The organism is Fervidibacillus halotolerans (genome assembly GCF_026547205.1).
GTDB lineage: Bacteria > Bacillota > Bacilli > Bacillales > Caldibacillaceae > Fervidibacillus > Fervidibacillus halotolerans.
In genome coordinates, this window is sequence record NZ_CP106877.1 from 1,372,742 (window position 1) to 1,430,412 (window position 57,671).

Annotated in this window: 63 protein-coding genes and 1 riboswitch (2 of these 64 running past the window's edge); of the genes, 3 read left to right on the forward strand and 60 right to left on the reverse strand. The window is 38.4% G+C overall.

From position 1 onward, the window contains the following. Window positions 1-138, reverse strand: the 5' portion of a protein-coding gene (dapB, locus tag OE105_RS06490; protein WP_275421938.1) for a 4-hydroxy-tetrahydrodipicolinate reductase. The gene continues 672 nt to the left of window position 1, outside the view; 138 of the gene's 810 nt are visible here — the first part of the coding sequence; it begins with the start codon at window positions 136-138; the stop codon falls past the left edge of the window. Then, window positions 131-475, reverse strand: a complete 345-nt coding sequence (locus OE105_RS06495) for a nucleotide pyrophosphohydrolase (protein WP_275421939.1) — start codon at window positions 473-475, stop codon at window positions 131-133. Before OE105_RS06495 ends, dapB begins: the two co-directional genes overlap by 8 nt. 227 nt (window positions 476-702) lie before the next feature. Between OE105_RS06495 and OE105_RS06500 the strand changes: the two genes are divergently transcribed. Beyond that, the gene (locus OE105_RS06500) at window positions 703-1,575 is read left to right on the forward strand and encodes a YitT family protein (protein ID WP_275421940.1); all 873 of its coding nucleotides are present in this window, start codon (window positions 703-705) and stop codon (window positions 1,573-1,575) included. A gap of 272 nt (window positions 1,576-1,847) precedes the next feature. Here the strand turns inward: OE105_RS06500 and OE105_RS06505 are convergent, their stop codons facing one another. The 41 genes from OE105_RS06505 to OE105_RS06705 all read right to left on the reverse strand — a co-directional run bounded on the left by OE105_RS06505 (window position 1,848) and on the right by OE105_RS06705 (window position 38,601). Next, entirely contained in the window at window positions 1,848-2,528 is a 681-nt protein-coding gene (locus OE105_RS06505) for a zinc metallopeptidase (RefSeq protein ID WP_275421941.1), read from the reverse strand. A gap of 42 nt (window positions 2,529-2,570) precedes the next feature. After that, complete coding sequence (locus OE105_RS06510) at window positions 2,571-3,386, reverse strand: sporulation protein YpjB (protein ID WP_275421942.1); 816 nt, start codon at window positions 3,384-3,386, stop codon at window positions 2,571-2,573. A 71-nt stretch (window positions 3,387-3,457) separates the two neighbouring features. Next, window positions 3,458-4,051, reverse strand: a complete 594-nt coding sequence (lhaT, locus tag OE105_RS06515; protein ID WP_275421943.1) for a lipoprotein heptaprenylglyceryl N-acetyltransferase LhaT — start codon at window positions 4,049-4,051, stop codon at window positions 3,458-3,460. 92 nt (window positions 4,052-4,143) lie between these two features. Further along, entirely contained in the window at window positions 4,144-4,917 is a 774-nt protein-coding gene (locus tag OE105_RS06520) for a menaquinol-cytochrome c reductase cytochrome b/c subunit (RefSeq protein ID WP_275421944.1), read from the reverse strand. Window positions 4,918-4,984: 67 nt separating this feature from the next. Then, a complete protein-coding gene (gene qcrB / locus OE105_RS06525) occupies window positions 4,985-5,659 on the reverse strand; it encodes a menaquinol-cytochrome c reductase cytochrome b subunit (protein WP_275421945.1) in 675 nt (224 codons plus the stop codon). 6 nt (window positions 5,660-5,665) lie between these two features. Beyond that, window positions 5,666-6,124 carry a QcrA and Rieske domain-containing protein gene (locus OE105_RS06530; protein WP_275422116.1) on the reverse strand — a complete coding sequence of 153 codons (459 nt, stop codon included), beginning with the start codon at window positions 6,122-6,124 and terminating at the stop codon, window positions 5,666-5,668. 169 nt (window positions 6,125-6,293) lie between these two features. After that, the gene (locus tag OE105_RS06535; protein ID WP_275421947.1) at window positions 6,294-6,755 is read right to left on the reverse strand and encodes a DUF2487 family protein; all 462 of its coding nucleotides are present in this window, start codon (window positions 6,753-6,755) and stop codon (window positions 6,294-6,296) included. Between the two features lie 352 nt (window positions 6,756-7,107). Further along, window positions 7,108-7,662, reverse strand: a complete 555-nt coding sequence (locus tag OE105_RS06540) for a ReoY family proteolytic degradation factor (RefSeq protein ID WP_275421949.1) — start codon at window positions 7,660-7,662, stop codon at window positions 7,108-7,110. Window positions 7,663-7,696: 34 nt separating this feature from the next. Further along, the gene (locus tag OE105_RS06545) at window positions 7,697-8,959 is read right to left on the reverse strand and encodes a tetratricopeptide repeat protein (RefSeq protein WP_275421950.1); all 1,263 of its coding nucleotides are present in this window, start codon (window positions 8,957-8,959) and stop codon (window positions 7,697-7,699) included. Window positions 8,960-8,995: 36 nt separating this feature from the next. After that, window positions 8,996-9,883: a hypothetical protein gene (locus tag OE105_RS06550; RefSeq protein ID WP_275421951.1), complete on the reverse strand. Its 888-nt coding sequence runs from the start codon at window positions 9,881-9,883 to the stop codon at window positions 8,996-8,998. A gap of 72 nt (window positions 9,884-9,955) precedes the next feature. Beyond that, window positions 9,956-11,239 carry a 3-phosphoshikimate 1-carboxyvinyltransferase gene (aroA, locus tag OE105_RS06555; RefSeq protein WP_338030926.1) on the reverse strand — a complete coding sequence of 428 codons (1,284 nt, stop codon included), beginning with the start codon at window positions 11,237-11,239 and terminating at the stop codon, window positions 9,956-9,958. A gap of 42 nt (window positions 11,240-11,281) precedes the next feature. Further along, window positions 11,282-12,367: a 3-dehydroquinate synthase gene (gene aroB, locus OE105_RS06560; RefSeq protein WP_275421952.1), complete on the reverse strand. Its 1,086-nt coding sequence runs from the start codon at window positions 12,365-12,367 to the stop codon at window positions 11,282-11,284. Further along, the gene (gene aroC / locus OE105_RS06565; protein ID WP_275421953.1) at window positions 12,367-13,533 is read right to left on the reverse strand and encodes a chorismate synthase; all 1,167 of its coding nucleotides are present in this window, start codon (window positions 13,531-13,533) and stop codon (window positions 12,367-12,369) included. The genes aroB and aroC overlap by 1 nt, the downstream gene beginning before the upstream one ends. A 78-nt stretch (window positions 13,534-13,611) precedes the next feature. Next, window positions 13,612-14,397 carry a CheR family methyltransferase gene (locus OE105_RS06570; protein ID WP_275421961.1) on the reverse strand — a complete coding sequence of 262 codons (786 nt, stop codon included), beginning with the start codon at window positions 14,395-14,397 and terminating at the stop codon, window positions 13,612-13,614. Window positions 14,398-14,482: 85 nt separating this feature from the next. Next, a complete protein-coding gene (ndk, locus tag OE105_RS06575; protein ID WP_275421962.1) occupies window positions 14,483-14,929 on the reverse strand; it encodes a nucleoside-diphosphate kinase in 447 nt (148 codons plus the stop codon). Between the two features lie 118 nt (window positions 14,930-15,047). Next, on the reverse strand, window positions 15,048-16,010 hold the full coding sequence (gene hepT, locus OE105_RS06580) for a heptaprenyl diphosphate synthase component II (protein ID WP_275421963.1): 963 nt from the start codon (window positions 16,008-16,010) through the stop codon (window positions 15,048-15,050). Between the two features lie 27 nt (window positions 16,011-16,037). Then, on the reverse strand, window positions 16,038-16,751 hold the full coding sequence (locus tag OE105_RS06585) for a demethylmenaquinone methyltransferase (RefSeq protein WP_275421964.1): 714 nt from the start codon (window positions 16,749-16,751) through the stop codon (window positions 16,038-16,040). 24 nt (window positions 16,752-16,775) lie between these two features. Continuing rightward, the gene (locus OE105_RS06590; protein ID WP_275421966.1) at window positions 16,776-17,534 is read right to left on the reverse strand and encodes a heptaprenyl diphosphate synthase component 1; all 759 of its coding nucleotides are present in this window, start codon (window positions 17,532-17,534) and stop codon (window positions 16,776-16,778) included. 156 nt (window positions 17,535-17,690) lie between these two features. Then, complete coding sequence (gene mtrB / locus OE105_RS06595; RefSeq protein ID WP_275421967.1) at window positions 17,691-17,921, reverse strand: trp RNA-binding attenuation protein MtrB; 231 nt, start codon at window positions 17,919-17,921, stop codon at window positions 17,691-17,693. A gap of 17 nt (window positions 17,922-17,938) precedes the next feature. Further along, a complete protein-coding gene (gene folE, locus OE105_RS06600) occupies window positions 17,939-18,511 on the reverse strand; it encodes a GTP cyclohydrolase I FolE (protein ID WP_275421968.1) in 573 nt (190 codons plus the stop codon). Between the two features lie 293 nt (window positions 18,512-18,804). After that, window positions 18,805-19,077, reverse strand: coding sequence for an HU family DNA-binding protein (locus OE105_RS06605; protein ID WP_275421969.1), 273 nt, complete (start codon window positions 19,075-19,077; stop codon window positions 18,805-18,807). 400 nt (window positions 19,078-19,477) lie between these two features. Continuing rightward, window positions 19,478-20,956, reverse strand: coding sequence for a stage IV sporulation protein A (gene spoIVA, locus OE105_RS06610; RefSeq protein WP_275421970.1), 1,479 nt, complete (start codon window positions 20,954-20,956; stop codon window positions 19,478-19,480). Window positions 20,957-21,165: 209 nt separating this feature from the next. Then, window positions 21,166-21,879, reverse strand: coding sequence for a hypothetical protein (locus OE105_RS06615; RefSeq protein ID WP_275421971.1), 714 nt, complete (start codon window positions 21,877-21,879; stop codon window positions 21,166-21,168). Between the two features lie 14 nt (window positions 21,880-21,893). After that, window positions 21,894-22,097, reverse strand: a complete 204-nt coding sequence (locus OE105_RS06620; RefSeq protein ID WP_275421972.1) for a DUF2768 domain-containing protein — start codon at window positions 22,095-22,097, stop codon at window positions 21,894-21,896. Between the two features lie 371 nt (window positions 22,098-22,468). After that, window positions 22,469-23,509, reverse strand: coding sequence for an NAD(P)H-dependent glycerol-3-phosphate dehydrogenase (locus OE105_RS06625; protein ID WP_275421973.1), 1,041 nt, complete (start codon window positions 23,507-23,509; stop codon window positions 22,469-22,471). 17 nt (window positions 23,510-23,526) lie between these two features. Continuing rightward, complete coding sequence (gene der, locus OE105_RS06630; RefSeq protein WP_275421975.1) at window positions 23,527-24,837, reverse strand: ribosome biogenesis GTPase Der; 1,311 nt, start codon at window positions 24,835-24,837, stop codon at window positions 23,527-23,529. Between the two features lie 263 nt (window positions 24,838-25,100). Then, window positions 25,101-25,286 carry a capping complex subunit for YIEGIA gene (locus OE105_RS06635; RefSeq protein WP_275421977.1) on the reverse strand — a complete coding sequence of 62 codons (186 nt, stop codon included), beginning with the start codon at window positions 25,284-25,286 and terminating at the stop codon, window positions 25,101-25,103. A 2-nt stretch (window positions 25,287-25,288) separates the two neighbouring features. Further along, window positions 25,289-26,170 (reverse strand): YIEGIA family protein, encoded by an 882-nt coding sequence (locus OE105_RS06640; RefSeq protein ID WP_275421978.1) that lies wholly within the window; start codon window positions 26,168-26,170, stop codon window positions 25,289-25,291. Beyond that, window positions 26,167-26,769, reverse strand: a complete 603-nt coding sequence (locus tag OE105_RS06645; protein ID WP_275421979.1) for a YphA family membrane protein — start codon at window positions 26,767-26,769, stop codon at window positions 26,167-26,169. The genes OE105_RS06640 and OE105_RS06645 overlap by 4 nt, the downstream gene beginning before the upstream one ends. 141 nt (window positions 26,770-26,910) lie before the next feature. Then, on the reverse strand, window positions 26,911-28,029 hold the full coding sequence (gene rpsA / locus OE105_RS06650; protein WP_275422118.1) for a 30S ribosomal protein S1: 1,119 nt from the start codon (window positions 28,027-28,029) through the stop codon (window positions 26,911-26,913). A 169-nt stretch (window positions 28,030-28,198) separates the two neighbouring features. Next, window positions 28,199-28,780 (reverse strand): lysophospholipid acyltransferase family protein, encoded by a 582-nt coding sequence (locus OE105_RS06655; RefSeq protein WP_275421981.1) that lies wholly within the window; start codon window positions 28,778-28,780, stop codon window positions 28,199-28,201. A 1-nt stretch (window position 28,781) separates the two neighbouring features. Then, on the reverse strand, window positions 28,782-29,456 hold the full coding sequence (gene cmk / locus OE105_RS06660) for a (d)CMP kinase (protein WP_275421982.1): 675 nt from the start codon (window positions 29,454-29,456) through the stop codon (window positions 28,782-28,784). A 218-nt stretch (window positions 29,457-29,674) separates the two neighbouring features. Then, complete coding sequence (locus OE105_RS06665) at window positions 29,675-29,854, reverse strand: YpfB family protein (RefSeq protein WP_275421983.1); 180 nt, start codon at window positions 29,852-29,854, stop codon at window positions 29,675-29,677. Window positions 29,855-29,972: 118 nt separating this feature from the next. Further along, window positions 29,973-30,635, reverse strand: coding sequence for a flagellar brake protein (locus tag OE105_RS06670; RefSeq protein WP_275421985.1), 663 nt, complete (start codon window positions 30,633-30,635; stop codon window positions 29,973-29,975). Window positions 30,636-30,742: 107 nt separating this feature from the next. Continuing rightward, a complete protein-coding gene (gene ypeB / locus OE105_RS06675; protein WP_275421987.1) occupies window positions 30,743-32,086 on the reverse strand; it encodes a germination protein YpeB in 1,344 nt (447 codons plus the stop codon). Between the two features lie 12 nt (window positions 32,087-32,098). Beyond that, complete coding sequence (gene sleB, locus OE105_RS06680) at window positions 32,099-32,920, reverse strand: spore cortex-lytic enzyme (RefSeq protein ID WP_275421988.1); 822 nt, start codon at window positions 32,918-32,920, stop codon at window positions 32,099-32,101. A gap of 491 nt (window positions 32,921-33,411) precedes the next feature. Next, the gene (prsW, locus tag OE105_RS06685) at window positions 33,412-34,098 is read right to left on the reverse strand and encodes a glutamic-type intramembrane protease PrsW (protein WP_275421989.1); all 687 of its coding nucleotides are present in this window, start codon (window positions 34,096-34,098) and stop codon (window positions 33,412-33,414) included. 115 nt (window positions 34,099-34,213) lie between these two features. After that, window positions 34,214-35,335: an ABC transporter ATP-binding protein gene (locus tag OE105_RS06690; protein WP_275421990.1), complete on the reverse strand. Its 1,122-nt coding sequence runs from the start codon at window positions 35,333-35,335 to the stop codon at window positions 34,214-34,216. Beyond that, window positions 35,332-36,228, reverse strand: a complete 897-nt coding sequence (locus OE105_RS06695; protein WP_275421991.1) for a carbohydrate ABC transporter permease — start codon at window positions 36,226-36,228, stop codon at window positions 35,332-35,334. The genes OE105_RS06690 and OE105_RS06695 overlap by 4 nt, the downstream gene beginning before the upstream one ends. An 11-nt stretch (window positions 36,229-36,239) precedes the next feature. Beyond that, on the reverse strand, window positions 36,240-37,127 hold the full coding sequence (locus tag OE105_RS06700) for a carbohydrate ABC transporter permease (protein ID WP_275421992.1): 888 nt from the start codon (window positions 37,125-37,127) through the stop codon (window positions 36,240-36,242). A gap of 106 nt (window positions 37,128-37,233) precedes the next feature. Further along, on the reverse strand, window positions 37,234-38,601 hold the full coding sequence (locus OE105_RS06705) for a sugar ABC transporter substrate-binding protein (protein ID WP_275421993.1): 1,368 nt from the start codon (window positions 38,599-38,601) through the stop codon (window positions 37,234-37,236). A 639-nt stretch (window positions 38,602-39,240) separates the two neighbouring features. On the opposite strand from OE105_RS06705, the gene OE105_RS06710 reads away from it, so the two are divergent. Beyond that, window positions 39,241-40,209: an asparaginase gene (locus OE105_RS06710; protein ID WP_275421994.1), complete on the forward strand. Its 969-nt coding sequence runs from the start codon at window positions 39,241-39,243 to the stop codon at window positions 40,207-40,209. 39 nt (window positions 40,210-40,248) lie between these two features. Here the strand turns inward: OE105_RS06710 and OE105_RS06715 are convergent, their stop codons facing one another. From OE105_RS06715 to OE105_RS06750, 8 genes are all read right to left on the reverse strand, one after another. Then, the gene (locus OE105_RS06715; protein ID WP_275421995.1) at window positions 40,249-41,223 is read right to left on the reverse strand and encodes a YpdA family putative bacillithiol disulfide reductase; all 975 of its coding nucleotides are present in this window, start codon (window positions 41,221-41,223) and stop codon (window positions 40,249-40,251) included. A 118-nt stretch (window positions 41,224-41,341) separates the two neighbouring features. After that, window positions 41,342-42,619 carry a Glu/Leu/Phe/Val family dehydrogenase gene (locus OE105_RS06720; RefSeq protein ID WP_275421996.1) on the reverse strand — a complete coding sequence of 426 codons (1,278 nt, stop codon included), beginning with the start codon at window positions 42,617-42,619 and terminating at the stop codon, window positions 41,342-41,344. A gap of 205 nt (window positions 42,620-42,824) precedes the next feature. Beyond that, complete coding sequence (locus OE105_RS06725; protein WP_275421997.1) at window positions 42,825-43,394, reverse strand: adaptor protein MecA; 570 nt, start codon at window positions 43,392-43,394, stop codon at window positions 42,825-42,827. A gap of 192 nt (window positions 43,395-43,586) precedes the next feature. Beyond that, entirely contained in the window at window positions 43,587-44,045 is a 459-nt protein-coding gene (locus OE105_RS06730) for a YpbF family protein (RefSeq protein ID WP_275421998.1), read from the reverse strand. Window positions 44,046-44,120: 75 nt separating this feature from the next. After that, window positions 44,121-44,426 carry a hypothetical protein gene (locus tag OE105_RS06735; protein ID WP_275421999.1) on the reverse strand — a complete coding sequence of 102 codons (306 nt, stop codon included), beginning with the start codon at window positions 44,424-44,426 and terminating at the stop codon, window positions 44,121-44,123. Between the two features lie 13 nt (window positions 44,427-44,439). After that, the gene (locus OE105_RS06740; protein ID WP_420842578.1) at window positions 44,440-45,027 is read right to left on the reverse strand and encodes a CPBP family intramembrane glutamic endopeptidase; all 588 of its coding nucleotides are present in this window, start codon (window positions 45,025-45,027) and stop codon (window positions 44,440-44,442) included. Beyond that, complete coding sequence (locus OE105_RS06745) at window positions 44,996-46,492, reverse strand: RecQ family ATP-dependent DNA helicase (RefSeq protein WP_275422001.1); 1,497 nt, start codon at window positions 46,490-46,492, stop codon at window positions 44,996-44,998. The genes OE105_RS06740 and OE105_RS06745 overlap by 32 nt, the downstream gene beginning before the upstream one ends. 18 nt (window positions 46,493-46,510) lie before the next feature. Beyond that, the gene (locus tag OE105_RS06750) at window positions 46,511-47,599 is read right to left on the reverse strand and encodes a YpbB family protein (RefSeq protein ID WP_275422002.1); all 1,089 of its coding nucleotides are present in this window, start codon (window positions 47,597-47,599) and stop codon (window positions 46,511-46,513) included. Between the two features lie 211 nt (window positions 47,600-47,810). Here OE105_RS06750 and OE105_RS06755 point away from each other — a divergent pair, with 211 nt between their 5' ends. Next, entirely contained in the window at window positions 47,811-48,059 is a 249-nt protein-coding gene (locus tag OE105_RS06755) for a ferredoxin (protein WP_275422003.1), read from the forward strand. Window positions 48,060-48,084: 25 nt separating this feature from the next. Here OE105_RS06755 and OE105_RS06760 read toward each other — a convergent pair whose 3' ends face one another. The 9 genes from OE105_RS06760 to resA all read right to left on the reverse strand — a co-directional run. Beyond that, window positions 48,085-48,651, reverse strand: coding sequence for an ECF transporter S component (locus OE105_RS06760; protein ID WP_275422004.1), 567 nt, complete (start codon window positions 48,649-48,651; stop codon window positions 48,085-48,087). A 138-nt stretch (window positions 48,652-48,789) separates the two neighbouring features. Beyond that, a riboswitch (FMN riboswitch) is annotated at window positions 48,790-48,927 on the reverse strand. A 251-nt stretch (window positions 48,928-49,178) separates the two neighbouring features. Next, entirely contained in the window at window positions 49,179-49,733 is a 555-nt protein-coding gene (locus OE105_RS06765; RefSeq protein ID WP_275422005.1) for a M23 family metallopeptidase, read from the reverse strand. Between the two features lie 127 nt (window positions 49,734-49,860). Further along, on the reverse strand, window positions 49,861-51,066 hold the full coding sequence (locus OE105_RS06770) for a hypothetical protein (protein ID WP_275422006.1): 1,206 nt from the start codon (window positions 51,064-51,066) through the stop codon (window positions 49,861-49,863). Beyond that, a complete protein-coding gene (gene sigX, locus OE105_RS06775; protein WP_275422007.1) occupies window positions 51,060-51,581 on the reverse strand; it encodes an RNA polymerase sigma factor SigX in 522 nt (173 codons plus the stop codon). The genes OE105_RS06770 and sigX overlap by 7 nt, the downstream gene beginning before the upstream one ends. Before the next feature lie 209 nt (window positions 51,582-51,790). Beyond that, window positions 51,791-53,533: an ATP-binding protein gene (locus tag OE105_RS06780; RefSeq protein WP_275422008.1), complete on the reverse strand. Its 1,743-nt coding sequence runs from the start codon at window positions 53,531-53,533 to the stop codon at window positions 51,791-51,793. After that, entirely contained in the window at window positions 53,530-54,246 is a 717-nt protein-coding gene (locus OE105_RS06785; RefSeq protein WP_275422009.1) for a response regulator transcription factor, read from the reverse strand. Before OE105_RS06785 ends, OE105_RS06780 begins: the two co-directional genes overlap by 4 nt. Window positions 54,247-54,387: 141 nt before the next feature. Beyond that, window positions 54,388-55,578 carry a c-type cytochrome biogenesis protein CcsB gene (gene ccsB, locus OE105_RS06790; RefSeq protein WP_275422010.1) on the reverse strand — a complete coding sequence of 397 codons (1,191 nt, stop codon included), beginning with the start codon at window positions 55,576-55,578 and terminating at the stop codon, window positions 54,388-54,390. Window positions 55,579-55,584: 6 nt separating this feature from the next. Beyond that, entirely contained in the window at window positions 55,585-57,213 is a 1,629-nt protein-coding gene (gene resB / locus OE105_RS06795) for a cytochrome c biogenesis protein ResB (protein ID WP_275422011.1), read from the reverse strand. A 15-nt stretch (window positions 57,214-57,228) separates the two neighbouring features. Further along, window positions 57,229-57,671, reverse strand: partial view of a thiol-disulfide oxidoreductase ResA gene (resA, locus tag OE105_RS06800; protein WP_275422012.1) — the 3' portion only. The gene runs 88 nt beyond the window's last position; 443 of the gene's 531 nt are visible here — the last part of the coding sequence; the start codon falls outside the window, past its right edge; it ends in the stop codon at window positions 57,229-57,231.

Genomic DNA, 57,671 nt, shown 5'->3' on the forward strand with positions numbered 1-57,671 from the left:
TGATAATCCTTTTCCGTTATTATTCCGATCAATTACACCCACTAACTGAAACTGTTTGGTGTTCGTAATCATTCGAATTGCTTCTCGTCCCATTTTCCCCCTTGGGCCTGTAACAACGATTTTTATCACTTTATTCATTTCGATCATCCTTTTTAATTCTTGTCCAACGGTTTGCATCCCTCGTTGCAAATTTCTCCATTACTTCATTATGAGCTTCTTCCAAATCAATATGTAAAGAATTGGCCATGCAAATAATCACAAATAGCAGATCTCCGAGTTCTTCTTTAATCGTCTTTTCTTCTTCCGTCGGTTTTTTCGGCTTTTCACCATAATAATGGTTTACTTCCCTTGCCAGTTCACCGAGCTCTTCTGTCAATCGAGCAACTAATGCAAGTGGATTAAAGTAACCTTCTTTAAATTGACGAATATATGCATCCACTTCTTGTTGCAACTGTTTTACAGTTTTGTCTTTCATCGAATTCCTCCAACTTCCAATTTTTGTACACGTTTATTTTTAGTATATCAGTTTTCCCATCCACAATAGAAGTAAAACTATATTTGAAAGGGAAAGGGACGGTCGATTCTTTTTCCCTATATTCTCCCATATTGCGAATCAATTAATATTCTCATATAATTAGAATCGCAATCATTTAACATAATCCATTCTCAAAAGTTTATTTGTATACGGAAAGGAAAAGAATTATGAAAATACAACTAAAATTCAAAAATATATTCTTCATTCTACTTGGTGCTGCCATTTTTTCATTTGGGCTCGTTCATTTTAATATGCAAAATCAATTAGCAGAGGGAGGATTTACTGGAATTACTTTATTATTATATTTCCTATTTCATATCAATCCTTCCTTTTCCAATTTGATATTAAACATCCCCGTATTTTTTTTAGGTTGGAAGTATTTAGGAAGGAGCACCTTTTACTATACAATCATTGGAACAGTAGCTGTTTCCATATTTTTGGAGATCTTCCAACGGTATCAGTACGAAATTCCATTAAATGGAGATTTAACCTTAGCGGCCTTATTTGCTGGTGTTTTTATCGGGATTGGACTTGGAATCATTTTTCGAAATGGTGGGACAACGGGGGGCGTTGATATCATTGCCCGTTTAGTACAAAAATATATCGGTTGGTCGATTGGAAAAACCATGTTCATATTCGATACGAGTGTCATTACGTTGTCAGTTATCACCTATTTGAATCCAAGACAAGCGATGTACACCCTCGTTGCTGTATATATCGCTGCGAGAGTAATCGATATTATTCAAGAAGGAGCTTATGCTGCAAAAGGCGCGTTTATCGTATCCGACCGACATGAGGAAATCGGAAAACGAATCATTAGCGATTTAAATCGGGGAGTAACTGTCCTACACGGTCGTGGATTTTATTCCAAAAAGACAAAAAACGTGTTGTACTGTGTAGTTGCTCAAAACGAACTCGGTTCTTTGAAAAATTTAGTTAATTCGGTCGATCCCCATGCTTTTATTACGATATCTAACGTCCACGACGTACTAGGTGAAGGTTTTACCCTCGATGAAAATAAAAATCCAATCGAGCGATAAAAAAGATAAGGAGTTCGCACTTCAGATAAATAGTCGATAATAGGGAAAGGGGCTGTTCAAAATGAACTGCCCCTTTCTTCGCATTTTAAATTCGATTGATATCATTTCGATAACGGCGCTTTCCGCGGGCACGTCGCAAGCTCGCCTGTTGGATCTTCGGCTCGTGCTGTTCCCGCTAGAGTCGCCGTCATCTTTCCCTTCAAAAACTAAGGAACTGAACGGACAGTCCCTTTTTTATAAAATCGTGTGAAATTCTTCTTTTATAGAATTATTTATTCCTCTCCCCTCATTCCGACAAACATGAGGACGAAACGTAACAATTCCAATAAGGCGACAGCAGCGGCGGCTACATATGTCAAAGCAGCGGCATTTAAAACTTTTCGGGCACCTCTTTCCTCTTCATTACGTATCAAGCCTAATGAAACGACCTGATCCATCGCCCGACTTGAGGCGTTGAATTCCACCGGTAACGTGACAACTTGGAAAAGGACAGCTGCTGCCATTAAAACGATTCCGAGAAGAATCATTTCATAAAATTGCATGATCATCCCTAAAATCAATAGAATATAGGATGCGTTCGATCCAAAACTAGCAACTGGAACAAGGGATGAGCGAAAACGTAAAAATGCATAATCCTCTTGATCTTGCAATGCATGACCGACTTCATGGGCGGCAACTGCAGCCGCAGCAACAGAATTACCTCGATAATTCGCTGAAGATAAACGAACGGTCTTCGTTCTTGGATCATAATGATCACTTAAAAATCCGCTATATTCTTCAATACGTACATCATATAATCCATTCGCATCCAAAATTCGTCTAGCTACTTCATATCCGGTAGCACCGGTGGAATTAGCCACTCGTTGAAACTGATTGTACGTATTTTTCACCCTTACACTTGCCCAAATGGGGATGATAGAAATAATCATAAAGTATATTAAATACTCGACCATCGACTACCTCCTGTAAATTCTATTTTCTATTTATTATCAATCTTATTCAATATAAGACGAAGAGTCAATATTTTTGCTACTTTTCAACTGCTTCCGTTTCATCTTCTCACCTTTATATTTTTTCCACCCTGCATACGTTAATGTTAAAATAATCATGCCTCCCGTAGAAATAATGACCCACCAAAGGGAAGGATCCGCTTCATCTTTATGATAGTTATGAAATAGGGCCTGAACCATGCTTTGCAATTTTTCCAACTCAATGGACAATTCCCCGTTTACAAGTAAGGAGTCGGCGTTTTGCTCTAAGTATTGAATTTGTGCATCGGCGATTTTTACTTTTTCAATTGGAACATCGAGAATGATTCCCGGATAAACGGTGTCATAAATCTTTAAAAAGGCTTGAAAGGCTCCTTGAAATTGTCGTTTATTATCTACTGATTTTTTTGCATCTTGGAGGGTTTCCATAATAACGGATTCCATGTCAAACCAGAGAGGATCGTGTTCTGTGGCCAAGGCGTCGGTTGTTAAACGAAATTTTGTCAAAACTCTTATGAGATCATCTTCGTCTACTTGGTCCGATTCTAATAATTTCTTAGCTTGAAAAAAGGCAACCCGTAATATTCTTTGCTCATCCACCGTTAGTGGGAGCTCATCGTATTCGAATGTATCAATCAGTTCCCCCATTTTATTGACAATCATTTTCGTTTCTTCGTACCGTTTTAATTTGGCGAAGTAGAGGGCTTCATCAGCCATCTGATCGATCGTGGGTAATTCTCCCTGATCATTGTTAGCGTAAATAGGTACGTTTAAAGAAAAGACGGAAATAACAGTTATGATTAGAACGACGATTCCCTTCATCTATAGTCCCCCCTACATATACCTATTTCAATTTATGTAAGGGTGGACAAGAGTAGACCAAATTTTTTCTGCTAAATCACGTTCAAATCTTTTCTTTTTGTTCGAAGACTGAAATAATAAGCAATACCGATAGAAGCAATGCTTAGCCAAAAAGTAAAATAGCCGATTTGTGGAATATATTCGTCCAAGGATCGATATCGAGGATACATGAAAAACACATAGTCGATTATATCATTATGTAGCGTCCATAATCCGGCAATACATAAATGTTTGATTTTCATTCGATAATACGGGGAGTATAACAATCCTTGTAGTGCCATCGCAAAATGGGAAGCGATTAACATGTATCCTTCCCAAGGTAAATATCCTGATACATACAAAGTGAGAATATTCATCACCACAGCCCAAATCCCGTACTTAAATAGGGTGATCAACGCCAAAGCTTCCATGAGCGGCCAATGGTCTTTTCGCAAAAACGCGATTAAGACAAACACAAAAAAAAGGCTGGCTGTCGGACTATCTGGAACAAAGGGGATAAAAATCAAAGGGGTTTCAGCTAATTGATTACCATACCATATATATCCATACATCGTTCCAATGATATTTACGATCAATAATAAAGTTAAAAAAGAACGGTCTGTTAATAAAAACTGAAGCTTTGCCAAGCAAATTCACTCCATTATTCGTTTATATGTTTATTATAAACATTTTTGAAAAAAATGGGAGTGTAAAAAAAACCGACGTAGCACCCGTCGGTTCATTCACTTTCATTAACACTAAGGATAAATTCAGCCAATTGCTCTAATTCTTCTTCCGTTCCATTAAAAATATTAGCAGGCATACTGCCGATTCCATTTACTGCGATGTCTTTAATTTCATCGGCTGTTCGATCTATACCGGTCAATGCGGGATTCGTTCCAACCCCTTCTAAGTTCCCCCCATGGCAAGATATACATGTTTGTTGTTGATATACCTCATAACCCGGATGTGATTTGTCAACTTCAACAATTTCTTTAATCTCCCCTTGCCTTTTAGCAGCTTCCCAATCATGGGTAGATATCGCTTCCCAAGTCAAGTAAAAAATTGCCGCTACAGCTAACAACATAAAACCGGTAGCAATCGGGCGATCCTTTGGTCTTCTTTTCGGACCTCGATCAAGAAAAGGAGCTAATAATAGGGCCGTGAAAGCCAGTCCCGGTATAACAAAAGCACCCAAAAAATTGTAATCACCAGATGCGTAGGAATATTTTAACAATTGATACAAAAACATAAAATACCAATCGGGAAGTGGGATGTACGTCGTGTCCGTTGGATCTGCTATTCTTTCCAATGGTGCCGGTTCAACGATGGTTAAGCAAAGAAAACCTATTAAAAAAACTGCACCGACAATCCATTCCTTTAATAAGAAATCGGGATAAAAGGCTTCCGTTTTCCCTGGATATTCCGAATAATCTTTCGGAATATTCGGTTTTCGATGACTCGCGGGAACACGGGAATCTCCTACGAATTTCATTCCCTTTCCTCTATGCATAAATTCTTCCCCCTCCTTTGTTCACACAAGCAAACGAATGACTACGTTCACAGAAATGACCCGCATATTATAGCGGTCCCGAAATTCCTTGTTTCCGAATCATTAAGAAATGAAGTCCAATTAATACGAGTAATGCTGCAGGTAAAAAGAATACGTGAATGGCGAAAAACCGTGTTAATGTCTGGGCACCAATAATATGCTCATCACCGGCTAATAATGTTTTTAAAAGATCCCCAATTAGTGGAGTGGACTGGGCAATTTCTAACGTTACCTTCGTAGCAAAAACCGCTTTCATATCCCACGGAAGTAAGTAACCTGTTAAACCTAACCCTAACATGACGAAAAAGATGAGTACACCTACAATCCAGTTCAATTCCCGTGGCTTTTTATAAGCGCCTTGGAAAAACACCCGTAAAGTATGTAAAAACATCATTACGATCACAATACTCGCACCCCAATGATGCATTCCCCGAACGATTTGTCCATAAGCGACTTGATTTTGCAAATAATAAACGGATTCCCAAGCCCGTTCCACATCGGGGACATAATACATCATTAAAAACATCCCTGACAAAATCTGGATCACAACAACGAAAAATGTTAACCCCCCAAAACAATAAACAAAAGCACTAAAATGATGGGCTGGGTTGACGTGTTCGGGTACTTCGTGATCAGCAATATCCCTCCATAACGGGGTAATATCTAAACGCTCATCAATCCAATCATACAATTTCGTTAACATCCATCATCACCCCTTAACCTCTTTTGCTCGGGTACTTAAGTACAAGTAACCGTCTCGAATTTCATAATCGTATCGATCGAGCGGAGCCCTCGGTGGTGTATTCGGTACATTCTCCCCATCTTTGTAATACAAACCTTTATGGCAAGGACAGAAATACATGTTCGGATGATTTTCACTACTGTTCCATTCCACATTGCATCCCAAATGTTTACAAACGGGCGAATGGGCGATGATTTCCCCGTTTTCATCTTTATATACCCAAGCAAATTGGGTCGTTTCTTTTTCGTACCAACCATCTTTTTGTTTAAAAGAAAATTCCACTTTTTTCGGTTCGTTCGTTAATTCATCCACCTTCAGATTTGTATTAATCAAGTCACTGCCTTCCTTAGGCTGTAAAACTGGGTCAGCAGCAAATCGCAAATTGGGAAGGGTTATAGATGATAACATAAATCCGCCTACTCCCATTAACGTATAGACTAAAAATTGCCTTCTCGTCACTTGTTGTTTGTCCTGTTTCTCCAATCCAATCCCCCCTGTTTTCGTTAACAAGACATTTTCATCATAATCGAAATAATCAATCGACGCAATTATCAAAATTCCCTAAATCGATTACATTACGTTGAATTTTCCAATTTTAATCATTATGCCACATCTCAACAATTTGTGGGAGCAGTTTTTTTACTTGATTTTGAACCATCGTCCATTTATATGGATCATCTAAATGGCGTAAAGGAACGCTCGGAATTCGAAAATATTTACAATCAAACTCCTCGGCCACAGACACCCATAAATCCTCCGTTCCGATGAAAAGGAGATGTTTAAAAACATTGTTGTTCAAACTTTCTACCCATAATCGAAACCAATTTTTCCTTTGTTCCTTTTGGAAGGATGTGGCATAGGATAAAGGTGGTAAAAGGAGAATTCTACCTTTAAACTGCTTTTCGATTTCCATCGAGATTCGTTGGATCCATTCATTGTCATTGCCAGAATCGATACCTTTTTGATCAAAAGATATAGATATAATTGGAATCAAAGCGGTATCAATATATTCCTTCGATTGTAAATATACGACAGCTTCTTCGGCTGTCCAACGCATCCCCCCCACCTCCTCAGTTAAAGGGAAACATTCGGTGAAAGGCAGTCGGTTTTCACCATTTTCATATTTTTTACATTTCATATTTCAAATATATATTAGCATAGACAAAGATTTAAAATTGAATAATTTGTGAACATTTTTAGACATTTTTGTGTCTTTTTTCACGTTTTCATCAATTTTTTAACCGTTTTCAAATGGCTTTTTTCTTTCAATACTTTTGAACGTGAATTTTTCGTGTCGAATTTGAATATTTTATTAAGCAGTCATGGAAATGAACTTCTTTCTTTTTTCTTGAAACATTTTCAAAAAAAAAGTACCCAAGGGCGGGTACAAGGCGATTTCTTTCCAACGATTAATTCGGTAGTTGATCGAGTACTTTTCTTAATTGACTGGATAGTGTTAAAAATTGTTGTTGATCCTTTTCATCCAATGCCCGATCAATTTCTTTTTTTAATTTTTCTACTTGGAATTGAATAAGGGAATATTGTAAAAATTGTTCCACTAGTTGCCGATCCTTTTCAGAAATTTGAATGAAATCGGGCATAAAAGGATTTTCTTCCAAAACAAGGGCGTATTGGTACGAATGATGAACGGCTTTAAAATTCAATTGTATATAAATATCTTGATCGCGATTTAAACGAATATCGTGGAAAGACTTTTCGGCGTCCGTTGTCATTACAGAATTTTTATAAAAGCGAAAAGGAACATCATCTACACATTGGGTGGACATCACTAATCCCCGTGGACAATATCGGGCATTTTCTACAAAATGTACCTTTTCCATTAACTGATCGTGACTCATCAAATAATTAAGAATCCAAACACATTCCCGTCTTTTCAATTGATAATTGTTTAAAAACCAACGAATAAACTCTTTCTTTTCATAAACGGATACCGGAGTCGCCACATTCTTCCCCCCTTTACAAATGGAATACGTATCTCTAGCGGTTTACTTCCAACCGCTCTAGAACATCGATGTATTCAACATTTGTCGGATCAATTTGTAATAATTGTTTAAATACTTCTATAGCATCCCCTTTATTTCCTTCTTCCAAAAGGAAAAATCCATAATTCTGTAAGAATTCCTCGTTTTCTTTGAGATATTTATATGCTTTATTATATGCATTTAATGCTTCTGAATATTTTTCTTCATGTTGGCAAGAAACAGCATAATCCCACAAAAGATCCGGATCCTCTTCCCCACCGTTAATTAAAGGTTCCATTCGTTCGTTCGCCTCTTGATATCGACCTTGCTGAAACAATAAACGATTGAATGCCAACATGGCTTCCACATAATCCGGATCTAATTCTAACGATTTTTGAAAATAGTCTTCAGCTTCATTCAAAAGTCCTAATTTTACACATAAATTACCGGCAAAATAGACCAATTCTTTTTGAAAAGGGTTGATATTGATTCCTTCTTTAGCCACCTCTAGGGCAGACTTATAATCCCCTATTTTTTCATAAGCTTCTGATAAAGGGAAATAAGCACTTTCATAGTCCGGATCTAACGTCTTAACTTCCTTTAGTTTTTCAATTGCTCCTTCATATTGACCTGATTGAAACAGGGTAAAGCCATAGCCGAACAACATGTCTACCGTTATTTTATCTTCCAGTGCTTTCTCATAGAAGGGAAGGGCCTTTTCAAACTCTCCTGCAGTGCTGTAAATTTCCGCCAAACGGGCGTGAATATTTACACCATCAATTGTATCGGTTTTTTCTAACACTTTTTCATATTTATACACCGCTTCAGCAAATTTTCCTATCGATGAAAAAAACTCACCCATGGCAAACTGAATCAAAGGCTCATCAGGTAATATTTTTTCCGCTTCCCGCAATTTTTGTTCGCATACTTCATATAACCCTTCATTCTCATATAAATCAGCAGAGAGGAGAAGGGATTCCACATAAACGGGATCATCCTTTTTAATCTTTTCCAATGTGAGAAGGGCTTTTTCACCCTCGTCCAATTGAATATACACTTCGGCCAAATCGACCAGCAATTCACCCTCATTCGGATATCGTTCCAGTAATTTTTTATAAAGGGGAATGACTTCCTCTAAAAAGCCAAGATTTTTCAGTTGTTCAGCAAGTACATAAATTTCCCTTTCATCACCGTTTTTCAATATATCGTCTTTTAATTTCATCGCTTTTTGAAGATTACCGTTTTCTAATGCATGTAATATTTCTTGAATCCGATTCATATGTTAAACTCCTTTATTTCTACGATTTGTTCATCATTATGATTGAAAAAATGAGGGGCGATGGATGATGATCTCTTCCCCTTTATTTGGATTGTAAAAAAACGTATTTTTCACTCGTATAATTTCTCCCTTATGAACGGTTATAACAAGATTGGAACGTTCAAGGGTGATCGGTTTTCCTTTTTCAACAATCCATTGATTATCATCTGTTAAAAATAAATTGTAACTAAGTTCTCCACCTGTTTGCAAGTATCCTTTCAACGGATAAATACCGATCTTTTTAAGTACATCAATAGGGATTGGTTCCCCCTCTTTTAACGGTTCTGTGATATGAGGGATTTTTTCTTTCTCCATAACAAACTGCCACGTTTCTAAAAGTTTCGGTTCATCCTTCGCCGGGGCGGGGATTAACGGACAATTGTATGGAAATAATGCTTCCCGGATCCACCCCCAAGGAATTTTGTACAAATCTCTTTTATCTTGAAATTCAACAAAAATAGCAGGTATTTTTTCCCTTTTGCACGTTTGAATAAAAGGAACGGTAAGTAAACGAATAGGGATACGGACAGCAGCTACGTAGTCCATTGGTGTATGATGAAAAAAACGACGAATAGATTCCCGTTTTTCCAACAGTTCGTTCAAATACATCACTTTCTCCACCGCAATGACGGTTGTACAACCTTTTAATAAAAAACGTTGCAAAAGGTCATTTTTTTTTGAATATCCATCCTTTTGATTCGGCAGTTGATGTAGGAGAAAGACGTACGTAGGTGTCATTATAAATTCTTTCAAATCCATTCTTATATACCGATATTTGGAAAAACTCGGTTGGACTGATGTAATTTTTTCACCATTGACCAAAAGAGATGTCCGTATCAATTCATTGTTCTTTAAAACATTGGCATTTTCAATGATATATGTCATAAAACCACCCCCACTGGTCTTATGACAAGCTATGAAAAAAAACCGATATTTATGACCGGTTTTCCATATGATTTAACTGATTTTTTTTATTTGCTCGAAAAAGTTCGGATAGGAAATATTCGTGCACTCATAATTTTCGATAACCACTTGTTCGTCAGTTAATAAACTCGCTATTGCTAACATAATCCCGATTCGATGATCCCCATGACTATCGACATAACCACCTGAAAGTTTCGTTTTCCCTTTAATAATCATGCCATCTTCAGTCGCCTCAATTTTAGCTCCTAATTTCTTCAATTCGCCAACGACGGTAGAGATTCGATTCGACTCTTTTACCCTTAATTCCTTTGCATCTTGTATAACCGTCGTTCCTTCTGCTTGGGTCGCTAGTAAAGCAATAATCGGTATTTCATCGATGAGCCGTGGAATCAAGTCACCTCCGATAGTCGTTGCAACTAACGAGGAAGACCGAACACGTAAGCTTCCCCGAGGCTCCCCCTTTTCGTACTTCTCAATGATGTCAAAGTTACCGTTCATTCGTTTTAATACATCGAGAAGTCCGGTTCTTGTCGGATTTAACCCGATATTTTCAATGACTAAATCAGCCTTTTTCACCATAGCTCCTAATGCGATGAAAAAAGAAGCGGATGAAAAATCTCCCGGTACATGAATGTTCGTACCGTTTAGTCGTTGATTTCCTTTAATTTTCAACGTTTTCCCATGTTGCTCGATTTGGCCACCAAACTGTTCCAACATAATTTCCGTATGATTTCTCGAAGGGGCGTTTTCAACAATCATCGTATCCCCTTCCGCATGCAAGGCGGCGAAAATGAGGGCGGACTTCAATTGGGCGCTAGCAACCGGCAAATGATATCGAATTCCCTTTAGTCGTCTTCCTCGAATAGAAATCGGTAAATATTTTCCACGTTCCCTTCCGATTATTTCTGCTCCCATTTTTTGTAACGGCTTGACGACTCGTTCCATCGGGCGACGATTCAAAGATCGGTCCCCACTTAACACCGTATAAAAGGAGGAACCGGCAAGAATTCCTAGCATCAGCCTTGCAGTCGTACCTGAATTTCCAACATATAATATGTCGGTCGGTTCTTTAAAATGGGCTAGCCCCTTTCCTTCAATAAACAGTCGGTCAGCTTCTGCTCGAATCGGTACCCCTAGTTTCCGAAAGGCATCGACCGTTCGTAGGCAATCATCCCCATTTAAAAAATTCGTAACCTCCGTTAAACCTTCTCCGAGGGCTCCGAACATAACCGCCCGATGGGAAATCGATTTATCCCCTGGAACAGTCATTACCCCCGTTAGTTTTTCTATATAATCGGGAATAGCCAATTTTCCCACAAAAGGAAACCACCTTTCTTCATAAAGATTCTACAATTTGTTTTACCCTATATCTGAAATAAAGGTCGCTAACGTTTGCAAAATGGTTTCATCGTCGATTTCCTTCAATATCGGTTGTCCGATTTTTTCCAACAATACAAAGTTGCATTTTCCCATTTTCGTTTTTTTATCATTTTTCATTCGATTTAATAAACGAACAGGAGCCGCCTTTCTGATTATCGTTAAGTCAAAGCCGATCCGTTCTACCCATTCTTTAAATTGCTTTTCCGAAATCGCCAAGTTATAAAAAAGTTGACTCAAACGAAGGGCGTATACAATTCCGATTAATACGGCTTCACCGTGGGTAATTTTCCCATAACCGAGTTCATTTTCTAAAGCATGGCCGAGCGTATGCCCAAAGTTTAAATACGCCCGCAATCCACGTTCCCGTTCATCCATTTCAACAATTCTTTTTTTCGTTTCAATTCCTTGAACTAATGGCCTAACTACATTTTCTATATTAATATCGTAATCATCTCGAACCGTCCGTTGTAATTCGTCGAAAAAGGGTTGTTTGGAAATCAACGACGCCTTAATAATTTCTGCAAAACCCGATCGCCACTCTCTTTTAGGTAATGTTTGCAAAAAGGGTAAATGATAAAAGACCGCTTTCGGATGATGGAATGCACCGATTAAATTTTTTCCTAGCGGGTGATTAATTCCCGTTTTTCCTCCAACAGAACTATCGTGGGCTAAAAGGGTTGTAGGAACTTGAATAAACGGGACACCTCGAATATAGGTTGCTGCACAAAAACCGGTTAAATCACCGACAGCCCCTCCCCCAAAAGCGATAAAAAGGGCGCTCCGATCGAGCCTTTCACCGATTACATACGTTAACACGTCCCGATATACGTCCATCGACTTTGCTTTTTCACCGTTAGGCGTTATAAATTGACAGCGAGGAATTGAATCCGGTATAGCTTTCAAAAGGGTATCCATATGTAAAGAACTTACGGTTTCATCGGAGATAATACATAATTTGGACGGAGGATTCGATTGCAAATATGACGTTAATTTTTCCAAAGCATGATGACCGATATTTACAAGATACGATTGATCCCCTAGTTGAATAGGAATCGTTTTTTCCATTAAAATTCCCTCGCTTCTTTTCGGTAAACATTCAATTGTTCCTTCAATTGGTCAAACCGGTCAGAATAAAACTGTTCCACCAACGCATTCGCTAATTCCCAAGAAACGACATGGCTACAAACGACCGATGCACTCGGTACCGCACAATTATCCGATCGTTCAATACTCGCATTGAAGGGTTCCTTCGTTTCAATATCGACGCTCTTTAATGGTCGGTATAAAGTCGGAATTGGTTTCATAACCCCTCTTACAACAATCGGCATACCTGTTGTCATTCCCCCTTCAAATCCTCCGAGTCGATTCGTTCGACGATAATAACCCCTTTCCCGATCCCAAAAAATTTCATCCTGGACCTCGCTACCTTTTCTCCTGCCTGCTTCAAAGCCGAGACCGAATTCTACTCCTTTAAATGCATTAATACTAACAATAGCTCCTGCAATTTTAGCATCCAATTTCCGATCGTAATGAACGTAGCTTCCGATTCCCGGAGGCATTCCGTCAGCGACAACTTCTACGATTCCGCCCACTGAATCGCCGCTTTTTTTCGCCTGATCGATGGCGTTGATCATCTCCTTTTCCGCCTCCGAATCAAGGCACCGAACGGGAGAACGATTCGCCCGTTCATCCAACTCAATCGGATCAATGAAATCCGTCTGGCGAGCTTTCACACCACCAATTTCAATCACATGGGAACCGACTGATATACCCAATTCGGCCAACAATTTTCGTGCAACCGCGCCGGCAGCTACCCTTGCAGCCGTTTCCCTAGCGGAAGAACGTTCGAGAACATTTCGCAAATCCCGATGACCATATTTAATTCCTCCACTTAAATCCGCATGACCCGGTCGAGGTTTCGTCACTTTTCGTTTAATTTCCGTCTCCTCTTGTAAAGGTTCAACGGCCATAATTTGTTTCCAATGTTGAAAATCTTTATTTTCTATGTATAACGCTAAAGGAGAACCTAATGTTTTCCCATGTCTAACCCCTGCGGTTATTTGAATCCGATCCTTTTCGATATCCATCCTTCGCCCTCGTCCATAGCCCTTTTGTCTCAATGATAAAGAACGGTTGATATCTTCTTCACATAGGGGCATTCCAGCGGGTAACCCTTCAATAATAATCGTCAATCCAGGTCCATGGGATTCACCAGCTGTTAAAAATCGCATCCTTTCACCTCCGAATCATCCAAATAATCACTCATTGTAACCTTTTCGTTTAGGAAGTTATCCTTTCCTAATAAAAACCTATCGTATATTTTTCACTTTTTTATAAAAAAACGTTTCAATTGGGCTAAAACCGTACTGACTCGCATTAAAAATTTGTTCGGTACTTCCGACAAAAAGGATGCCACCGAGATTTAACGCATCGCTAAACTTCCGATATAGTTCGGTTTTTGCCTGTTCAGTAAAATAAATGAGGACATTTCGACAAACGATTAAATCGAACTGATGGTCAAAAGGATCGGCAAGCAAATTATGTTTTTTAAAAGTGACGGTTTTCTTTATTTTTTCATCAATAATATACACATGATTCTCTTTTCGGAAAAATTTTCGTTTCATATCCTCGGGAACTTCATTTAATGAACGTTCATTATATACCCCTATTTTCGCCTTTTGCAAAGCATTTTCATCAATATCCGTAGCTAAAATTCGAATTTGCTCTAAAGGAATATAATGGCTTAACACCATCGCAATCGTATACGGTTCTTCCCCGGTTGAACAGGCAGCGCTCCATATTTTTAACCGTTTGGAACGTTTCAATAAATCCGGGAGTATTTTATTTTGTAAAACTTCCCACCGATTTCGGTTTCGATAAAACTCGGAGACATTGATCGTCATCCGATCCAAAAATGCGTTATATAATTTTTCATCCTTTACCATCGCATTAAAAAATTCAGTGAAGGAACGGAATCCATTTTTTTCATAAAGGGACGTTAACCTTCGCTTCATTTGTGTTTCTTTATATAAAGATAAATCAATGCCGGTTTTCTTTTTTACTTTTTGTATAAATTGAGCGTATTCATCTACCATATATTCCTCTCCCAATTTTCCTTTTCCAAGGGATGTATTTCCCGGTAAATAGAAAACAACCCAAAAGGGGCGGGTTGTTTTCCGTTTAATACATCCAGTTATCGATTATTTTTTCATAGGAAACGAGTTCTTCTTCCTTAAAAAACAAAGAAATTTCCCTCTTTGCACTTTCCTCCGAATCGGATCCATGAATGACGTTTTTACCGACCGTAAGTGCAAAGTCACCGCGCACCGTACCAGGATCTGCATCTTTCGGATTTGTGGCCCCCATCATTTTTCGCGCTTCTGAAATGACATTTTCTCCTTGCCAAACCATGGCGAAAACAGGACCGGACGTAATATAGGAAATAAGTTCATCATAAAAAGGTTTTCCCTTATGCTCGCCATAATGTTTTTCCGCTAATTCACGAGAAAGTTTCATCAATTTGGCCCCGACAAGTTGGAATCCTTTTCGTTCGAATCTCGATACGATTTCACCGATTAAGTTCCTTTGAACACCGTCGGGTTTTACCATTAAAAATGTTTTTTCCATCGTATCTCCCACCCTATTAGTATAATTGTTTTGTCTCGCAAAAACCATATTATCACGCTCTACTATTCATTGCAATCTTTCAACGGAAGGAATTAATCCGTTTTCAAAATAGTTTAAATTAAAATTTCCGATTCCCAATAAAATCGACGATCGTTTGTAAAAGGGGTTTAACTTCGTGATTCGGTAATTCATCTAGTATTCGTAACGCCTTTTTTAAATATTGGCGAGTAACCGCAATGGATTGGTTGATCGAACCGGTTTCTTTAATTAATTGAATAATCCGTTCTAACACTTCCGGTTCTGTATACGCATGCACCTTTATGATTTCCTTTTTAATGGCTGGATTTTTCATGGCAAGTAACACCGGTAATGTAATATTTCCTTGAAGCAAGTCTTCTCCCACTGGTTTTCCTAATTTTTTCGCGGTGGAAGTAAAATCTAAAATATCATCGGTAATTTGGAAAGCCATACCGATATAATAGCCAAACCGGTACAATTTTTGATAAATGTGCTTTTCCGCTCCTGCAGCTAATGCACCTAATTGGCAACTCGCTGCAATTAACAAAGCAGTTTTTCTTTTAATTCGACGAAAATAAGTCGTAAATCGTTGATCAAAATTATACTTATCTTGAATTTGTTCAATTTCACCGATGCTTAATTCCACCATCGTTTTCGACAATACTTTGTGCACTTCATCCTCTTTAATATTTGTAATCACATCGAGGGATTTCGCTAGAATAAAGTCCCCTGTGTAAACAGCGATTTGATCGTCCCATTTCGCCTTCACAGTTGGGCGCCCTCTGCGGGTATAAGCATCGTCAATCACATCATCGTGGATGAGCGATGCCATATGAATTAGTTCTAGCGCAACAGCAACGTCCATTACCTTGTCAATATGGTAATTGCCGAATTTTCCAGATAAAATAACTAAAATAGGTCGGATCCGTTTCCCCCCCGCTTGCAAATAATGTAATGATGATTGCCTAAGTAAGGGGGATTCGGTATCCAATACCGATTCCAGTCGATTCTCGATTGATTTTAAATCGTTATGTAATAGTTTATATACGGTCGTATAATTCATTATTTCCATCCGATCAAATCTTTCCTTTTACTTTTTCTCTACTTTATGTCCTATATGTAAAGCGGCAACTCCACCAAAATATAGTTTGTAGGTGACTTGTTGAAATCCGACTTCTTCAAACATCGAAGCTAATTGTTTCGCGTTAGGAAATTCCCTCGCAGATTCTTGTAACCATGAATATTCCTTATAACTTTTCGCAAACAATTTGCCGAAAAACGGCATGATATATCGGAAATAAAAATAATAAATTTGTTTAAATCCGATGATCATCGGTTGGGACGTCTCTAAGCATGCAACGACTCCCCCGGGTTTTAAAACCCGATACATTTCACGCAAAACTTGAGAAGCATCCGGTACATTTCGTAAGCCGAAACCGATCGTCACGTAATCGAAGGAATCATTTTCAAAGGGCAACTCCATCGCATTTCCGTAAACGAGCGTAGCATTGGTAATTCCCTTTTCTTTCAATTTCCTTTCTCCAACGGCCAACATATTCTTACTAAAATCGAGCCCATATACTTCTCCCGATTCCCCGACCGCTTCGCTTAATGCAATCGTCCAATCTGCCGTTCCACAACAACAATCGAGGGCCCTTTTCCCTTGTTTCACTTGTAATCGTTTCATTGCGTCTTTACGCCAACGAATATGTTGACGAAAGCTAATAACCGAATTCATCCGATCGTATTGATTTGATATTCGTTCAAATACTTGAAGTACTTTTTCTTCCTTCGTTCTTCCCATAATGAAACTCCTATACATCGAATTTTAAATAAAAGACCGTTTCGCTTCTTCATCAAGATGGAAATCTGAACTCATCAAATGGAGTGGATCTGGCACTCCTTGAAAAGAACGTTTCAATCGTTCATAAACATTTTGTTCATATCGTTCAAACCATTGATCGATTGTTACACTCGTTTTTGTAACATGAAATGGATTTTTTTCGCCCATTAAGTAGGTCAGTATATAATCGACATATTTTTCCCGATTCATCTTTATCTGTTGATAGTGCAAATAGTCTTTTGAAACGGATTGCCAAAATTCATCTTGAAAAAAGGAAGCTAATTTTTGGTAAATAACCGTTTCAATCATTTGCATTTTTTCCATAAAACCTTGTAATGTCGACACTTCTTTGTTATATAGTTGAAGTTTTTTTTCATTGACGGTTTTTATCCCATCGGCCAAATCTTTAATCAATTGAATATTTGGAACAAAAGATAACATTCGATAATATAATCCGCTATAAAAATCCCCTGCTAACACAGTCAATTGCTTTTTTTGACGGGTTTCGTCTTTTACATGTATTAAATCGTGGGTGTCGAGTGCAATTTGAACGAGCATAACGGCCGTTGCATAGTTCATTAATTCCCTTTTTCGGAGATTTTGTCCATGTAAAATTGAAAGAACGAGACGTAACTTTTGCTCATCGATTTTCGGCGAATCGATGTTTTCCACCAAAAACGGATGATTAATTTCCTTTTCTATTTTCTCTTTTACTTGTTTCAATAATGAGTTGTCCCATTTCATAAAATCACCCTCAAGTTCCATTATCCTACATTTTCAGTGTTTATTATTATAACACAAGTATACATAGATCTTTCCGCTCCTTTGAAAATGGGACGACAAATATAAGCGGCAATTTAGCAATGGAACCGAAACAACTATGCATATTTTTTCATCTACTTAGCAACTACCACTTTCCGTATCCCCATAGGCAGTAAATATTTCTGCCTTTCCACGAATTTTTATAGCGGAAGTATGTTCGGTAAATTGGGCAATCATTACTTCACCCGCATCTAATTTTTCCGTATGGTGGAATTTCGTATCCGTTCCCCTCGTTAAACCGATTACATTGACACCATCTTCAAGTGCTTTAATGACAACGAAATCGGACGATTCGTTTGTTTTCCCCACCGCCAAGACCTCCTATGTTACAGTTTTTGTTTAATCAATTGTAAGACTTCCTGCCTTTGTTCAAAATCTGATTCAAATACTCCCCGAGCAGCAATCGTCACAGTTTTTGAACCAGGTTTTTTAATTCCCCTCATCGTCATACACATATGTTCGGCTTCTAAAATAACGATCGCTCCATGGGGATTTAATTTTTCCATAATCGCATCGACAATTGTTTTCGTAATTCGTTCTTGCAATTGAGGCCTTTTTGATACAACTTCAACAGCCCGAGCCAATTTACTTAAACCAACTACCCTTCCGTCCTTAGGCATGTATGCAACATGGGCATGGCCGAAAAAGGGAACGAGGTGATGCTCGCACATGGAATAAAAGGGTATATCTTTCACGAGAACAATTTCCTCATGGTCCTCGTGGAAAATCGTTTCAAAATATTCTTTAGGATCTTTGTCTAGTCCGGCAAACATCTCCTCATACATTTTCGCGACCCGTTTCGGGGTATCGATTAATCCTTCTCTATTCGGATCTTCACCAATTGCCTCCAAAATCATTCGAACGGCTTGTTCAATTTGTTGGAGATTTGCCTCTTTCATTCTTCCTTCCCCCTGTATTTCAAACTAAGGAAATCAAATTCCTATTTTATATCTATTTCATATTAGCACACCTTTTCTAATAGTAGCAAAAAAGAAAACTGAAATCGAGAAAGAATTCGTCAATTTTGATGGAAATGAATGAAAAAAATCTGGATGGATTCATTTTTTCTACCGAACCGGGAAAACCGATGTTGAACTTCGTAGGAACCATAGGGGCGATTTGCCTAGGAAAGAAGACAATAAAGGGGGGAAGCAAAATGGTCGCCTCCCCCCCACATATGGATAGTATGTAATTATTTTACAGCCTCTTTTAATGCTTTACCTGGTTTGAAAGCAGGAACTTTACTTGCTGCAATTTCAATTTCTTCACCGGTTTGAGGATTTCTACCTTTTCGAGCAGCACGTTCCCGAACTTCAAAGTTTCCAAAACCGATTAGTTGTACTTTTTCTCCATTTTTCAAAGCATTTAAAATCGAATCAAACACTGCTTCCACAGCTTTCGTAGCGTCTTTTTTGGAAAGATCAGCAGCTTCTGCCACTTGATTTACCAATTCTGTCTTGTTCATGCCTTTCACCTCCTCCCAATGGAAAGGTTGCGCAATAATATTGCATACTAACATCCAAATCTTTGTTCTAGTGAAAATTTCCTATAATGGAAAGATAAACAAGAACAATTCTGTAAAAAGATTATCACAATCGATATCTTATAGCAAGATAAAAACGAAATTTAAATAAAAACTTTTTCTCCATTTTAATTCTAAAGAATCATCTCCCTTTAAGGGAAAACTAAAATGATTGTATATTTTAATAAAGATGGTATATTGATATGGTATGTTTGGTTGAATCTACCTACTTTCTTCCCATTTTATACGCATTTTAAACACGAAAGACGTACTTTTTCATCGAATGACTGATTCAATATCTCCATTCATGAAAAAAAGACCCGAATTTCATGGGTCCTTATGTTTATAATATAATAGCAATTAAACCGCCAGAACCTTCGTTAATAATTCTTTCCAACGTTTCCTTTAATTTATAACGGGCATTTTCCGGCATTAATGCTAGTTTTGCTTGGATGCCTTCCCGAACGATGGAATTTAAATTACGTCCAAAAATATCCGAATTCCAAATCGAAAGGGGGTCGTCTTCAAAATCTTGCATCAAGTAGCGAACTAATTCCTCGCTTTGTTTTTCCGTACCGATAATCGGGGCAAATTCACTTTCTACATCAACTTTAATCATATGAATCGATGGAGCTACCGCCTTTAAACGCACACCGAATCGGGACCCTTGTCGAATGATTTCCGGTTCATCCAAACTCATATCTTCGATGGACGGTGCAGCGATTCCATATCCGGTTTGTTTTACCATTTTTAATGCTTCTGCCACTTGGTCGTATTCCCGCTTTGCATGGGCGAAATCTTGCATTAATTCTAGCAGATGATCCTTACCTCGAATTTCTACACCGACGATTTCCTTTAACACTCGATCGTATAGCTCATCGGGTGCATACAGGTCGATCTCCGCCACCCCTTGACCCATTTCCATTCCAGCCAATCCTGCTCTTTCGATAAAATCATAATCGGAAAAGGATTGAACGACTCGATCCACATCTCGCAAACGTTTAATATCTTTAACCGTTTCTTTTACCGCTTCTTGATAGTTTTCCCGAAGCCAATGATCTTCCTTTAACACCATTACCCAACTCGGTAAATTCACATTGACTTCCAACACAGGGAATTCATACAATGCTTCTCTAAGGACGTTATACACATCCCCTTCCCTCATGTTTTCTACGCTAATCGCTAACACCGGAATATCGTATTTTTCTTGCAGTTCCGTTCTGAGAGCTTCCGTGTCCCGATGGAAAGGTTTCGTCGTATTAATAATCATGATGAACGGTTTTCCAACTTCCTTTAATTCATTCACAATTCTTTCTTCTGCTTCGACATAATTCTCCCTTCCAATTTCTCCGATCGATCCATCTGTCGTAATGACCACTCCAATGGTTGAATGTTCTTGAATAACTTTCCTTGTACCGATCTCCGAAGCTTCTTGGAAAGGGATCGGTTCTTCATACCATGGTGTATGGACCATCCTCGGACCGTTTTCATCCTCGTACCCCTTCGCTTCACGAACAGCATACCCGACACAATCGACCAGTCGCACATTTACATGTAAACCTTCCTCTACTCGAACGGTAACGGCTTGATTCGGTACGAATTTCGGTTCTGTTGTCATAATCGTTTTTCCTGCAGCGCTTTGGGGAAGTTCATCTAAAGCACGTGCCCGATCCGCCTCATTTTCAATATTAGGAAGTACGACTAATTCCATAAATTTTTTAATAAAGGAGGACTTCCCCGTCCGAACTGCACCGACAACACCGATATAAACATCGCCGCCTGTCCGTTCAGCAATATCTTTAAAAATATCAACCTTTTCCAAAAAATCCCCTCCCGTTCGTCTATTACTGGGAAATTCATACCTTTTCCTATTGTTGACAGTATAAGTTTATGATGTTGTCCACTAGGCTTATGACAAATATTTATATTCTTTTCCTTTTAACCCCCTCTATTACAAAGATCATGGATTAAAAGTCTCTCGAATAAAAAAACCCTTCTCCTAAACTATATTTTTTAGGAAAAGGGTTATGACTAATTTTCAAATTTTTTCTCAAAAAAAATGGGTTCTCCTTCCTCATTAACGGTATATGGAAGGGAATATGCGGGAACGAAAATCGACCCTTCTGTCAATATCCAACGAATATCCTCGTTTTCTTTAAAATCCGTTTGATCCATTTCTTTCAAGCGGACGAGTAAATCCCCTGTATAATCGAGGAAAAGATCTCCGCGACCGTTGATTACAAAGGGAAGTTGTTGTCCGGTAAAAGGACTTACAATAAAAGGATCTTCATGATAGCCTAGTTTTGAAAAATCTAACGTGAATACATCCGCTGCTAATTGTTCTTTATACGGAGGATATTTTTTCGTGGACAACCGTAATTGTATTTCACGAATCTTCTCTACAATATGTAAATCGAAAATTTTTACTTTTGGATCGGTTTCAGCGTCAATGATTACGTATTGAAATATACCGCCATTTTCATAAGCATTTTTAGGAATTTCCGATAAATATTGTGGCACAATTCGTCGAAAATCGATTAAATATTTGATATATAAATCCGTATCTGCATCCTTCGTCTTAATAGGTAAAATACCATCGTTTTCCTTTTGAAAAGCAATAACGGCATCCTGTACCCGTTTGACCTCCGTTTCATCAGGAAATTTCGTCGATGGATCTTTCGGATATAAGCAACCCGTTAATAAAAGAGTGAAAACTCCAATTAAGACGAATAAACGAATGTTCAATTCATCTCACACCCCTATTCCGTCGTCGGACCAGAAAAGACAACTAAAATCATAATCACTCCAGCATAAATCATAAAACCGTATGCGATAATTGCCGTAATCACTTTCAAAAAACGCCTTTTTATTTTGTAACGACTAATGACAATGAACAAAACGGATAAAAACATCATACCGATCCCAATCAATGATATCCACATTTTCATTAAAGCTGGCGACATCATGCATCCCCCTTTTTTGACCGAATTCAAGCAAATATTCAAAATACGATTCTTTTATCCTCATTATTCTAAATTTTCCCCGATGTTCATTCTACCATAAATTTCGTTGACTGTAAGTTTAAAAGAAAATTCGATGTCCTCGTTAAATTTTTTGGAAAAAGGTACGTTAAAAAAAACTGAAGGAAAGCGGGCGCTCACAACTTCCCTTCAGCATCGAACGATTTTTACCCAACCCCGGTTCTATGATTTTTCATAGTAGTTTATGCAAAAAAAGAACGTACCGCATCATCGACTGCCTATTTCCTACAAATTGAATGTTTACACTCAAGTCCATTTTTCAAAGGAAGGCAGAAACGAACGACAAATATACCTTATTCCGTCAAAATATTGACTAAATCGTCCATCTCCGACGTTTTCATCCGAGTCATAAGTTCATCCACTGCAACTTTCGGATTCAAATCTTCAAATAAAACTTCATACAAAATCATCGTAATCGGCATTTTCACCTTATATTTTTCCGCCATTTGTCGAGCGGCTTTCGTCGTCCGGACCCCTTCAACCGCTTGACCTAATTTTTGGAGAATATCTTCAAGCTTTTCCCCTTTTCCGAGCATGTTTCCCGTTCGCCAGTTACGGGAATGGACACTCGTACATGTAACGATCAAATCTCCGATTCCTGCAAGACCCGAAAAGGTTAACGGATTCGCTCCTAGTTTTGTACCTAAGCGGGCAATTTCCGCCAATCCCCTTGTAATTAACGCAGCTTTTGCATTATCTCCATAACCTAACCCATCGGAGATCCCAGCAGCTAATGCGATAATATTTTTTAATGCACCACCGATTTCCACACCGACGATATCCGGATTCGTATACACTCGGAAATTCGGATTCATAAATAAATCTTGAATTCGTTCCGCTTCTTTCATATTTTTGGACGTTACGACAACGGTTGTTGGATGGCGGAGACTAACTTCTTCCGCATGGGATGGTCCGGACAAGACGACGATTGCATGTAGAAGGGATTCGGGCATTTCTTCTTCGATCATTTCTGAAATTCGTTTCAATGTTTCCGGTTCAATTCCCTTTGCTACATGGACGATCGTCACTTTCTTCGTTAATACGCCTTTGAGCTTTCGGACGACTTCCCTAATCGCCTTTGTTGGAACGGCAAGGACGATGGTATCAAGCCCTTCAGTGGAAACTTGTAAATCTGAATAAGCAGTAATTTGTTCAGGTAATTCAATATTCGGAAGATAGGTTTCATTTATCCTCGTTTCGTTCATTCGTTTCACTTGATCTTGATTATAACTCCAAAGACGAACTTCATGTCCGTTATCTGCCAATACGATGGACAGGGCAGTTCCCCAGCTTCCTGCACCTAAAACGGCGATTTTTTCAATATTTTTTCCCATGTTTTCTCACCCTTTACTCATTTTCTCGTCCTAGCGATTAATTTTATTGGTGTTCCAACGAATCCAAATGCATCCCGTATGCGATTTTCTAAAAAACGTTCGTAAGAAAAATGCATAAGTTCCGGATCATTTACGAAAATAACAAACGTTGGAGGCTTCACAGAAACTTGAGTCGCATAAAAGATTTTCAATCGGGTACCGTGATCGGTCGGGGTCGGATTCATCGCCACCGCATCCATAATCACATCATTTAACACATTTGTTTGTACGCGTAAAGCATGGTTTTCATTTACAAGTTTAATCGTCGGTAATAAAGTTTGAACTCGTTTTTTCGTTTTAGCAGAGACAAAAACGATCGGTGCATAATCTAAAAATAAAAATTCATTACGAATCATTTTTTCGAATTCATTCATCGTCTTTTCGTCTTTTTCGATTGCATCCCATTTGTTGACGACGATAATGATTCCCCTGCCGGCTTCGTGGGCATAACCAGCGATCCGTTTATCTTGCTCAATAATCCCTTCCTCCGCGTTGATGACGACTAATACAACGTCCGATCTTTCAATGGCTCTTAACGCCCGTAACACCGAATATTTTTCTATACTCTCATAGACTTTCCCTTTTTTTCGAATCCCTGCAGTATCGATGATTATATATTTTTCCCCATCATATGTATACGGAGTATCGATCGCATCTCGAGTTGTTCCAGCTATATCGCTAACGATAACCCGGTCTTCCCCTAATAAAGCATTGACAAGGGAGGATTTTCCGACATTTGGACGACCAACGAAGGAAAATTTGATCGTATCCTCTTCTTGATCCTCATCGTTTTTGTTTGGAAACCGTTTTACCACTTCATCTAACAGGTCACCGAGACCAAGGCTATGGGTTCCTGATACCGGTATGGGATCTCCAAAGCCTAATGCATAAAAATCATAAATCTGTTGGCGCATATCCGGATTATCGATTTTATTTACAGCAAGGACGACCGGTTTTTTCGAACGATATAAGATTTTTGCTACTTCCTCATCTAAAGTGGTCAACCCATCTCTACCACTGGTTACCATAACGATGCAATCTGCTTCATCGATTGCAATTTCTGCTTGAACACGGATTTGTTCAAGGAATGGTTCATCGTCAATAACGATTCCACCGGTATCGATTATATTAAACGTATGATTCAACCATTCCGCTTTTCCGTAAATTCTGTCCCTCGTTACCCCTGGGACATCTTCCTCTATGGCGATCCGTTCTCCGACAATCTTATTGAAAATGGTTGATTTCCCCACATTTGGTCGACCGACGATGGCAACAGTCGGTAAAGTCATAAACAAACACCTCATTTTTTTATGTATTAATTTATGTTTTGTCTAATTTCCCCTTTTTTAAATGAATCAATGCATGTAAACGAATCAATGCAACAGATGGACAATGATTATACTTTTTTTTTAAGGTAAAAGGAAATGGGGAACTTTTGTTAACTATAAAATAAAGAAAGGAAATTGTCGACCCTCTCCTTCCCCATTAGTATACACAAATTTGTCCGGTACAGGTAGAGATTGTTATATATACACAATTGAATTTTAAACATTTAGTGCTTCACGATAATCATGACATCATCGGTTAATAAATGGGCAATTCCATCTAAAATCGCCTCTAAATTGACAGCGACCCGCTTCATTTCCCGTTCATTTTCACAATAAAAAACCCATGAGCCAGCAGGTACTTTCGATGGATTGGTCGTAATCACAGCAAGAATCAGCTTTTCAATTTCCACGATTACCCTCCTTCTTTTTTCCGTTTTGTCGGGAGTCGGATCGCATTTTCTAAAGTCGGGGTACTTCCAATGATTTCAATCGCTTTTTTAATATTTCTTTCTTGAGGCAATATAAAAACGGCTACCCGACCATCATTTAAATCCCGTTTTGCAAGTGGAACGAAAGCGGGCGTTCCGGAATCCCGATATACGCCTAACGCTGTCGATACATCATGTAAAATAGCCTGCCGCTGTCCTAAATTTGCAATGGTCATACGAGCGTTAAAACTTTTCGGTTTTAAAATAAATCCCATACCATATTTTAATACTTCCTCCCTTCTTTCCTTTAAACCGATATTCATAATGTATATATTATCTACGTATAATCCCTCCCGCTCAAAGTGGGGTTGCACATAAACGATGTCCACAATATCCTTTAATTTTCCGCCATCCATTAAAATCCGAGAAAGAATTAAGCAAAGAATGAAGATAAAGATCGAAAAACCGATTGGAAGAAACATATAGGATAAGGTGGTGATGATCGATGTAAAGATAACTAAGTAATTTCTACTTTCAAAGGCGATTGCGATTCCTTCGATATATGTATTTCCCCTGGAAACGAGTTCATATTGATCCAACTGTTCCAACGTATTCCGTTCCATATTTCGCACTTCTCGAAATTGGGATGCTGCCAATGTTAAAAAAGTAATGGCTGTTATATTTTCCTCAATAAGGGCAGGTACTGCAATCGCCCCTAAGGCAGATGCGATAAATCCGAGGGCTAGATGGATGATTTTTCCATGTAGGTAGGTAGGATATTGCCGATAATCCGTCCGTAACATAATGATTCTCGCAATGAGACCACTTCCTATGCCGAATAAAACGGGATACATATAATCGCTCATATAAATGGTCTCTCCCTTCCTTTCGACTCATGGTGTTGAAAAGAATGGCGCAAATATTCCACACCACTCCATATAGATGTAAAGAGAAGGCCCAATACGAGGGAATCGAAAAAGGACAATGAACCGATTGGATAATCGATCGACCTCCTTTGTAAAAGGGCTGCATAAATGAACTCCCCTTGAAAAAAGCTGTTTATTACTGCGAAAATCCGATCTTTCAAGTGTGAAAATAAAAGGATTGCCAAAAAAGCAAAGGATCCGGCTTGCATCCATGTTTTCTCAAAAATTAACCAAACTGGATCAATTAAGGACAATATATGAAACGTTGCAACAGCAATCGTCATGATTAAGATTCTAAAACTTTTATTCAGTAAGGATGAAAAAGAGAGATTAGTAAAGGCGGCAAAACTTATCATCCAAAGAAAAAGTGATGCGTAAGAAATACGATATTGGAAAAATTGAACCGAATAGGCGGATAAAATCATCGTAATAAGCGAAATGAGAGCTAAAGGAAAACGATACGGATTTTTTTTATTCAAAATAAACGTTGAGAAAATCCACGTGGACCAAGTGAACCAAAAAAAGATGAATCCTTCCAAAGAACTTGCACCTCCTATTGTTACCAGTATGAACAAAATTATGTTTTTCAAAACAGGGAAAAAAAGCAGTTTTTACGAAAAAAAGACTTGCATCCATTATGCAAGTCCTAAAAATCGATTCATTTTTCCTAATTCCTATCATTAATGAAGTTTTTTCAATTGGTCCCCAATCATATCCCCTAATTGAAAACCACGATTTTCATCGGGCAATTGGTAAGATTCCTCTTCCACTTCTTTTTCCAATTCTTTCATCGTTAAAGAAATCCGATTTTCCTGTTCATTTACGTCCAACACTTTTACTTGAACCGTTTGACCTTCTTTTAACACCTCATGGGGAGTGGCGATATGTTTATTGGAAATTTGAGAAATATGGACGAGACCTTCAACACCGGGCAGTACTTCCACGAATGCACCGAAGGATACGAGCCGTTTAACCGTCCCTTCCACAACGTCACCTTTTTTAATTTTTTCGGAAACATTCGCCCACGGACCTGGTTGCGTTTCTTTAATCGACAGTGAAATGCGTTCATTGTCCAAGTCTACGGAAAGGACTTTTACACTCACCTTTTGTCCAGCTTCAACCACATCGGAGGGATGTTCCACATGTTCGTGGGACAATTGGGAGATATGAACGAGGCCATCTACACCACCGATATCGATAAAGGCACCGAAATTTGTCACCCGTTGTACAGTTCCTTCCAACACTTGTCCTGCTTCTAATTTGGATAGGACGTCTTTTTTCTTTTTTTCCTTTTCTTCCCGAACGATGTCACGATGGGATAAAATTAAACGATTTTTTTCCCGATCTAATTCAACAATTTTAAAAGTCATTTTCTTTCCTTTATAATCGGAAAAATCTTCCACATAATGGTCTTCTACAAGGGAGGCTGGTACAAAACCACGGACGCCTAAATCGACGACGAGACCACCTTTGACAATGTCTTTTATTTCCGCTTCGACCGGTTCACCTTTTTCAAATTGTTCTTGTAATTGTACCCATGCTTTTTCTGCTTCGTGACGACGTTTGGATAAAATAAGAGCATCGTCTTCTACTTTAATGACTTCTACCGTCAACTCTTGACCTTCCGAAACAACATCTTCCGCTTTTTCTATATGAAGGGATGATAATTCACTGATCGGAATGATCCCATCCATTTTTCCATCTGGAATTTCGACGATTACTTGTTTCTCTTCGACTTTCGTTATTCGACATGTAATCTTATCACCGACAGCATACTGTTTGACATCTATTTCATTCATCTCTTCTTCGCTTGCTGCTTGATCCGTTTGCACTACTTCTGTCTCCTGTTTATTTTCATTATCGTGTAACTTCTCTGTCATATGTATTTCCTCCTTAACGACCACTGATTAAGTTTAAAAAATTCTTCCTTTTATTAACTTCTAATAAATTATATCGTTTGTCAATACATTACTTATATTGTAACAAAATTTCTTTAATATGATCCATAATTAGTTCAATTGCCTCATTGGAAGATGCCCTTTTTTCTTTCAAAGGTTTCATATCGATTGGTTTTCCGTAAACGACTTTCACTTTACGGAACGGTCTATACGGACCGATGATTGCAGCAGGAACAACGGTTGCATCGGATTTTAAGGCGAAAAAACCAGCGCCTGCCAAACCCTTTCCAATTTCCCCTGTTTTACTTCGCGTACCTTCAGGAAATATGCCTAAAATACGTTCAGACTTTAACGTTTCCAACCCTTTTCGTAAAGCTTCCCGATCCGCCTTTCCCCGCTTAACTGGAAAGGCATAGAGCTTTTTAATAATTCCTTTTAATATAGGTACCCGGAATAATTCCTCTTTAGCCATATAGATGACTGGTCTCGGGCATGTGATTCCAAGGGCGACCGGATCGAGATTGCTTATATGGTTGGCACAGAGAAGGACGCTTCCTTCCTTCGGGATATTCTCTACACCGATTGCTTCAATCCGGTAAATTGGTTTAAAAATGCCTTTTACAACAATTTTTGCAAATGTGTAAAACGTCATTTTATTTTTTCCTTTCTTTAATATATTTCATCATTTGATCGACTACTTGATCGATGGATAAATCCGTCGTATCGATTTCAATCGCATCTTCCGCTTTTTTCAGCGGAGCCACTTCCCGATTGGAATCCAATTCATCACGCTTTAAAATTTCCTCAACCAATTGATCATAGTCCGCTGGAATCCCTTTTTTTACATTTTCTAAATATCGTCGTTTTGCCCGCTCTTTTACCCCTGCGCGGAGGAAAATCTTCACTTCTGCCTTCGGTAAAACGTTCGTTCCTATATCCCTTCCATCCATAACAACTCCACCATTTACAGCAAATTGTTGTTGTCTCCGAACCATTTCCTCGCGAATCGATGCGTGTTTGGATACGGTGGATACGGAATTGGTTACTTCCGGTAGTCGTATTTCTTCGGTGACATCCTGCCCATCCACGAACACCTTTTGATGATTTTTTCCTTGCTTCAACTCGATGGAAGTTTCTTTTAATAATTGGAAGAGCTGTTCACCGTCTTCAGGATCGATTCCCTTTTGAAGTGCTTTCCACGTTAAGGCCCGATACATGGCACCGGTATCGATGTATAGATATGATAGTTTTTGAGCAATTATTTTTGCCACTGTACTTTTTCCCGCTGCAGCTGGGCCATCGATGGCAATCGAGATGTTTTTATTCATAAATCCAAACCTCTTTCTTTCTAGAAATTCCATTCATTTTATTTTATCATAAAAAGGGTTTTCGATAGGACCATTTTTAATGAAAATGAAAAGAAATTCAATCGATTTCTCATCATTTTTTTAATCATATAAACCGATTGTCGACTGGGAAATCGATCTCCTTTTGTACTTGAAAATATTCCTAACAAAAAAAGAAAGCAGGAGAGTTCCATGCCTTCTTACGGTTGATTTAATGTTTGTACGACCTTTTCATGATTATTGCGATTGACGCCTTCATAAAGAACGATATGATTTAATTCTGGGAGGAAATGAAAATGGTGAAGAAAAATTTGTGTAAGTAGCAGAAAAATAAACTGAATGACGATTACTTTTTTTAAAATTCCTTCCATCCGTTTCATAATCAATCTCCGTATGTTCTTTTTACATAGTATGGATTGCTAATCGTAGGATTATACGTGCCCTTTCTTCCACCTGCACGAACGGATCGAAGGAAAACTTACAAATCATCCCTCCAATTTATAAAATTCCTGTTTCTTTTTGTTTTTTGATCACTTGGGATTCATAACAAAATTGGAGTAATTGTTGTTCTTCTTGAATCGTTTTATCAAGGAATTGAACGGAGATTACATTCCTTTTTTCATTCCAATCCCCTGTCCGAATCACTTTGGAAGATAATTTTAAATAATGGTACTCGCCATTTAACCGGGGTAAAACAAACCAAACGATGATTTTTTGTCCGATATTTATATCGATCGATTTTGGAACGAGAAGGGAAGCTCCCCCTGCACTAATATCTTCCGTGACTGTTTGGAACGGTTGAAACTCCTTATGGATCGAATGGACGCTCACATCTACTGCCCGATGTACACGAACAAATTCCCGCCTTTGAATTTTACGAAATTCCTCCCTAGGTGGTAAAGTTAATTGCAAAAGGGGGATCGGATTTTTCACCCGCCCGATGACCATCGATAAAAATTCGTAAATTTCCTTTTGATCATTTACAAAGGACAAACGTAAAGTTTCTCCGTTACGAATAAAGATAGATTTGTTCGTTTCTGGATGGACAGGGTATTCCATTAAAAAAGATTGATCTTTTATATCCATGATTTTGCTAGTATATTTTTCATATTGGTCCAGTTGTTTCAGTTCAATGGTTACTTGCTGCCCTGCTTTTATCATTTAATCCCCTCATTTTAAATCAAATTTCGAGAAATTTGTTTTCCGAATTTTATACTAATTTTATTATGACATGAAATAAAAAAAAGGAAAAGTATCTTTACTTTTCCTTATGTGATTTCTTCATAGATGGGTTCAGCACTTTTTAGTTTTTCAATTTTTTCTTCCCTTTGATTTAATGCATTAATAAAAATTCGATACGTGTCATTTCCTAATGTTCCTAAAAATTCATAACAGAGTACTTCTTCGTTCAGTTCATTATTGATGATTGCCAATCGACTCTCCATAATCTTCACATTGGGATTGACTTGTTCCTTCGCTTCCTCTTCTGTAATGACTGGATCGGGAATGGACCGCTCATTATGGGTTGCTAAATATTCTTCGGCGGAAAATCCAATAATGGTACCATCATCTAAGGCAACTTTGATTTTCACTGCTTCTGGATAAATTCGGACATTATTTATACTCGTTACAAACGTAAATACCCCGACATGATCATATTGGTAGCTTTCGAACATTTTCATATTTTCGAATTTCCGCTCCTTCAAAAACGCCAAGGCCCGATTCCCTGCTTCATTTAAACTGATTTTCTGCTCTTTTACCTCCCGATGATTCATCACCCAGATCGGATATCCTCCCTTTTTCGTAATATCCATATCGATTTCATTTTTCCCATCCCTTATCGACACGCTATAAAATTCGTAATCAGATCCCTTTCCACTTTCCGTGACTTTCGTTTCTGGATCCTTTATGTTCGTCGTATATTTTTTCGCGATTTCCAAAGCCTCTTCCTTAGAAATTTCTTTTCCCGGTAAATTTTGAAACCCTTCTTCCTTTTTATTCATCCCTGTGAAAATCGTTCCCAAGTCCCCCTCTGAATATCCTTCTACTTTCTTTTCCACCGTTTTAAACCCATCGATAATCGTATTGTCGACATTTTCTTCTTCTGTGGCCAATGCCATTTCCACATCCATCCAACGCAATTGATTCGATAATACAGCATGTTGCACTTTCCTTAATTCATCTTGAATTTCTTTCGATTGTTCATAAAGGGATTTTAGTGTTTCATATTCCTCATCTGAAAGAGGACTTTTCTCCAAATCCCGAACGGCAGCCCGATAGCTAAACTCTCCGATATTCGATAAAAATTCCTCCGTTTTATTAAAGGGAAGGAGGGTAAGTGGCAATTGCCCGACATGACTATGGGCTTCCGATGTTAGCCGCCATACATCGACCAATGCAGGGGATAACGATTGTCGAGAGTTCATGGCGAGGGTCGTTCCGATTTTATCATGGAGAAGATCGATCGTATACGTAAGGTCATGAAACGCCCGTTGGTAATTATTCTCCGCATGAATGAGTATCGCATTTTTTTCCTTATGCTCTTGATACCCCCATATACCTGTTCCGATAATGGCAACCGAAAGAAGACCGATTAGTAGATTTCTAATCAATGACAACACTCCTTATTTACAGAAAATATGCTTACCGATCTGTTTTATTTGTGGTCGGGACCAAATCCAACTATTTGTTGCCGTGTTCGGATTAAAATAATAAATCGCATTCCCGCTCGGATCCCATCCGTTAATCGCATCCAATACCGCTTTTTTCGCCGTTTCATCTGGTGTTAACCAAATTTGTCCATCACTTACTGCTGTAAATGCTCCCGGTTCAAATATTACTCCCGAAACGGTATTCGGAAAGGATGGGCTTTCGACTCGATTTAAAATTACTGCTGCTACTGCTACCTGTCCGATATACGGTTCTCCCCTCGCCTCCCCATATACCGCATTTGCCATCAATTGAATATCGTTTTGTGAAAAACCGTTCGGAACGTTCGCTGCTGTCGGCTTGTTTGACGATGATTGTTGGGATGAACTATTGGATCCGTTATTTCCCGTTTGGTTTTCAATCGACGTTCCACCGTAGTGGGTAAAGGAATTTCCTTTATTAATCTGTTCCTTCACATAACTTTCATTATATTTCGTTACATTTATTAATTTTTGTTTCGTTGCCGGGCCTGCTAATCCATCCACTTTCATTCCAAATTCATATTGAAAATTGCGCAATGCCCAATACGTTTGCCATCCAAACACCCCGTCAATTTTTCCATTGTAAAATCCGATATATTGCAAACGGGATTGAAGTTCGATTACATCATCCCCTACCGAACCAATCTGAATAACTTGATTTGAAAAAGCATACGTTCGTTGATTTTCCGTTGGGGAAATATTGATAATTAAACAACAGATGAAAATGACAAAAACTGCCATCCATTTCTTCACCATAACTGTCCCTCCATCGCCTGTCTTCCATTCGTAAAACTATTTTTTGTAACAATTGGTTTTTTATGCAGAGGGAAAAATTTAAAAATAGTTAAACCTCAACGGATCAAATCTTTTTAAAGAGCGGAGCAAATTCAATATTACGGGAGATCGTGTTAAAGGACGTCTTTTTCATCGTAAAGGATTAAGGTGGAGACATCAAAACGGAATAAAAAACCCCAGAATGGATGGCAGTCCAATTCTGAGGTATAGGGCATATGAACCGATTAAATAGGCTCTATAATTTTTGGTGTTGGTGAATATACCTAACACCTTTTTTTGATCAAAAAATAGAGACAAGTGACGAGGAGGCCCGCGCCGTGCCACTGGATGCGCGTCCGCCAATGGAACGAATCACTTCAAATCGATTTTGGATGAATGGACAACGTGATCCGATTACATTTTACTAAAAAAAGGCACGAAATTATTCACCAACACGATTTGACAAAGAACCATTATATATTCAAATCCTTTGAGAAAAAACGGTCTTCATAAATCCGTTGCTTAATTAATTTCGCTTTTTTTACCTTCCGTAAACCGAGCCACCATAAATAAATCATAAAGGGAACGATCAATTGAAACCAGTTAGAATCCATTAATATAATTAAATCGTAAATTCCGTGTAAAAGAATTGGAAACAAAAGGGATATCCAAATCCATCTTTCCTTTTGCGAAGTTGAAAACTTTGCCTTTCCCATATAATAACCCATTATTACACCGAATAGAGCGTGGCTAGAAACGGGTAGGAGGGCGCGACCAAAGGCAACTCCTAAACCATTCGCAAAAAGATATAAGATATTTTCCGCTGTAGCAAAACCTAAGGAAAGACTAGCCCCATATACGATTCCATCATAATGTTCATCGAAATGGACTAATTTATAAACAGTAAAATAAAGGATAAACCATTTAAAAAACTCTTCCAACATGGCCGCTGAAAGAAAGGCCTTCATGATGCCATTTGTAAAAATTCCTTCCGTTTCCAAAACATATTGGAGAAACATGATCGGAAAAACGAGAATCGTTCCGAGGAAAAATACCCGAAGGACGTCAAAAACCGGCTCCGTCTCGTATTCATCTTTTAAATAAAAATAGCTTAACAGGGCAAAACCGGGGGCAATACCGGCGGAAATCAACGCTAACATGATAAACCTCGATTCCTTTTTTCTCAATCGTAACACGAAATTGAAAAATTAACATATATTTTATATTAATAGTTTGAATTCCAATTATCAATTTATTATTCTACATTTTTTCCGATTAAATCAACCCTGTTTTTCCCTCTACTTGTTCATAGCTTACTTCCCTTGACCATAATAAATTTTCACCCGTTTCTTTACTAAAAATATGAATCGCTTCCAAATTTGGAGATAAATAGATTCGATCGCCATATTTGATCTTTTGATCATTACTTACGAAAAAGCGTATTGGTTGCTCTCCCATTGTTGCTGAAAGGAGTTTTTCTCTACCTAAATGTTCGATGTTCGTCACCACCGCTGAAAAAATTCCTCTCCGTTCCGACACAACTTGTAAATCATGGGGTCGAATTCCTAATGTAATTTTCGTTTTATTCGGGATATGTAACTGTTTTTGCAAATAAAAATGGTATCCCTCTCCATGGACGATCATTCCATCCAACTCATGAATGATTTCGGCATCTAAAAAATTCATCGGTGGATTCCCTAAGAAACGGGCGACAAATACATTTTTCGGGTATGCAAACAATTGCTCCGGCGTATCGAATTGCTGAATTTCCCCCCGATCTAAAATGGCGATTCGATCGGCCATTGCCATCGCCTCTTCCTGATCATGGGTTACCATAATCGTCGTGATTTTTAACTGTTTTTGCAATTGGCGAAGTTCATCCCGCATTTCAATTTTTAATCGTGCATCTAAATTTGACATCGGCTCATCTAATAAAAGTAGATTCGGTTCTTTAACGAGGGCTCGGGCCAACGCTACCCGTTGTTGTTGACCGCCGGATAATTGACTCGGCTTCCGATCGAGATAGTTTTCTAGTCGAACGAGACGAGCAGTTTTTTCCGCCCGTCCATAACGAATCTTTTTCGGGACTTTTTGTTGTTTTAACGGAAAGGCGATATTATCCCGTACAGTCATATGGGGATACAAGGCATAACTTTGAAAAACCATCCCGATATTCCGATCTTTCGGCTCTAAATGATTAATGACTTGATCTCCAAAATAAATGTTTCCTTTCGTCGGTTGATATAGTCCTGCTAACATCATTAATGTCGTTGTTTTTCCACATCCACTTGGACCTAATAAACAGACAAATTCTCCATCTTGAATCGTAAAATTCAAATCCGATATGGCCATATGATTTGAAAACTGTTTTGAAACTTGTTCAAATCGAATATTCATACCCGTTTATTCCCCCCCATATTCATTTGCATAAGCGATTTTTGTGTGAAGATGAAAAAGAAAATCACAGGCAACATGTAAAATAATCCTGCAGCCGTTAATAAACCGTAATCAACCATTTGGAAATCCCCAATGATTTTTTGCAAATAGGTGGCAAGGGTAATATTTTGATCATCGAAAATAAACGTGTAAAGAAGGAGAAATTCCGACCAACCTGCTAAAAAGGAGAAGATGCTAATCGCTGCAATTCCCGGCTTCACTAACGGGATAACAACTTGATACCAAGCTTTGATTCGATTACATCCATCAATTAATGCGGACCATTCCACATCCCAAGGTACATCATCAAAAAATCCTTTAATGATATAGGTAGACATCGGAATTTGGAGTGCTGCTTTCACAAGCATAACCCCCCAAAGGGTATCGATTAATCCGAGGGTATCTAATACGTAAAAGACAGCAATTAACAAGGCGACACTCGGAAAGGCATGAAGTAATATAACGGAACGAAGAAAAAACGTTCGCCCGGGAAACTCCATCCGGGAAAGGGCATAACCTGCCATCACACTAATGATGACTTCTATAATCGTTAATCCGCCTGCCAAAAGGAGTGTATTCCATGTGGCTAACCAAATACTCGGTAATTGTCTTGAACCGACCTCGACGTTTTCCCAAAGGAATCGCCAGTTTTCAAAGGTAATCTGTTTCGGAATGATCCCTGCGACCATCTCCGAACTAATGGATGATAAAAATAACCAAAGATACATGAAAAAAAGCGGCAAAGATAAAAACGTTAAAATAATATATGAAATGATGATTTTTCGATGGCTCTTTCTTAACAATGTAGGACTTTTCATCTTTGGAGCAGGCGTGACATTGGACCCAATATCCATTCGAATCCCCCCTATTCAATTCGAGATGATTGGATCATTCGGTTAAATTTAAATAGCTTCAATAAAACCCCAGTCAAAAGGATTGCAATGATGACTAGAATGAGAGATAAGGCTGAACCGTAGCCGAATTCCAAATTTTTAAAGGCTTTATGGTAACTATAAAGTGGCCATACTTCACTTTCAAACACCGGTCCACCATCCGTTAATAATAAAATATATTCATAAGAAGTTAATAGGGATAGTAGTTGCCAAACAGTGACGAACATGATCGGCCATTTGATCGATGGTAAAATAATATCTTTGAACACAGACCATTCAGATGCACCGTCTACTTGAGCAGCTTTAAACAAATCCCTAGGAATGGACTGAATGGCGGAGGAAAAAATAATCATTCCAAAGGATGCACCGACCATTCCGTTGACGAGGATAATCGCTGTCATCGGATGATCGATCAGCCATGCGATCGGATCGTTCGAAAAGAAAAAGGACGTTAAAGTGTTTAATAAACCGTATTCACTGGCATCAAAAATCCATAACCATAATAGAACATAGACGACTGGTGGTGTAATTCGAGGAAGCATCCATAATGCTCGGAAAAAGAGACCAGATTGTTCAAATGGAATATAATAGGATGACAATAATGCTAATAGTAGGGCAAAAAATACATTGATCAAAAGGGTAAATCCAACGTAAATAAACGTATTGAATACTATTTGAGAAAAGTTTGGATCACTGACTATTTTTTCAAAGTTTTGCAAACCGATAAAATTCCATTCCATCGAATAATCCATATTTGTAAAGGCCATGATTGTCGTTATTACAACGGGAGTGACAAAAAATAACAAAACGAGTAGTAAAAATGGCGTAAGCATTAAGTAGGGTAGGACCCATTTTTTCACCTTTTTCACCCCTTTTTCTTCGCTCTTCCTTTTCCCAAGTAAAGAACACACCCTTTACGAACGTACGAAATAAATCTCCACCCGTCGAGGCAGGTGGAGATCTCTTTTACTTAATGATGATCGTATCTCCAAGATCGTTTTGAATTTGCACTTCCATATCCTTTAAAGCCTCTTCTGGTGTTTTCTTACCAATTTCTACACTTTGAATCGCATTAAAGTATGCATCACCGTATTTGTTAAAATCTGCATGATTCGGTAAAAAGGTCGTATAATCGAGCATATACGTAATTTGGCTTAAAAACTCATCGTTTTTAAACTGTTCGACTTCAGAACCCCGCTCATGAATCGGTAAATGGAATGTTTCCACCGAATGTTTTGCTTGATATTCCGGTTTAGCGACAAGTTCTAATAAACGGATCACGAGATCAGGATGTACCGTTTGAGACGAAACGGTATGCACAATCGGATGGGATAACGTCATTGGCGTTCCACCCTTCTCAGTTGCTGGAACGAGGGTAAATCCAAAGTTTTCCATTAAGTAGTCAAATTCTGCACCTTGATCCATATAGTTGAATATATTCCAAATACCCCCGTACCAGAAAAGGGCTTTCCCATCGATCATCATTTGGTGAACATTTTTCCACTCCATTGAAGTCATCGACTCGGGAGTAACCTTTTCCTTTTGCGTTAATGATTCAAAATAACGAAGGCTCTCTAGAATTGCTTCTTTATCAAAGACAAGCTTATCCTCTTTAGGATCGTACAGTTGTGCTCCGAAATTTTTTGCAATCATATGAAATTCAGGTCCGTTTACCGGTCGATGTAAAATTCCCCATTGAACGAGACCTTGATCTATCGCTTCCTTTGCCACGCGTGTCATATCATCGACGGTAAATTCACCGTTTTTCACTTTTTCCGGCAAGGATTCAATTTCTTCATCTGTCCATCCTAATTGTTTTAAAACATCTTTCCGATAAAAAATCGGTCTAGCTTCCGTATCTTGCAATGCTCCCCAAATATGGCCATTCCAAGTGACAGATTCCCATAAAGTTGGATAAACATCCCTATATGCTTCAGAATCTTTCAATTCATCTAACGGTAAAATATAATCTCCCTTAGCTAGCCAAGCGATATCTTCATGACCTGTCAAAAAAATATCCGGTTCGTTTTTCGATTTGAACGCTAGGATAAACTGCCTTCGATACTCTTCCCAACTTCCATCAAAGGAACTCGTTTCTAATTTTACTTGGATTTTTTTATTTTCAGCTTTTAATTGTTCATTTAATTCCTTTGCTGCTTCCTCTAAATTTTGGATACGTGTTTGTTCATCACCAAAGGTTTGTGCACGAATCGTAATCACTTGGTCACCAGCCTCATTAGTTGAAGAAGTTTCTTGGCGATTGTTACACCCGGAAATGATTAACAACAAAATGACCATTACCGAAATGAAACGACGCCTAAACATATCGATCATCAACCTCCTCCGATTTTTTTCATGCTTGATTATTATGTGAAAATTATTTTGTAGACTGTTTCACAGCACATTTTCAAAAATCGAAGTCTCTCGGTCTTAATCAATCGACTGAAGGACCAACGAAGATTTATTCAATTAATCGATTGGAATAATATAAGAATGAAATGTTTCGTTAAATAGGAGAATAGAAGTGTACGTAAAACAAATGAATCGTTTTACATACTTCAATGAAAATTGTGGAATCAATACAAAAGCTAAAGCGGAGATAACTGAATCAATTGATGAAATGATGAGTAATGGTAACGCATAAACATCACCTTCATTTGTAATTTTTTCCATACATGAAAAAGACAATATAAAGAAACCTTAACGAATAGTTAAGGTTCATCTAAACTTGCACTTTTTATCGAAACATCAAATACTAGGAAGATTTAGAATCAATTTACAATGATAATCTCTGATAAAATAATATAGCTGATCAAAATAAATGTCAAGAAAAGCAACTTTATAGCGATCGATTCATTTAAGTAAAAGGAATTTAGTACAAACGAATATTTTTCTTACCCCATGATTTCTTGGTATGATGGAGTTAAGGTTCGATTCTAATTGTCAATGAAGTTTTTAAAAGGTGGTGTCGCGATGAAACGAATTTTAGTGCTGCATACAGGTGGAACGATTTCTATGTATGAGGATGAGAAAACTGGGGCTGTTAAACCCTTTGATCAAAATCCGTTAATCGAAAAAACGAAGGAAATATCTTCTTTAGCTGAATTAATCGTGGAGTCCCCCTTTCATTTGCCATCACCCCATATAACACCGAAAGAAATGTTGATTTTAAAGGAACGGATCGATTTCCATTTGAAAAATAACGATATTGATGGCGTTGTTATTACCCACGGAACGGATACGTTGGAAGAAACAGCCTATTTTTTGGAATTGACGGTAAATACCGATAAACCGATTATTTTAACCGGCGCCATGCGTTCTTCAAATGAAGTCGGGGCAGATGGACTGTATAATTTTTTGACTTCCGTTCGAACAGCGATCCAAGATCATGCAGCAAAAAAGGGCGTTTTAGTCGTTATGAATGATGAGATTCATACGGCAAAAAACGTAACGAAGACCCATACGAGTAACGTATCCACCTTCCAATCTCCCCAACTCGGTCCGATCGGAATCATTACGAAAAAGGAGATCCTTTTCTACCACGAACCGATTCGGGAACGGAAACTACCTGTCCAAAATTTGTCAAAAAAGGTAGAATTAATAAAAGCTTATGCGGGAATGGACGGCTTTTTGTTCGATATTTTAAGTGAAAGAAAAATCGATGGTCTCGTCATCGAAGCTTTAGGGCAAGGAAATTTACCTCCTCGTTGTTTGCCCAGTTTACAAAAATTATTAGATCAAAAAATTCCTGTCGTTTTAGTATCCCGCTGTTTCAACGGCATCGTGGAAGATATTTACGCCTATGTGGGCGGTGGTGCCCAGTTGAAAAAAATGGGTGTTATATTTTCCAATGGGCTAAACGGACAAAAGGCACGGTTGAAATTACAAATTATTTTAGAAACTACATCGGATCGAAAGGAAATCGATCGTCTCTTTCAGTGAAGTGAGACGGAATCCCGCCTAATGAAGATGCCGGATAACTCAACCGGCATCTTTTTCCTTCGAAATGGCTTTTGCAATCCGTTCCCCGTGGAAACGACCATTTTCAATAAATATTTCATTGGCATTATTCCCGGCAGCAATAACCCCTGCAATGAAAATCCCGGGAACATTCGTCTCCATCGTATCCGGATTATATTTCGGTCGCCCCGTTTCTTGTTCAATTTCCACACCGATTTTTTGTAAAAAACGATGGTCCGGGCGATAACCTGTCATCGCAAAAACGAAATCATTTTTCCTTTCAAACACTTTTCCGTCCTTTTCATAAATGATGGTCGATTCGGTTATTTCCTTAATATGAGCATTAAAAACCATCTCGATTTGTCCGTTTTTAACGAGGGATTGAAATTCAGGCAACACCCATGGTTTGATATGGTCCGAATAGTCGGACCCTCGGTAGTAGACCGTCACCCTTGCCTCCGCCTTTACTAATTCAATTGCGGCATCAACGCTTGAGTTTTTCCCTCCGATTACGGCTACATCCATATCATAAAAGGGATGGGCCTCTTTAAAATAATGACTCACTTTCGGCAAATGTTCCCCTGGTATATTTAAATAATTCGGATGATCGTAATACCCTGTTGCAATAACCACATAATTTGTCTCATACGTATCCTTCGTAGTCTGAACGATCAACCGATGATCCCCTTGCCGCTTCACATCCAAAACTTCTTCGTATTTTTGAATTCGGATGTTTTTTAGCCTGGCCACTTCCCGATAGTAGGCGAGCGCCTGATTCCGCTTCGGTTTCCGATTTTCCGTAATAAACGGTACTCCCCCGATCTCCAACCGATCGCTCGTACTAAAAAATGTTTGATGGGTTGGAAATCGATATAATGTATGAACGATGTTTTCCTTTTCAATCACTTGGGGGTCGATGCCGATTTCCTTTAAAGCGATTGCAGAAGCTAAGCCACACGGCCCTGCACCGACGATAATACAATCCTCTTTTCGCATCTTTTCCCTCCTTAAAGTATTTTTCGATGGAATGAAGAAATGGTAAAAAAATCTCCTATCAAAAAAAGATAGGAGCGTCCTTAAATTTTATGCAATTCAAAAAAGACTTGGTCCTTTTTTATACCCAACCTCGGAAACGACAAGCTTCAGCCATTTTTCGAACGCCGACCATATAGGCTGCTAAGCGCATATCTACTTTTCTCGTTACCGCAGTTTGATAGACATTATTGAATGCATCTACCATTATTTTTTCTAAACGTTTTTCAACTTCTTCTTCCGTCCAATAAAATCCTTGATTGTTTTGCACCCATTCAAAATAGGAAACGGTCACGCCTCCCGAGGATGCTAAAACGTCAGGAACTAATAATATTCCTCGATCGGTTAAAATTTTCGTCGCTTCAATCGTCGTTGGACCATTGGCAGCTTCAACGACAATTTTCGCTTTTATATTATGGGCGTTTTCTTCCGTAATTTGGTTTTCAATCGCCGCTGGAACGAGTATATCACAATCCAATTCCAATAATTCCTTATTCGTTATCGTATTTTTAAACAGATTCGTCACCGTTCCGAAACTATCCCTACGATCAAGCAAATAGTCGATATCCAATCCTTCTTCATCATATAAAGCACCGTAGGCATCGGAAATACCAATGACTTTCGCCCCAGCATCATACATAAACTTCGCCAAAAATCCACCAGCATTTCCAAATCCTTGAATCACGACGCGGGCACCTTTCAAATCGATGTTCCGCTTTTTCGCTGCTTCACGGATGCAAATCGTTACACCCTTTGCTGTCGCCGAATCCCGACCGTGGGAACCACCTAAAACTAAAGGTTTTCCCGTAATAAACCCCGGTGAATTAATGGAATCCAGTCGACTATACTCATCATACATCCACGCCATAATTTGTGAATTTGTAAATACATCTGGAGCAGGAATATCCTTCGTTGGACCGACAATTTGACTAATTGCTCGCACATATTCCCGACTCAATCTTTCCAATTCTCGAAAAGACATCGTTCTTGGATCGCAAACAATTCCACCCTTTGCACCTCCATAAGGAAGATCGACAATGCCACATTTTAAACTCATCCAAATAGAAAGGGCTTTCACTTCATTTTCAGTTACATCAGGGTGAAAACGGATTCCACCTTTCGTCGGACCGACAGCATCGTTATGTTGGGCCCGATATCCTTTAAACACTTTCGTCGTCCCATCATCCATTTTGACAGGAATTTTCACCGTAAGCACCCGTAATGGTTCCTTCAATAATTCGTACACATCATCTGAAAAACCGAGTTTTTCAAGCGCCTCTCGAATGATGAATTGGGTGGATTTTAATAGGTCATGTTTGTCATCACTATTTATGCTTTCTGTACCCCTTTGGGTGACCATTTGGAAACCTCCTAATATTCTTTCAACAATATTCACTACTCATGACCTAGTATACACCGAATCCATTATAATGCAAGGAAAAAAATAAGATTTTTCAATTATTTTGTATTGAAAAGTATATATTTATTTTGTATTGAAAAGTATATATTCAACTACAAATATTTCACGGTCGAATGCTTGAAAAAAGAGTGCCTGAACGGACACTCTACATTTTATGAAAATACCGATTCAATTGGGAAACTGCCCGTCCACCGATGAGTTTTTTCCCCCGGCTATACATCTGGGCCATCGTCTGAATAGCAGGCTCTCCGTATTCGGTGAAAATCGCCTCCAATTTTTCATATTCATCTTGGCAACGGACAGGGAAAATAAAGTGATAACGACCTTCGTAAAAAAACAAATCCCCTTCCGAATAATCTGGATACAATCGATTTGCTAGCTGTATGATATTTTCCACATCCTCGAAACAAAAATGGATATCGTCCATCCCGTCATCTAGCTCATCCCAATCGGATTCAAAATCGTCCTCTTCCTCCGATTTGATCGTCATAACAAAAACTTCGTCTTGTTTTTGGACGATTTCAATATCGATGGATATCGTTTCACTCCTAAAGATTTTTAAATCGTCTTTTATATTCGAAATCAAATCGATTAAGAAATGTTCCCATTCAACGGACCAAATGTCTCCATTCGGAGATAAACCGTACTGTTCCAATTCATTGATCGACAAAAAAATATGAATTTGTTTTTCTCCTGCCCGTTCCAATCGCATCATTCCTGCTCCCTTCAATACGCATCAGTTTACCTCATATTATGATGGAAAGGGTGTAATCGTTCATCTTGCGAAAAATGTATCAATCCTTCTCCTTCTCGAATAAAGGGGCGATCATGTGGATCTTACAAAGGCAAACAAGGGGAAGACGTTCAGAAAATTTCCCACTTTATGGAACGGAAAAAGTGGATTTTTCTATTTACTTTCATAGAATAAATTAATATCATACCTTTCCTTCATCATTTGAAATACGATATGCCGTTTTTCCCATGCTTCACCCTTCCCCCATAGATCATTACTTTTATCGATAATCTCGCATCGTAGAGCATGGTATTCACTTTCCAATTTATCCACCTTTTCTTTCAATACATTCATATAGGCATATAACCCGATCGACAAAAGAAGGAGGTGGGTATTCCCCGGCCAATTGATAAAGGCGGAAACCATGGCAGAAAATGAATTCGCATGTGGAAAAATGATTTTAAATGCTAAAAAAGATAAGTAAAGGAAAATTATGATCATCGTCATCCACATGAATAGGAGATGGAATTGACGGTGCCGATCGAATTTTCTTTTTTTATTCACAAGACTCTGTAACATTTGTTTCGTTGCTTCATCGGTCCATTCTCCTAAATTTTTAATCGCCTCGTCCATCCTTATTTTTTCCTCCTGTTTTTCAATTACGGTCTTCCTTTACTCAATGATATGGCCCGTCCGAACTATTTATGATTACTTTTCATCTTCAAACTCCACATGGTCAAATACCGGTTCCTTTTGATCGGGAATCGTCGGAGAATCCTGTGAAATTTCTTGTAAGTAAAAAATAATCGTTGCAATAATGATCGGAAGTAAGAGAAAAATTGCGACGAGAATTTTGATAATCGGGTATTTCATCTTTTTCCTTTTTCTACTTCTTCTTTGTCTTTTCTTTTTACTTTGATGATATTCCCTTCTCGGTGGCAAATGGGAGGCAAACCCTTCTTCCTTTAGTTCATTTCCACGTAAAGTATCTGTATGATCCCCCTGCACCGTCATCGCCTTCTTTCCATTAACACCTTTTTTTATTATTTTTTGAAGCAATGATGAAACCTAATGTACAATCAATGAAAAAATGCATACTAACCGTTACAGCTAAATTTTCTGTCAAGTGAAAAATGATTCCAATGACAAAACTTAAAATGACCACGTTTAAAAATAAAAAGGGACGAAATAAATACCGATAATGAACGAAAGCAAAGATTAGACTCGCAACGACTAAACCGAAGGCCATCTGCAAAATGCCGCGGAATAACAATTCTTCCCCGAAAGCAACGAGTAAGGTCATCAAAATGATCTGCCAACCTTTTCGATTCGAAAACAATCGTTCGTTTATTCCCCCATCATCGTATAAGGATTTGGGGAGAAACTTCATAAAAAGCAAATCTAGGGATACAACAAGAAATGCAACTCCAGCCCCTATCGTTATAATTTTTCGGTCGTACCAATCAAATAAAGAAAAGGGATAAAACCAATTTCCGAAAAGGAAGCGGGCCAATATGAGTCCGATTAAAAGAATTAACAGCTGGGTTATGTAAAAGTTCAATAACAATTCCCGATCTGAAAGTTTAGCAACGATTTCCTTCTGGCGATTTTTCAATGTCATTTCCCCTTATTAAAAGCAATTTCGCTAATCGTTTTTCCCAATCCTCGATTTCCCAGTATTCTCTGCCCACACTTTTTCTTTCGTAATTTTTCCAGTTTATCCCGCAAAAATCGCAACAGTTTTCTTCTTTTATTATCTTATGTTCGGAAAATTTCCGCAACAATCGATCCCTTCTACAACCATCGGATTCAATCCAGTTCATGATTTCCGTTAATTTTTTGTGTTTCCATTCCAAGCGAAACTGGACAAAGCTCTCCATTTTTTGTTTAAACTGTTTTTCATCGGCGCTTTCTTCAAAATATTTTTTCAATATGCGCCATTGACTATCGGAAAAACCATCCCTCGTGACGTCCAAATTCTTCCCATCCGAATATTTCATCATTTCAGTGAACCGCTCAATTTGCCCTTTGGAAGGCAATTCCCCTTCGATCAAATTCCGTTGCAAGATCCAATCATCTACAGAATAAAAAAGAATCGCAATACTAGGGTTCCCATCTCGACCGGCACGACCGATTTCTTGTATATATGATTCCAAATCCGATGGGGTATGAAAATGAATCACGTAACGGACATTTTCCTTATTGATTCCCATTCCAAAAGCACTTGTAGCACACATGATCGACAATTCTCCGTACAAAAATTGTTGTTGTAAAAGGATTCGCTCTTCCAAACCGATTCCTGCATGATAAGCTGCTACGGGAACATCCGTTATTTCATTTAACCGCTTCGCCCATTCATCAGCCAATTTTTTGCTTGAAAAATAAATGATCCCCGGTCCTTGTAAAAATTGAACGAGTTTCTCTAACCTTTTCCCTTTATCCCTAACATTTTGCATTTTTTCTACAACGATCGCGATATTCGGTCGGTCTACTGAAAAAATAAATTCTTTAACATCTTCCATATATAAGGTGCGGGAAATATCCTTCCGTACTTCTTGACTAGCAGTGGCAGTTAAGGCCAAGGTTACCGGTCGATTGAACCGATTTCTAATTTCGCCCAATCTTAAATAATCTGGTCTAAAATCGAATCCCCAATGGGAAATACAGTGGGCCTCATCGACAACAAAAAGGGAAATCGTTAACCTTTCCATTTGTTGAAGAACGTGTTCGCTCTGTAGCATTTCAGGGGAAATATAAATAAACTTATATTCGTCTAAATGTTTGATAACGTATTGTCTTTCTTCAATCGATAAAAAGGAATTCAGCGCGACTACCCGTTTTTCGCCCCTTGCTTTCATTTGTTCAACTTGATCTTGCATTAACGAAAGGAGCGGCGATACGATTACAACCGTTCCTTTCACGATATAGCCAGGCAGTTGATAACAAAGGGATTTTCCCGTTCCTGTCGGCAAGAGCGCTAAGGTATCTTTACCTTGTAAAACCGATTCGATTACCTCCCTTTGACCGGGACGAAATTCGGTGTACGAAAAATATTTTTTTAACAGTTTGGATAAGTCCATTGAAAGGCACCTCAACCATCAGCTTAGTTCATTATTCATGTCCAATCGTTTACGAATATCGTCGATTTTAGACAGTACGAGACGAATGGAAAAATAATCCGCTTCGTGTAACGAATCTTTAATATTTTTTAATTTTCTCGTTTGTAGACGATCGGAAATGATCACAATTTTTTGTTGCAACTCGATTGGAACGTAATCATCAATGGAAAAATTTGGTACCTTCACCGCAATTTCCACGATATGGTCTTCAATTGTACTCCGCTTTAATTTTCTTAAATGGACGATCTCATCCAACGTTTTTCCTTCCCGAATAAACCGATAAGTAAGAAGGGATGACTTCGTTAAATAAAAAAGATCCCCTTTCCTTTGTACGATCGTTGACAGGAGAACATATCGCCTTTTCTCTTTCCATGAGGAATCAATCATATAATGAATGATTCCACGGAATAATAACGTATAATAATCTTCATCCATTTTCATCGATTTCGCGATTTGAAAAGGCGTATAGCCCGTCGTTTCATACCCGGATAGTCGAAGCAAAAAAAGATTCGGATCTACTCCTAAACTTTCAACGGCGGAAAGGATTTGACGTAGTTCTTCATAAAATTGATAGGCTAATTTTTCCCTCGAGCTACCTTTGATTTGCTTCAACCAATTTTTCGCCCAAAATTGGACCGTCAAATCCCTCTGTACAGGTAAAAAATCCGAATGATAACGGGACCAATAGGAGATTGTTTGGACGAGCAAACTGATTCGTTTCCAAAATTGTTCGTCAACTCCACTATATTTCCATCCATTAAACCATTTAGGAAACGGTTGATGATCAAACGTTTTATTCAACCAATCTTTTCCTGCCTCCGTTACATATACGTTAAGATTTTCCAAAAGAATGAATCGATTTCGAAGCAGTTGTTCGATCATCCGATTGAAATCATCCTTCGATAAAACGGGTAAAGAAGAAAATACATTACGCAAAGAATACCAGGAAGCATCTTGAATCGTTTGGGCTGATTTTTTTCCCTTCAATAAATAAAAGGCCGCATTCGCTGATCGTTCGCCACGAAATCGTTCGATACAGTGGAGAAGGAGCGCTTGTGCATAGTCCATATTACTATCACCTTTAACCATTTTACCATGTTTTTTTCCGCTGTCATTATTCCGATTATTCAATCTTTCCAAGGTAAAATTTAGATGATCTGGTCGATTCCTTTTGAAAATCAATTTTCCAAAAGCTTAGCTATTGAAAAACTCATTATTCAGCTATACAATTAAAATTGTTAATAAAAACAAGGAAGTCAAGCTAACTGGAGGGTAAAAGATGGCAAAATATACAATCGTAGATAAAGATACGTGCATAGCCTGTGGTGCATGTGGTGCTGCAGCCCCCGATATATACGATTATGATGACGAAGGAATTGCCTATGTCATCCTGGATGATAATACGGGTACTGCAGAAGTCCCGGAAGTGTTAGAAGAAGATATGATGGATGCTTTCGAAGGTTGTCCCACCGAATCCATTAAGGTAAGCGATCAACCTTTTGATGGGGATCCAAATAAATTCGAATAAAAAACTCCGCCGATGCGGAGTTTTTTTATTTCGTAAAAATCGTTTGTTGTTTAACAATCCAATGATTCATTTTAACAAATAGTATCATAAAAGCGACAGAAATAATGAGTCCTTTCAAAAGATTAAATGGAAGAATGGCCATCACTACGATTTCTTTCGGTAAATAAAATCCCATAAAATATTCGTACATCGGCAAAAATACAAAATAATTCAGTACACTCATAGCAAAGGTCGTAATCAACGTGGCGGTTAAGAGCGCAAACGCCAACCCTTTTTTCGTTTTCACTCGATTATACAAAAAATAGGTAGGTAAAATAAATAATGTACCTGTAATAAAATTAGCGATATGACCGACTGGAACGCCCGTTTGACTACCAGTTGTGATGATATCCAATACATTTTTCAACATTTCCACCGCAACACCTGCACTCGGACCCATAATCATCGCAGCGATTAATGCCGGAATATCGCTGAAGTCGACCTTTAAAAAGCTCGGAAAAAAGGGTAACGGAAAGTTTAGTAACATTAATACATAGGCAATTCCACTCAGCATTCCTAGCGTTACATACGCTTTAATCGAACGTTTCATCACTTCTTTTTCTCCCCTTCCTGTGATTCACCTCACACGAAGAAGATCGGTTTCGATACAAAAAGCCCCGGAAAATAATCCGGGGCTTGAAGGCACAACCAAGTAAACGTTTAAAAAACTATTTTTTAAACGTACCGAAACCTTCATCTTCTCCCATCCAGACTATACTGTCGGCTTTGGAATCTCACCAAAATCCTGCTAAAAAATTAGCTCGCGGGCTAAAAAGGACGAACCTTCATTACCGCCGGTCGGGAATTTCACCCTGCCCCGAAGATGAATCCATCATTCAATTTTTCATATTTTTATTATACAAAATAAACGTCCATTTGGAAAGGATTATACTCCTTAATCAAATCGCTAAAATTTTTCTCTCAAATTGATATGAACAACTTTAAATAAAAATCGCTATATGTAACACAAAAACTTCATTTGTTGCTAAAAACAATTAGTCAATTATTTCAAGTAAGCACGCTATACCTGTAATCCCTTTTCATGTATCGATAAAATGGAGCGTTTAATATCATACGGCTTTATTTTTTTGTAACTGCCCGGTTCGTTCTTCCATTTTCCCCGCAAAACACATATTCTCCCAATTCTGCTTCTCCAAAGACGGAGAGAGGATCCATTGCATTTTCTTTAGAATATGTCCAATGGGAACGATGTATTTCAAAATGGAGATGGGAGCCTGAGGAGTGACCAGTGTTACCCATTAAACCGATTATTTCCCCTTGTTTCACCCGATCTCCTTTTTTTACAAGTCGCTTCGATAAATGGGCATACACACTTTCAAATCCGACATCATGCTTTATAAACACCACATTCCCATACGAATGGGAATAATACGAACGGGTAATCGTCCCATCGAAACTAGCTACGACTTCCGTACCCATTTTTTCAGCGATATCAATGCCTTTATGAGATCCATTCCTCGTTCCATAAATATCGGTGATAAAACCATTTGTAGGCCATATCCAATTCACTCCTTGCACTTCATCAATCTGAGCAGAGGAATCGGTCGGTGTCAAACCGATGGCGATGAAAAACAGTAAACCGATGTATTTACGTCCATTTCCCTGATTCTGCATCGTTTCCTCCTTGAGTTCCTTTGAATCATCGTTTTTAACTTTGAAAATACAGTACATTATTATGAAAAATTTAATCCATTTTATACAAGTTTAGGAAAGATCGAAAAAAGAGAAAAGGACATCTGTTTTAATTTACCGTTTCATCCGTTTGAAAAAAGTCCTCATCTAGTTCAATCAAATTTGGCGCAATTGGCACTTGAATCGGTTGATCGAGATCGAATCCAATATTTTCCTTCACCGATAAATTTTCAAATTTCACGCCCGAATAACCAAATGATTTTGCAGTAAGGAGAATGGCTTCAATCATCGTCAGGATAGATTTCGAATCAAGATCGATTGGTTCATTTGAAAATTGAAGGATTAGCCATCCATTTTCTCCGACTTTAACAGTAAATTCCATCTCCATTGGAATTGAAGCTTCTAAATCATAAATGTCAATGTTGTTTTTCATTTCTGTCAAAGCTTCGGAAATATCCGCATACGTTTCTGGTCCATACGTTAAAAATTGATGGTGATCCGTACGATAAATAAAATATGGATAATGCTGTTCATTTTTACCTAGTTCATATTTAAAAATTTCCAAACCCGTATGGGGAAAAAATAGCCCTGGGGAACCATCTTCGTACAAATAGACAAAATCAAGATTTAATGATTGAAAACTTTCCAAACTTTCCATGAACATTACTTCACCTGTGGAACCCCAATTTCCCTTCATGTTCGACGAAAGATCGATCGTTACGTTCCCATCATCGTCGGCCGATATGCTTCCCTCATATGGATAAAAATCCGATAAACCTAAAGCTTGTTCATCAATACGATCGTAAACATCAAGAAATACATCTAATAAAGGCTGATCTGCCGCCTGTTTTGCCAATACCGTAATGGGTATCATATTTTGTACATTTTTATCCGGTATATATAAAGTAATGGCATGTTCGTCTTCACCAATCATATTTTGATAAAGAGCAATTGTTTCAAAGGGCGATTCAATTTTATCTTGCTCAGATCTATCTTCCAAATTATTCGAATGGAATAATTGCCGTCCGTTGGAATAATCGAATGACTCCGTGTGAATATCCTCCGATTTCTGATCGATGCTCAAATTTCCACCCGGAAAACGGATGATTGACATAATGAGGATTCCACTTAAAAACAACATGGTAGCCGTCGCAAAGGCAGGGATTAAAAAACGTCTTTGTTTACGATGTTCAGTTCGATTTAACCGATCCATGACATTGGAATAAATCTCATTCATACTGCGGTGATCTTTTATTTCCGGCAATTCATTAAACAATTCGATTAGTTTCTCATCATGCCTGCGATTTTTCACCATTCATCGATTCCCTCCTTTTCCATGGCTTTTCTCACAACCTTTAACGCCCGATGTTGTGTCGTCTTTACCTTACTTTCCGTCCACCCTAATATTTCGGCTGTTTCCATGATCGATAGTTGTTGAATAAACCTAGCGATTAAAACGGTTCGTTGATCGACGGTACATTCATTTAAAGAACGATACAATAATTGAATTTTTTCGTTTTGCATCGCGATTTCTTCTGGCAATGGATGTTCATCGATCATCTTCCGTTCTTTCCAATCGGTTCGGGAAAAAATTCGTTTTTTTAGATTTTGTTCCTTTCGAAAATGATCGATCGCAACATTTCTCGCAATGGTAAATAACCATGTCTTCAAACTACTTTTTCCTTCGAAACGGTCATATGATTTCATGACACGTATATACACTTCTTGAACTAAATCCTCAGCGAGTTCCCGATTCCTAACCATATAAAATAAAAATTGAAATAAATCACGATGGTATTTTTCATAAATCTCAGCAAAAACGGAGTTCATCGTTTTTTCTCCCCCGTCATTATATTTGTCGAAAATCACTACAAAAAGGTTACAACAACAATATACCTATTTTATTTACAAATGAAAAGAATAAAAAGGATGAAATAATGTAAAATAAATCGTTTGACCAACTACTTAGATACGTTTCATAAAAAAAAGAATGACCGAAATTGGCCATTCCTTTAGAAAGAATCAAAGGATAAAAGGATCTATGATTGGGGAATAAACACGGTAAAGGTCGTTCCTTGACCAATGATACTTTGCACCTCAATTTTACCGTTATGGGCCTCAACAATATTTTTCGCGATAGCAAGACCCAACCCTGTTCCCGATTTTCCCCTCGTTCTTGCTTTATCTCCTTTATAAAAACGTTCGAAGACGAAGGGCAAGTCTTCTTTAGCAATACCTGATCCGTTGTCCGTTACTGCAAAGGTTAATCCTTCCGCATCCAGATTTGCCTTAACGATAACCTTTCCTTCCTCCTTCGTGTGGCGGATGGCGTTATCGATTAAATTCGTCAACACTTGTTCAATTCGATCTTCATCCATCGAAATGGTCCCATCATTTTGAATGTCAAGTATTAGGGATCGTTGTTTATCTCTAGCCATTCCGGAAAATTTCTTCACGATCCGTTTAAAGAACGGCGCGATTTGGATGGTTTCTTTATTCAGTGAAAATCGACCCGATTCCATTTTCGCCAAATCGAGCAATTCATTGACGAGTCGTCCCATTCGCATCGATTCTTCATGAATAATCTTTGCCAATTCTTTCCTTTCTTCTTCAGTGGATGCCACATCGTCAAGGAGTGCTTCACTATACCCTTGAAGCATTGCAACTGGCGTCCGTAATTCATGGGAAACATTGGCGACAAAATCCGTCCGTAATTTTTCCAATTTCCTTTCTTCCGTCATATCTCGAACAACTGCCACTGCACCACGTACCGTATTATTATCGTATAACGGACTGACGATTACGGTCCAATAGCGATAATCTTTTGAAAGATCCCCAACTTGTTCCGTTTCCGTCTCCACCGCTTCTTTAAACAATTCCATAATCTTGGAAGGTAGTACTTCAGCATCTCCCTGATTCCCGTTCCAAATATGCAAAAATTTTTCAGCTGGCGGATTCGTTACAAGGATTTTTCCTTCCCGATTAAATGTTAAAACACCGTCAGCCATACTGCTCAAAATATTTGCCAACTGTTCCTTTTCTTGATTCAATGCGCTTATATTAATCTTTAATTGTTTTCCCATTTCATTAAAAGCAGTGGCTAATTCGCCCAATTCATCGTTCGTTAAAATCGGTACCTTCGTATCAAATTTCCCCCGTGTGACTTCGAAAGCAGCTTGACGCATTTTTCTTAAAGGCGCAGTAATTCTCGTCGATAGGAAAAAGGCAAAAACAGTCGTCAATACAAAGGCGAGAAAAATGGCCCACCAGATTAATTTCGTCGTCGCAATGGTTGCATCATTCATTACATCCAATGATTGAAAAATAAAGACCCCGCCGTGTTTTCCACCGCTTTTGTACGGAACACCGATCATCAGCGCCCTTTGACTGTCATCATCTGCAGGAAACAGAATTTCCTTTTTCACATATTCTGAATCAGTAAAGACGCGGGATAATTCCGAATCATGTAAAAAATAGTCCAATCCGAATGGTTTTTTATCGCACCCGGGGGAATAATAAATATCATGTTCCGGTGTAATAACGATCACTTTCGTCAAATCATCGGTAATTTCCCATGCCACATCCAAACTAAATTCGAAATCATCGTGCCGTTCTAAAATAAGAGCAATTTTTGACGCTGTATTCGTTAACGTTTCCGTCACATCTTCGTCGATATAATTTCGAAAAAATTGCATTAATAAAAGGGAAAGGACGAACAAAACGATCGATACGAGCAATAGGATCGTCGCCCATAATTTCCCAACGATGCTTCGCCAAATCATTCATTCACAACCTCGAATTTGTAACCGACACCCCAAACGGTTACAATCATCTTCGCTGCATTTTCCGACACTTTATTCAATTTTTCCCGCAACCGTTTTACATGGGTATCGACGGTCCGCAGGTCACCAAAAAATTCATAATGCCATACTTCTTTTAATAATTGTTCCCGATCAAATACTTTGTCTGGTGTTTTCGCTAGAAAATATAATAAATCATATTCCTTAGGGGTAAGGCTAACTTCATGACCGTCAGCGATTACCCGATGGGCATCGTGATCGATCGTCAGATGGGGGAATACGAGTATGTTTTTCGCTTTTGTATCCGTTTGTAGGAAACTCGTCGTCGAAGCCCTTCGAAGTAAAGCTTTTACACGTAAAACGACTTCCCTCGGGCTGAAGGGTTTCACAATATAATCATCTGCACCCACTTCAAATCCTTGAACTCGATTCGCTTCTTCCCCCTTTGCCGTTAACATAATCACAGGGGTTGCCTTCTTTTCACGTAATCGTTTGCATACTTCAATTCCGTCTTTTCCTGGTAGCATTAAATCGAGTACGATCAAATCATAATCTTCTCCGATGGCCTTTTCTAATGCCTGGTCCCCGTCTTCCGCTTCATCGATTATATAATTTTCCCTTTCTAAATACATTTTTAGTAATCGACGAATTCGTTCTTCGTCATCCACAACCAAAATTTTCACATCTTTATCCATTCGCTTCATTCCTCCTTGCAACTCCATTGTACATAAATCGACAAAAAATTTCTATATTTTATCTATAGTATTGACATGTATTTGTCGATCCCAATATTTTGACTAAATTGTATTCCCCTAATGAAAAAGTCTCCATCAAAATCATGGAGACGCATAGGAATGTAAACCAGCGATAACCAAATTCACAAAGATGAGGTTAAACATAATAATTGCAAAACCGATTACAGCTAACCAGGCAGATTTTTCCCCATGCCAACCTTTGGAAAGACGTAAATGTAAAAAAGCTGCATAAAATAACCATGTGATCAGTGCCCATACTTCCTTCGGATCCCAAGCCCAAACTCTCGACCATGCATCCCGGGCCCAAATCATTCCGAAGATCAATGCGCCTAAAGTAAATATCGGAAAACCGATGAGCACAGATCGATAACTAATTTCATCTAACAGATTATCATCGATATTTTTCACTAGCGGTCGGATTACATGGGCCAATCGTTTCCGTGTAATTAGACGGAAGAGACCATACAGAATCGTCCCAATCAAAAAGGACCAGACTACTGTATTGACCTTTTTCGCATTAAAATTGGCAGGTAATTCAAAAAGGGGCTCCATCCGTCCCTCCGTTAACAATACTCCCTCATTTGGACCGGCGATGGCCGGAAGATAATACGTATATGTTTCTTGAAACCCATCTTTATTCATCCATTCGAATTGGGCCTTATAGTCAATCGCTGAAAAGGTGAACGAAATAAGGACAAAACCGATCGACACGACAACGATATACATAACGGTTTCTAACCAAAACCGACTTTTCGTTATACCGGATTGATTAACATTCTTGATTAAATAAATTAATGCCGCAACGAAACTGATCGCCAATATTCCTTGTCCGGCTGCCGTTGTCATAACATGAATCTTCAACCAAATACTTTGGAGGGCAGGAATTAGCGGCGTAATTTCCTTTGGAAACATACTTCCATACGCAATGATAATTACTGTTACCGACAAAGTGAATAATCCTAAAACCGCAGAACGGTATAGATAATAGAAAATAAGGAAGCCAAGGACGAGCATCATACTAAAAAACGTTGCAAATTCAAACATATTACTGACAGGAGCATGCCCTCCAGCGATCCATCGAGTAATAAAATACCCCAATTGGGACAGAAACCCTATAATCGTCAAAAGGAATCCAAGTTTTCCGCTGACTCTCTTCCCATTACCCTTCCGATTTTCCAACCCCTTTTGACGAATCGCTCCGCCAAAAAAAAGGATGGCGAATAAAAATATAATAAAGGACGCTAACAAAAAATGAGAACTTACCTCAACCATTTACCATCACCCCTCGTTCACTTTTTCACGGCTCTTCTTACTTTGATCAATTAGGAAAGGAAGTCCAGTTCCATCGACAATTTCATCGATTTCCTTTTGAAAACCGAACCAATTTTTATTCGTATGCCCGGCAATATAAAAACGGTTGTCAACAACTTTTACCCAAATCCGCCGATGATACCAAAAGGACCCTTGAATGACTCCAATGAGAAAAATCGTTCCTCCGAGGGCGAGAATCCATAATGTTTCGTTTTTCCTAACCGTCAAACCGGAATAATAAACCGTATCAGCCCCTTGGAAAACCATTTTATATTTATTTTCCCCGAACGGTTCAATCGTCTGCTGAATACTTGTAAAACTTAATTCCCCATCTCGTTTGTCCGGTGTAATCATTTTAAAAGCAAAGGCTGGATTATTCGGATCCCCAGATTTTGTAGAAGGTTCCCCGTTAGAAAATTCAAAGTCAGGAAAATAACTCAATATCTCTACTTGGTAACCGTTTCCTAAATCATAGATTCGTTTTGGACCGTCTAAATCAATCGTAACTTGCCCGAATATTTCATTCGTATCCTTCTCCATGAGCCCAAAGGTCATCGACTTTAATTCATTTTTATAAGTCATTTGATATATGGAAAAACCGTCAAACGTAAGCGGTTCATTGACACGAATCTCATAATCTTTTAATTTCGTTAATTTTGGCTCCTCTCCAGGTAAAGATTCGGAAGCTTTATATAATGTTACATTCGATTGATAGTTTTTTACAATTGCACCCTGGTTCTCTAAAGCTTCTTTATAAGCCTCATTATCATTTTCATCATACGTTTCGATTAAAAATTGATGATTTGTCAAATAATATTGTTTATCCGTTCCTGGTATAGTTTTCGTTTCTCCTTCTTTGATCATCATCCACTCATCCACATAAAACCCCGGCACAGAGCGAAGCATTACACCGATGAGGACGATAATCAGGCCAATATGGTTAACATACGGACCCCAACGGGAAAACCGGCCCTTTTCCGCTAATAGATTTTCTCCGTCCTCCATAATTCGATATCGCTTGTTCACGAGCCTTTCTTTCAAAAGATTGAACGTATCCTTTTCATCCGCATCATGTAAATCCGTTTCAGCAAATAATCTTTGCCGTTTTAAAAAACTCACGTGTTTTTTTGGTTTTTGTTTTTTCAACGCTCGATAAAGGGGAATCGCCCGGTCTAAACTACAAATAACAAGGGAAACGCCAATCGATGCAATCAAAAGCTCATACCACAGGGACCCGTATAAATCGTGAAAACCGAGGGCATAATACACCTTTCCAAACCAACCGTATCTTTCTTTGTAATATATTTCAGCAGGCACGGTTAGCGATAAATGTTTTTCCTGTGGGAAAATCGTTCCTAATGCTGATACAATTAACGTGATAATGATTAATGCGACCCCGACTTTTACCGAGGAGAAGAAATTCCAGATTTTATCAATAATTGTCCGTTTATACGTCTGTGAGCGTCTTGCCGTACCTTCATAACGCATATCTAATATCGGTTGTTGTTGTTTTTCATCGAGAACCTTCCCGCAAGACTCGCATAGCACCGTTCCGTTTGGATTGACATGTCCGCATTCACATTTGATTTCTTTCATCGCAATAACTCCCTGTTACGGTTTAATTCTTTCCATGAAATCTTTCACGGTTTGTTCATCCATTTCCCGATCAAAATAATGGATTATTTTCCCATTCGAATCAATGAGGAAAGTGGCAGGTAGTGGGAAAATTCCGTAAGCTTCCTGTACCTCCCCTTTTCGATCTACGACAATTGGAATCGAAAGGGAGAGTCGTTTTGCAAATGTTTCAATCGCCAAATCGGTCTCACCGACGTTCACGGCGATCACTTCCACACCTTGATCTTTATAAATTTGATATTGGCGATCGATATACGGCATTTCTTCTTCACACGGTTTACAAAACGTTCCCCAAAAATTCAGGAAAACGCCTTTCCCTCTATAATCCGATAGGCGAATCATATTCCCATCCATATCTTCTAACATAAAGTCCGGTGCCGTTTCACCGACTTGGGCGATTTTTCTTTCATCTTTCATTA

Excerpts from the sequence above, each read along its gene's own strand:
- OE105_RS06495 (WP_275421939.1), bottom strand. The coding sequence starts at position 475 with ATGAAAGACAAAACTGTAAAACAGTTGCAACAAGAAGTGGATGCATAT.
- OE105_RS06500 (WP_275421940.1), top strand. The coding sequence starts at position 703 with ATGAAAATACAACTAAAATTCAAAAATATATTCTTCATTCTACTTGGT.
- OE105_RS06505 (WP_275421941.1), bottom strand. The coding sequence starts at position 2,528 with ATGGTCGAGTATTTAATATACTTTATGATTATTTCTATCATCCCCATT.
- OE105_RS06510 (WP_275421942.1), bottom strand. The coding sequence starts at position 3,386 with ATGAAGGGAATCGTCGTTCTAATCATAACTGTTATTTCCGTCTTTTCT.
- OE105_RS06520 (WP_275421944.1), bottom strand. The coding sequence starts at position 4,917 with ATGCATAGAGGAAAGGGAATGAAATTCGTAGGAGATTCCCGTGTTCCC.
- qcrB (WP_275421945.1), bottom strand. The coding sequence starts at position 5,659 with ATGTTAACGAAATTGTATGATTGGATTGATGAGCGTTTAGATATTACC.
- OE105_RS06530 (WP_275422116.1), bottom strand. The coding sequence starts at position 6,124 with ATGGGAGTAGGCGGATTTATGTTATCATCTATAACCCTTCCCAATTTG.
- OE105_RS06535 (WP_275421947.1), bottom strand. The coding sequence starts at position 6,755 with ATGCGTTGGACAGCCGAAGAAGCTGTCGTATATTTACAATCGAAGGAA.
- OE105_RS06545 (WP_275421950.1), bottom strand. The coding sequence starts at position 8,959 with ATGAATCGGATTCAAGAAATATTACATGCATTAGAAAACGGTAATCTT.
- OE105_RS06550 (WP_275421951.1), bottom strand. The coding sequence starts at position 9,883 with ATGACATATATCATTGAAAATGCCAATGTTTTAAAGAACAATGAATTG.
- aroB (WP_275421952.1), bottom strand. The coding sequence starts at position 12,367 with ATGGAAAAAACGATTCCTATTCAACTAGGGGATCAATCGTATCTTGTA.
- aroC (WP_275421953.1), bottom strand. The coding sequence starts at position 13,533 with ATGCGATTTTTAACAGCTGGTGAATCCCATGGACCTGGATTGACGATT.
- OE105_RS06570 (WP_275421961.1), bottom strand. The coding sequence starts at position 14,397 with ATGGTAGATGAATACGCTCAATTTATACAAAAAGTAAAAAAGAAAACC.
- ndk (WP_275421962.1), bottom strand. The coding sequence starts at position 14,929 with ATGGAAAAAACATTTTTAATGGTAAAACCCGACGGTGTTCAAAGGAAC.
- hepT (WP_275421963.1), bottom strand. The coding sequence starts at position 16,010 with ATGAATTATACGACCGTATATAAACTATTACATAACGATTTAAAATCA.
- OE105_RS06585 (WP_275421964.1), bottom strand. The coding sequence starts at position 16,751 with ATGGGAAGAACGAAGGAAGAAAAAGTACTTCAAGTATTTGAACGAATA.
- OE105_RS06590 (WP_275421966.1), bottom strand. The coding sequence starts at position 17,534 with ATGAAATGGGACAACTCATTATTGAAACAAGTAAAAGAGAAAATAGAA.
- folE (WP_275421968.1), bottom strand. The coding sequence starts at position 18,511 with ATGAAAGAGGCAAATCTCCAACAAATTGAACAAGCCGTTCGAATGATT.
- OE105_RS06605 (WP_275421969.1), bottom strand. The coding sequence starts at position 19,077 with ATGAACAAGACAGAATTGGTAAATCAAGTGGCAGAAGCTGCTGATCTT.
- OE105_RS06620 (WP_275421972.1), bottom strand. The coding sequence starts at position 22,097 with ATGTCGCCAGCTTTAATGAAAATGTGGATATCATTGATTGGGATCGGT.
- OE105_RS06625 (WP_275421973.1), bottom strand. The coding sequence starts at position 23,509 with ATGGGAAAAAATATTGAAAAAATCGCCGTTTTAGGTGCAGGAAGCTGG.
- der (WP_275421975.1), bottom strand. The coding sequence starts at position 24,837 with ATGACTTTACCGACTGTTGCCATCGTCGGTCGACCAAATGTGGGGAAA.
- OE105_RS06640 (WP_275421978.1), bottom strand. The coding sequence starts at position 26,170 with ATGAGCGATTATATGTATCCCGTTTTATTCGGCATAGGAAGTGGTCTC.
- rpsA (WP_275422118.1), bottom strand. The coding sequence starts at position 28,029 with ATGAATGAAATAGATGTCAAACAGTATGCTGTCGGTGATAAGATTACA.
- OE105_RS06655 (WP_275421981.1), bottom strand. The coding sequence starts at position 28,780 with ATGACGTTTTACACATTTGCAAAAATTGTTGTAAAAGGCATTTTTAAA.
- cmk (WP_275421982.1), bottom strand. The coding sequence starts at position 29,456 with ATGAATAAAAACATCTCGATTGCCATCGATGGCCCAGCTGCAGCGGGA.
- OE105_RS06665 (WP_275421983.1), bottom strand. The coding sequence starts at position 29,854 with ATGAAACGGATGGAAGGAATTTTAAAAAAAGTAATCGTCATTCAGTTT.
- OE105_RS06670 (WP_275421985.1), bottom strand. The coding sequence starts at position 30,635 with ATGATAAAAGCAGGGCAGCAAGTAACCATTGAACTGAAACAACTGGAC.
- sleB (WP_275421988.1), bottom strand. The coding sequence starts at position 32,920 with ATGGTGAAGAAATGGATGGCAGTTTTTGTCATTTTCATCTGTTGTTTA.
- prsW (WP_275421989.1), bottom strand. The coding sequence starts at position 34,098 with ATGTTAGCGTTGATTTCCGCCGGTATTGCCCCCGGTTTTGCCCTGTTA.
- OE105_RS06690 (WP_275421990.1), bottom strand. The coding sequence starts at position 35,335 with ATGAATATTCGATTTGAACAAGTTTCAAAACAGTTTTCAAATCATATG.
- OE105_RS06695 (WP_275421991.1), bottom strand. The coding sequence starts at position 36,228 with ATGGATATTGGGTCCAATGTCACGCCTGCTCCAAAGATGAAAAGTCCT.
- OE105_RS06705 (WP_275421993.1), bottom strand. The coding sequence starts at position 38,601 with ATGATCGATATGTTTAGGCGTCGTTTCATTTCGGTAATGGTCATTTTG.
- OE105_RS06710 (WP_275421994.1), top strand. The coding sequence starts at position 39,241 with ATGAAACGAATTTTAGTGCTGCATACAGGTGGAACGATTTCTATGTAT.
- OE105_RS06715 (WP_275421995.1), bottom strand. The coding sequence starts at position 41,223 with ATGCGAAAAGAGGATTGTATTATCGTCGGTGCAGGGCCGTGTGGCTTA.
- OE105_RS06720 (WP_275421996.1), bottom strand. The coding sequence starts at position 42,619 with ATGGTCACCCAAAGGGGTACAGAAAGCATAAATAGTGATGACAAACAT.
- OE105_RS06725 (WP_275421997.1), bottom strand. The coding sequence starts at position 43,394 with ATGATGCGATTGGAACGGGCAGGAGAAAAACAAATTCATATTTTTTTG.
- OE105_RS06730 (WP_275421998.1), bottom strand. The coding sequence starts at position 44,045 with ATGGACGAGGCGATTAAAAATTTAGGAGAATGGACCGATGAAGCAACG.
- OE105_RS06735 (WP_275421999.1), bottom strand. The coding sequence starts at position 44,426 with ATGACGGTGCAGGGGGATCATACAGATACTTTACGTGGAAATGAACTA.
- OE105_RS06745 (WP_275422001.1), bottom strand. The coding sequence starts at position 46,492 with ATGGACTTATCCAAACTGTTAAAAAAATATTTTTCGTACACCGAATTT.
- OE105_RS06750 (WP_275422002.1), bottom strand. The coding sequence starts at position 47,599 with ATGGACTATGCACAAGCGCTCCTTCTCCACTGTATCGAACGATTTCGT.
- OE105_RS06755 (WP_275422003.1), top strand. The coding sequence starts at position 47,811 with ATGGCAAAATATACAATCGTAGATAAAGATACGTGCATAGCCTGTGGT.
- OE105_RS06765 (WP_275422005.1), bottom strand. The coding sequence starts at position 49,733 with ATGCAGAATCAGGGAAATGGACGTAAATACATCGGTTTACTGTTTTTC.
- OE105_RS06770 (WP_275422006.1), bottom strand. The coding sequence starts at position 51,066 with ATGGTGAAAAATCGCAGGCATGATGAGAAACTAATCGAATTGTTTAAT.
- sigX (WP_275422007.1), bottom strand. The coding sequence starts at position 51,581 with ATGAACTCCGTTTTTGCTGAGATTTATGAAAAATACCATCGTGATTTA.
- OE105_RS06780 (WP_275422008.1), bottom strand. The coding sequence starts at position 53,533 with ATGATTTGGCGAAGCATCGTTGGGAAATTATGGGCGACGATCCTATTG.
- OE105_RS06785 (WP_275422009.1), bottom strand. The coding sequence starts at position 54,246 with ATGGATAAAGATGTGAAAATTTTGGTTGTGGATGACGAAGAACGAATT.
- ccsB (WP_275422010.1), bottom strand. The coding sequence starts at position 55,578 with ATGGTTGAGGTAAGTTCTCATTTTTTGTTAGCGTCCTTTATTATATTT.
- resB (WP_275422011.1), bottom strand. The coding sequence starts at position 57,213 with ATGAAAGAAATCAAATGTGAATGCGGACATGTCAATCCAAACGGAACG.